Raw genomic sequence first — 55,311 nt, forward strand, 5'->3', positions numbered from 1 at the left:
GGTGGGGCAGCTTGCCGCTGTCGGTGAGGGCGAAGAACACGTCGTCGAGGTCGGGGGTGTGCACGGTCAGTTCGTCGGCCTCGACGCCGGCCGCGTCCAGGCGGTCGAGGACGGCGCGCAGTTCACGCTGGCTGCCGTCGCTGGGCAGGTGCAGGGCGAGGGCCTCGTCGTCATGGGACACGTCTCCCAGCGAGGCGGCGGCGGACCGGTAGGCGACCGGGTCGGTGAAGCGCAGGCGGACGTGGCCGCCGGGGACGAGCCGCTTGAGCTCCTCCGCGGTGCCCTCGGCGGCGATCTTTCCGTTGTTCAGCACGGCGATGCGGTCGGCGAGCTGGTCGGCCTCCTCCAGGTACTGGGTGGTGAGGAAGACCGTGGTGCCGTCGGCGACGAGTTCGCGGATGATGCCCCACATGGTGTGGCGGGAGCGGGGGTCCAGGCCGGTGGTCGGTTCGTCGAGGAAGATGATGCGGGGACTGCCGACCAGGGTCATGGCGATGTCCAGGCGCCGCTTCATGCCGCCGGAGTAGGTGGAGGCGGGCTTCTTCGCGGCCTCGACGAGGTCGAAGCGCTCCAGGAGTTCGGCACTGACGCGCCGGCCCTCGCTCTTGGGCAGGTGGTGCAGGTCCGCCATGAGGAGCATGTTCTCCTCGCCGGTGATCAGGCCGTCGACGGCGGAGAACTGCCCGGTGACCCCGATCACGGCACGTGCGGCCTGTGCCTCTTCGGCCAGGTCGTGACCGCCGACGCGCAGCTCGCCGGAGCCGGGGTCGGGGGAGATCAGTGTGGAGAGGATCTTGACGGCGGTGGTCTTGCCGGCACCGTTCGGGCCGAGCAGGGAGAAGACCGTCGCTTCGGGGACGGTCAGGTCGATGCCGTCGAGAACGGTCTTGTCGCCGTAGGACTTGCGCAGCCCCCGTGCGACGATGGCCGGGTCGGTCATGGAGTGCTCCTTGGTCGAGGCGGCGGTCAGAGGCTGCGGGCGGTGATGTCGCCGTGGGCGGTGGTCGCGTGGATGGTCAGGCCGGGAGTCGCGTCGGCGTTCTTGAGCGTGTTGCTGACCCGGCCGAAGGTGGTGCCGGCGTCCAGGGCCGCGGAGACGCCGGGAGCGGCGCCGACGGTGATGTTCCCCATCTGCGTGCTCAGCGTGAGCGTTCCGCGGGCGGCCTCGACGACGTTCAGGTCGCCCTTCTGGGTGCTGATCTCGGCGGGGCCGTTCAGGCGGCCGACGGTGATGTCGGCGTCGAGGCCGGTCAGGCGGGCGCTGTCGGCCTCGTCGAGCTTGACCGAGCGGTGGCCGCCCTCGAAGGTGACCTCGCCGAGGCGTCCGACGCCGCGGAACTCGGCGGCGGCCGCCTTCGCCTCGACGCGGGAGCCGGCCGGAAGCTGCACGGTCACCTCGACGGCCCCGGACGGGCCGAGCAGCCGGTTCTTCGCCTCCGGAGCCTCGACGCGCAGGACACCGTCGGCGTAGTCGATCCGGACCTGTCCGGCCGCCTTCACGTCGCGGCTCTTGGCACCGTTGGCGGGCAGGACCTCGACAGTGGTGTCGGCACGGTCGGCGGCGATGACCTGGATGCGTCCCGCGGGGATGTCGATGATCGCGGAGACGGGGGCGGGGGTGTCGAACTTCTGCATGATGCTCTCCTTCTCCGGCGTCGCGCGCCGTGGTCGGCCCGCTGTTTTCCGATGACAGAAACGCTACGTTGCATTCACGGATACGGCAACACGCTTGTTGCGCCGGTTATTCATATCTGCAGGTAGCTGCCCGAAATTTGTTGCAACAACCTCAGACTTAACGCAACACGCTCATACGGGAGACGTTGCAATGAACGAAGGTGAACGCTATGGCCGACGGGATGTCGGCACGGTCCGGGCCCATGGATCAGTTCTCGCACCCGGCCGCGTGGTGGCGCCACCGGCCGCGACCGGTGGGGCGTGCCGCTCGCCCCGGCCGCCGAGGCCGGGAAGACCATCGGGCGCCGGTCGCGCTTTCGGCGCCGGAGCAGCCCGCGGGTTGCTCCGTACGAGTGAAGCCCACGGGGCCGCTGGTGGTTACGGGTGGCCCGGCGCGGGCCGGGTCGGCATCGTTGCCCCCGCCCGTTCGACCGACGTCCCCGGAGGACTCCTCATGCTCGGCACAGACTTCAGCATCGGATCGCCCAACTGGCTGGACCTCGGCAGCCCCGACACCGAGGCGGCCGCCGCGTTCTACGGCGCCGTCCTCGGCTGGCAGTTCGTCTCCGCAGGACCGGAAGCGGGCGGGTACGGGTTCTTCCAGATCGGCGGGAAGACCGTCGCCGCGCTCGGACCCCTCACCCAGGAGGGCGCGAAGTCCGCCTGGATGATCCACTTCAAGGCCGATGACATCCAGGCCACCGTCTCTGCCGTCACGGCCGGCGGCGGGACCGTCCGGATGGAGCCCATGGACGTCATGGGCGAGGGCCATCTGGCACAGGCCACCGACCCGCAGGGCGCCGAGTTCGCCCTCTGGCAGCCCGGCAAGACCGCCGGACTGGAGATCGCCTCCGCCCCGAACACGCTGCTCTGGGCAGAGTTGCACGTCCCCGACCCGCTCGCCGCCATCGCCTTCTACGAGGGCCTGTTCGGCTGGCGCAGCCAGGAGATGCAGGCGCCCGGCATGACGTACCGGGTACTGAGCACCAAGGACGGCGACCAGCAGGACGCCTCCTTCGGCGGGGTCGCGCCGATGGGCGGCGGCGAAGGCGAACGGCCCCGCTGGGTTCCCTACTTCCACGCGGAGGACGCCGACGCCACGGCCGCGGCGGCCACGACGAACGGCGGGTCCGTCCTGATGCCGGCGGCGGACGTCCCGGACGTCGGCCGCATCGCCTGGCTCGCGGACCCGTTCGGCGCCGCGTTCGCCCTGCTGAAGCCCGACCCGCGGATGTGACACTCCGGCCGCGGCCCTCTCGGCGGAGCGGTCAGGCGGCGCGACAGAGCGCCGCCTGACCCGCCGGTGCCGTGACGCGGGCCGCGGTCGCGGGGACGGGGCGGGCGGTGCGGACGGCGGCCGGGTCCGGCGCGAGGCCGCGGCGAACGGAGGCCGTGTCCGACGCGGAGTCACACCGGACGGAGGCCGCGCCCTGCACGTGGCCGCGTGCGAAGACGACCAGGCGCAGCGCCACGAACCGTGCGACACCGGCGAGCGCGGAGGCGGACAGGTAGACGGCCTGCTCGAGCATCGCGCCGGGCGCCGCCACCAGTTGGTGCAGGACGAGCATCGCCGCGCAGGTCACCGCATAGGTGGCCGCGGCGGACCCGGCCGACTGCACATGCTGGCGCCAGGTCGCGCGCCCGCCCGCACCGAAGGTGAAGCGGGCGTGCAGTTCGGTGGCCAGGAGGGTGGAGGCCGCGGTGATCAGGGCGTTGGCCACACCCCAGGGAATCCAGGCTGCGAGGGCCGCCACGGCGAAGCTGGAGGCGAGCCCCACTCCCCCGCCGCAGAGAACGAAGCGGGCGAAGGCGGTGAAGGCGCCGGGAGCGGCGGCCTGCCGCCGGCTCGGTGCTGTTTCCATGATCCCCACCCCTTTGTCCGTCCGTCCGACCCGCGAGGCCTCGCCCCGCCGTCGTTCCCCATCACTGTTTCCTACATCGGAAACGCTACGTTGCGTTCATAGATGAGGCAACTCATTAATTGCGAATCACCCCCATACCTCCAGGTGAATGGCATGAAATCGTTGCAATGATTTGAACCATAACGCAACAGCCCTTCCCCTACTTGTTGCAATGAAGGAAGGTGAACGCTACAGCGGGTGGGCACGCGGCGAGCGGGACGGCATCCGCCCCGCCCGCCGCGCCTTCAGCCCCCGCCGCCGTCGAGGGCGGCGGCCTCGCGCACGGCCTCGGCGATGGCCGCGAAGTCCTTCTTCAGGATCGCGTCGTGGTTGCTGGCGACCTTCGCGCTGATCCGGATGTGCGGGTTGCGGACGGTCACCGCGTCGAGGGCGGCGCGGATCCGTTCCTGCTCGTCACCCTTGCTCCCCAGGGACGCGCCCGAGGCGACCACGTAGCGCACCGGAACGGTGATGCCGTCCAGCACGGGGGCCAGTTCGCGCTCGCGGGCGCGCCGACCGAGTTCGATGTTGGTGTCCGCCATCTGCCGGGCGTTCATCCGCGGGGCCAGGCCCGTCGGGCGCAGCAGCGGCAGGAACCAGCCCATCCGCCGGAACAGTTTCCGGATCCGCGCTTCCATCGCCTCGTCCAGCCAGTCGTAGGGCTGCGCCCCCTCGACCAGGACCGCGCCCACGGCGCGTGAGGGGTTGCGGTGGGCCCAGTGAGCTCCGACGAACGCCCCGTAGGACCAGCCCACCACCAGCGCGCGGTCCACGCCCCGGGCCGCGAGGACGGCGTCGACGTCCCGGACGGCCGCCTCGAAGGAGTAGTCCGCCGAGCGCTTCGACTTGCCGCGGGCCCGTTCGTCATAGGTGATGTGGCGCCATCCGGGCCCCAGTTCGGCGATGACCCTCCGCCAGTAGCCCTGGGTGGCGAACTGGCCGTTGAGGTAGACGACGGGGACGCCGGCGCCGCCGGTGTCGGTGACGGCGAGGGCCGTGTCGTCTACGGGGACCATGCCGGTCCATGTCGAGCCGGTCGAGGGGGTGTTGTTCTTCTTCACGGGTCTTCTCCTGGTCGCGTCGGGGCGTCTTCTCAGAGGCTGCGGGTGGCGATGTCACCGCGGGAGGCGATCGCGCGGATGTCGAGTACGGCGATGCCGTCGCGCATCGCGCTCCCCCTTGCCCGCCAATCGTTTCTGACATTGGAAACGCTACGTCGCCTTCCCGTACCAGGCAACACACTCGTTGCATAGAATCGACGTTCACACAGCTAGAAGGCTAGAAAGTGTTGCAACAACCCTGAAGGGAACGCAACGTCGCCCGTTTCGATCATTGCAATGAGTGAGTCGTGAACGCTATAGTGAGGGACACAGGGACCACCGCGAGGAATCACCGAGGAGACCGCGATGCCGGGAGGCAGACTCACCCAGCAGGAACGCCAGCAGATCGCGCTGGGACTGGCCGACAGCCTCCCCTACGCCGAGATCGCCCGGAGCCTGGGCCGCCCCACCTCGACGGTCACCCGTGAGGTGATGCGCAACGGCGGTCCCACCGCCTACCGCGCCAACCTGGCCCATCGCGCCACCGAACGCCGTGCCCACCGGCGCAGGACCGCCACCTCCCGCGGGCCGGAGTCGGTTCCCCAGCCGCACGGACGCGACGCCGAGGCCGTGGCCGAGTACGAGGAGACGTTCACCACCGTCCTCATGAGCTCCGGCCTGCCCAAGATCCCGGCCCGGGTGCTGACCTGTCTGTTCACCGCGGACACGGGCAGCCTCACCGCGTCCCAGCTCACCCAGCGCCTCCAGGTCAGCCCGGCGTCCATCTCCAAGGCCATCACGTTCCTGGAGAGCCAGAGCCTCGTCCGCCGGGAACGCGACGAGGGCCGTCGCGACCGCTACGTCGTCGACGGCGAGCTCTTCTACCAGGCGACGATCGCCAGCGCCCGGGCCAATGACGAACTCGTCAAGACCGCCCGCCAGGGCGTCGCCGTCCTCGGCCGCGACACCCTCGCCGCCGCCCGTCTGGAGAACGTCGCCCGCTTCCTCGACTTCATCAGCGAAAGCATCACCCGCGCCGCCGAACAGGCCCGCGAAGTCCTCCACACCAGCCCCAGGACAGCCCCGGACGACCCCGCGGACTCGTGACCGTCCACGCCACCGGCCCGGCGAAATCCGCGTGCGCCGTGACGGGCTCCCCCAGTACGGTCTGGCGATGGGCAATCAGGACGGCTACTTCGGAGAGCGTGTCGCGGCGACCTACGACGAGTCGTCGGGAGACATGTTCCAGCCGGGCGTCGTCAACGCGACGGCCGACTTCCTGGCAGGCCTGACCGACGGCGGCCGGGCCCTTGAACTGGGCATCGGGACGGGGCGCATCGCGTTGCCGCTGGCACAACGCGGAGTGGAGGTCCACGGCATCGACCTGTCGCGAGCGATGGTTGCACGCCTGCGTGCCAAGCCCGGCGGTGACGCGATCGGCGTCACGATCGGTGACTTCGCGACGACGCGGGTGGACGGAACGTTCTCCGTCGCCTACCTGCTCTACAACACGATCATGAATCTGACGACGCAGGCCGAGCAGGTGGCCTGTTTCCGCAACGCGGCGGCCCACCTGGAACCCGGAGGCCGCTTCGTCATCGAGGTCATGGTCCCCGAACTGAGAAAGCTCCCGGCCGGGCAGAACGTCGTCCCCTTCCACGTGAGCCCGACGCGATGGGCCTTCGACATCTACGACACCGCCACCCAGGCGACGAGTTCGAACTACATCGAGGTCGTCGACGGCCGCGGCGAGTACCGATCGATTCCCTTCCGGTACGTGTGGCCGTCGGAACTCGACCTGATGGCCCAGCTCGCCGGGCTGCGACTGCGCGAGCGGTGGGGCGGGTGGACGCGGGAAGCCTTCACGAGCGAGAGCCGTCAACATGTCTCGGTCTGGGAGAAACCTGCCGACTGACCCGCGAATCGGGCGCGTTCACGCGTCCAGGGCCGCCACTGACGGTCTTACGCGGGCGGCGGCCCTCCTCGACGGCTCGCTCACCGCCGTAGAACCACGACTGGAACGGGCTCGGTGGTGGACCTCGGGTCAGCTCGCCCCCAGCGGGCGCCGCGCCGCGGGATCGGTGCCCGGTCGGTGGGTGGCCCAGTAGGCGATGGCGAGCGTGCCGCCGATGCGGAGCGGGGGCGGGACGAGCAGCATCACGAACCTCACGACGCGGGCGAAGCGCCGCAGTGCGCGTTGCCGCCGCGGGCTCCAGCCGAGGTGGAGCCGGTCGCGCAGGCGGGGTGGCATGGTGCCGACGGTGACCAGCAGCGCGTAGTGGGCGGCGATCCGGGCGAACGGCCGCCAGAGCGGGGCCGGGAGCAGGCGGAACGGCTTGGCGGGGTGGGTGAGTTCGTCGACGACGTCCCGAACGGACTGGTTGTACTCCAGCCGGTTGTCGACCATGTCGTCGTAGTAGGCGCTGAACGCCGCCCAGTCCGGGGGCAGATGGTGGTCCTTGAGGCCCCAGACCCGTCCGACGTCCCGCATCTCGCGGTAGTACTCCTCCGTTTCCTGTGCGGTCATGCCCTTGCCGAACAGGTTCTGCGCGTCGACGGGCCCTTTGACGAGGGTCGCGTGCACCCAGTGATAGGCCTCCGGATCGAGCGCGCGGTAGCGGCGGCCCGCGGAGTCGGTCCCCTTCATTCCGGCGTGCACCCGGATCAGGCGCCGTGCCTCTTCGGTGGCCGCGCGCTGCCCTCCGTAGATCACGGTGCTCAGCGAGAACAGGGTGCGCATCAGCCGGGGCCAGGGTTCGGCGCGGAAGTCGCTGTGGTCCTCGACGCCGGCGCCGACGACGGGGTGTGCGACCTGGAGCAGGAGCAGCTGGGGCGCCATGAGGGTGGCACGGGCGTCCCCGAAGTACCGCCAGGCCGTTCCGCCCCGACGCGGTGCCCTCACCGCGGAGGACGTCTCGACTCCCTTGGGCTGTACGGGTTCGGGCTGGGTGGGCAGGTGCGGCAGAGGAGCCATGACGCTTCCGTTTCTCCGTTGTGTCCGGAGTATTGACGCGCCCCGTGAAACAAGTCAATAGTTTTTGTATCTTCGACTCATCCACGACTCCCGAAATCTCGCGGCCATCGCTCCCGGCCCTGCGAAAGGGACTCCTCATGGCGGGACCCCTCGCGAGTGACATATGCATCCATACCAGACGCATACCCAGGGAGCGGGCCGTCCGCACGGGAAACGCGGCGCCGTCCTGTTCGTCCCGTGCGCCCTGCCCCACACGCGCCTTCGCGTCCAGGCGGGACGGCGACGAGGGACGGATCCGGTCACGCTCAAGAGGTCATGCGACCCGCCGCGTTTCTTTGTGACCCATCCCGAACCCGGAGGACCCCATGAGCACTCGACTCACCCCGGAGCAGGCCGACTTCGTCGCCGCCGTCCGCGACTTCGCCAAACGCGAGTGCGGCACGCGTGACCAGCGCGACGCGCTGACCGGGAACGGCCGTGATCCGCACAACGCCCAGGTCTACGCCAGGCTCGCCGACTTCGGCTGGCTCGGGGTCTGCCTGCCGGAGGAGTACGGAGGGGCAGGCGGCGGACTGGCCGACGCCTGCCTCTTCCTGGAGGAGACGTCCTACGGAATGGTCCCCGCGGGCGGTTTCATCACCACCGTGATCACCGCCAAGGCGTACGAACGGTTCGGCACCGAGCGGCAGAGGGCCGAGGTGCTCGCCGGCGCCGTGCGGGGCGCGGTCCTCGCCATCGCGATGTCGGAACCCGGGGCGGGCTCCGACGTGGGCGCCCTGAGCTGCCGGGCGCGACGAGGACCGGACGGCGACTGGCTGATCGACGGGCAGAAGACCTGGATCTCCAACGCCCATCTGGCCGACAGCATCCTGCTCGTGGCCCGCACCGGCGCGGCCAAGCACGCCGGCCTGACCATGTTCCACGTTCCGGCCGGCACGCCCGGGGTGGAGATCCGGGGCATCGAGACCATGGGCGGCCGGGAGGTCAACGACGTCTTCTTCAGCGGCGTGCGACTGCCCGCGGACGCCGTCGTCGGCGAGGTCGACAACGGCTGGCGGCAGCTCATGGCCGGACTGAACCACGAGCGGCTCTTCCTCGCCGCCAACATGCTCGGCCTGGCGCGCCGCGCCTTCGACGACGCCCTCGCCCACGTCCGTGAGCGCGAACAGTTCGGCCGGCCCGTCGGCTCGTTCCAGGCCCTGCGGCACCGGATCGCCGACCTCGCCACGGAGATCGAGTGCACCCGGCTGCTGGTCCGGGAGGTGGCCGCGGACTGCGACGCCGAACCGGACCGGCTCTTCCCCCGCGAGGCGTCCATGGCCAAACTCAAGGCCACGGAGACCGCGAAGCGGGCCGCCCTCGAAGGCATGCAGATGATGGGCGGCTACGGCTACGCCACCGAGTACGACATGGAACGCCATCTGCGGGCTGCGGTCGTCTCCACCGTCTACGGCGGGACGAGCGAGATCCAGCGGGACGTGATCGGCAAGAGCTACGGGCTCTGACGGACGATCCGTCAGACGTCCGGAGTGTCAGTGGCGCGCTGTACGTTGCGGCCATGGGTCTCTATCTGATCAGTGTCTGCGCGGAGGACTGGTTTACCGAGGGCGAGGACGGGTGGGGGGAGACCGCCACGGCGCTGAACCACGAGCTGCGGCGACAGGGGCTGCCGCCCTATGAGTCCGTGCCCGAGGAGGCGGATTTCGTCCGCGGTTCGAGGCAGGCCTTCGAGGAGAAGATGGTTCCTTCGATGGACGGGTTCGTGGCACTGTGCCGGGCTCACCTGTCCCGAGAGGACGAAGAGACCTTCTACGGCTGGACCGTGCTGGTGCCGTTCTCGCTCGACGAGACGATCCGGCTGCCCCTCGGCTCCGGCTACGCGGAGGCGTCGACCGTGGTCGCCGGCGCTCCCCAGGTACTGGCGATAGCCGAAAGGCTGGCGGCGGCCATCGGCCTCCCGGCCGAGACGCCACGCATGTGCCACAACCTCGATCTGACCATGTGGTTCATGGACGGAGCGGCGAAGCGACTGGCCGCCGCCCGGCCGGGCCCCTGGAGCGATGACCTGGACGCAGCCTTCTACGTCGCACTGATGCTGCGCGCCGCCCAGCACTCGGTGCGGCGCGGCTGCCCCATGGCCTACTCCTGACCTCTGCGCGGAGTCCCTCATCGACGACGGCGATGGTCACGGCGTCCCGGAAGGCCCGGGCCACGGCTCGCGCACCGTACTCACAGCTTCTCGACGGCCGTGAGCAGGCGGTCCACGGCCTCGTCGACCGTGGAGCGGGGGCAGCCCAGGTTCACCCGCATGTAGCCGTGCCCCTCGGCCCCGAACTTCTGCCCCTTGTCCAGCCACAGCCGGGCCCTGGTGAGCATGAACCTGTCCAGCGATTCGGCGTCCATCCCCAGTCCCCGGCAGTCCATCCACGCCAGATACAGGGAGTCGGCCGGCAGGACCCGCACCTTGGAGGTCGCGGAGTTGACCGCCCGGGCGAAGTGCGCGTGATTGCCGCGCAGGTAGGTGAGCAACTCCTCCAGCCACGGCTCACCGTGCGCGTAGGCCGCCTCGGCCGCGACCATGCCCAGTACGTTGACCAGCGGGAACACATTGCGGTCGTACTGGCGCTCCAGCTCTGCCCGCAGCCTGGGATCCGGCACGAAGACGTTGGCGCTCTGGAGGCCGGGAAGGTTGAACGTCTTGCTGGGAGAGGTGCAGGTGATGCTGTTGCGTGCGAACTCCTGACCGAGCGAGGCGAACGGAACGTGTCTGCGGTCCGGGTCGAGGACGAGGTCCTGGTGGACCTCGTCGGAGATGACCAGGACGTCATGCCGGGCGCAGATCTCGCCCATGGTCCGCAATTCGTCCTCGGTCCACACGTTCCCGGTCGGGTTGTGCGGATGGCTGAGGATGAACAGCTTCGTGTCGGGACGGATGGCGGCCTCGAACACCCGGGCGTCGAACCGGTAGCCGTCGTCGGTCCGCTGCAGCGGCGCGAACGCTAGGTGACGGCCGTTCAGCAGGACGTCCTCATGGAAATGCACATAGACCGGGGGCTGGATGAGCACCGAATCGCCCGGTGCGGAGAACGCCTGCACGACCGTCTTGAGCGTGGTGATGATCCCCGCGGTCTGCGTCACCCACTCCCGGGGCACCTCCCAGCCGAACCGCTTGGCCTGCCAGCCGGTCACGGCGTCGAGGTAGCTGTCGGTCGCGCCACCCGGATAGCCGAAGACGCCGTGGTCCACGGCCTCGTGGAGCGCGTCGATCACCGCCTGGGGCGCCTTGAAGTCGGTGTCCGCGACCCACATCGGCAGCGGGTCGGCCGCGATCTCCTCGGGCGTCAGGAACTCGTGGGCACTGGCCCACTTCATGGAGTTGCTGTTCCTGCGGTCGACGACGACGTCGAAGATCGACCCCGTACCGGCCGCGGGGGCGCTCCGGGCTGTTCGCTCACGTCCGTACGGGCCGCTGTCAGGTGCCATGGCTGGAGGCTAACCAAGGCGAGAGGCTCGTCACACGACGTGTCAGAGGGTGAGGAGTTCCTCGTAGAACCCGCCGAACCGGTGCTCCCGGTCGACGAGATGGATCTCCAGGATCCAGTGGCAGGTGCGGCCGGCCTTGTCGGTGCGGCGCAGCGGGGTGTCGTTGGCGGCGGTGATGTACGACTCCGCGTCGGCGCCGTCGATCACCTCGTGCGGGAACTCCCCGACCAGGTGTCCGGCGTGCCATCCGCCCGGCTCCCACCCGGCCTCGGTGGCCAGCCGCTCCACTTCCGCGTACAGCTGCCTCCCGGTGATGTCGTCGTGCTCGGCGAAGTAGCGTCTGCCGGCGGCGAAGATCCTGGGCAGGTCCTCCCGCATCCGGTGCTTGAGCGGATCGTCGCCGAGTACGAAGGTACGGCCGAAGTCGGCCTCGTACTCCTCGAAGATCGGACCGAAGTCGGCGAAGACGATGTCGTCCGCGGCGATGACGCGGTCCGGAGGGTTGTCCCGGTACGGCGCCAGGGTGTTCGGGCCGGAGCGCACGATCCGCTTGTGCCAGTGGCGGGTGGTGCCGAAGAGTTCGTTCGCGAGATCGCGCACTCGGTCGCTGACCGCCCGCTCCCCCTCCCCGGCCGCGACCAGGCCACGCGCCTCGATCTCGGCGAAGAGCCGCTCGGCCTTGGCCTGGGCGTCCAGCAGACGTGCCGCACGTGTGGATTCGTCATGAGCCATACCGGCGAACGTACGTTCCACTGAACCGCGAAGTCAATCACATTGCACCGACGCGGGGCCGAACGCGTCGGCGGGCGAACGCCCGCCCCCGAAGCCTTCTCCGCGGCCGATCGGATGACAAGTCGGTGAGGCGTGAGGGGTTATGCCGGTCGCGGGCCTAGTCTGTCGCGCGTCCGGTCTTCCTCTTCTTGTCCGGATTTCTCGTAGTGGTCCGGAAGGAGTGTGAGCGTGGCGCTGTCGTCCGGCATCCGTGGCCTCCTGCGGGTTCTGCTCGCTCTGTGCCTGTCGGCGGTTCTGCTCGCCGGCTGCGGGAGCGGAGGCGGGGGGCCGGTGACCCTCAACTGGTACAACTTCCCGGATGATTCCGGTGCGCTGGCCAGTGCGGCGAGCGCCTGTTCCAAGCAGTCCGGAGGGCGCTACCGGATCAGTTACAACAAACTGCCCCGTACGGCGGACGGGCAGCGCCAGCAATTGGTGCGCCGGCTGGCCGCCAAGGACGACACGGTCGACATCATCGGGCTGGACGTCACCTGGCCCGCCGAGTTCGCGGAAGCCAAGTGGATCCTGCCGTGGACGGGAAGCAACCGCGCCGCGGCCACCCGGGACACCCTGGAGGTCCCGCTGCAGACGGCAACCTGGAAGGGCCGGCTGTACGCCGTCCCGTACAACACGAACACCCAACTGCTCTGGTACCGCAAGGACCTGGTCCCCACTCCGCCCGAGACCTGGGCCGAGATGATCCTGATGGCCGGCCGCCTGGCGAAGCAGGGCAAACCGCACTACGTGGAGATCCAGGGCGCGCAGTACGAAGGACTCACGGTCTGGTTCAACACGCTGGTGGAGAGCGCCGGCGGCTCCATCCTGAACGCGACCGCCACGGCTCCCAGGCTGGGCCCGCCCGCCGTACGCGCGGCCTCCGTCATGAAGACCCTGGCCACCTCGGCGGCAGCCGACCCCTCCCTGTCCAATCAGATGGAGGACCAGAACCGGCTGGCCATGGAGTCCGGCAGCGCGGCCTTCGAGATCAACTATCCCTTCGTGTATCCCTCGATGAAGGCCAACAACCCCAAGCTCTTCGAGCAGTTCCGGTGGGCGCCCTACCCGGGGGTCGAAAAGGGCCGGCCGGCCAAGCCCACCATCGGCGGCATCGACCTGGCCATCGGCGCCTACTCCCGCCACTCCGCGTTCGCCTTCGAGGCGGCGCTGTGCCTGCGGAACCGGCAGAACCAGTTGACCGCGGCGCTCGAGGGCGGGCTTCCGCCGACGCTCCGCCCGCTCTACTCGGACCCTGCCCTGGTCAAGAACTACCCCTTCGCCTCCACCGTTCTGGCGGCCCTGGAGAACGCCAGCATCCGGCCCAAGACACCCGCCTACCAGAACGTGTCCATCGCGATCTCCCACACCCTGTCGCCGCCGAACGGGATCGAGCCGAGACCGGACGTGCGGAAGATCAGCGGCCAGATCGAGGACGCCCTCAACTCGAAGGGGCTGATCCCGTGACCCCGTCGGCTCCGGCCGCCCCCAAGAAGGCGACAAAACCCAAGGACGGCCGTGCTCTGTCCGAAGGGGCCCGGCAGGAGCGCCGGTTGGGCTGGCTGCTGTGCGCACCGGCCGTGATCGTCATGCTCGCCGTCACCGCCTACCCCATCGTCTACGCGATCTACCTCTCACTCCAGCGCTATGACCTGCGCTTCCCGCAACAAGCGGAGTTCGTCGGCCTCAGCAACTACGGCGCCGTGCTGTCCTCGGAGTTCTGGTGGCAGGCCCTGTGGGTGACGGTGTTCATCACCGTGATCTCCGTGCTCGTGGAACTCGTCCTCGGATTCGCCCTGGCGCTGGTGATGCACCGCACCATCTTCGGCCGCGGGACGGTTCGCACCGCCATCCTGATCCCGTACGGCATCGTCACCGTGGTCGCCGCCTACTCCTGGCAGTACGCCTGGACCCCGGAAACCGGCTACCTGGCCGATCTCCTGCCCTCCGGTGACGCTCCCCTCACCGAACAGTGGCCCGCCATCGGCCTGATCATCCTGGCCGAGGTGTGGAAGACCACCCCGTTCATGGCCCTGCTGCTGCTCGCCGGCCTCGCCCTGGTGCCGGAGGAGACGCTGCGCGCGGCCCAGGTGGACGGCGCCGGAGCCTGGCAGCGCTTCTTCCTGGTGACCGTCCCCCTGATGAAGCCGGCCATCCTGGTCGCCCTGCTCTTCCGGACCCTGGACGCCTTCCGGATCTTCGACAACATCTACATCCTCACGTCCGGCGCGCACAACACCGGCTCGGTGTCCATCCTGGGCTACGACAACCTGTTCACCGCGCTCAACCTCGGCATCGGCTCGGCCATCTCCGTACTCATCTTCCTGTGCGTGGCGTTGATCGCCTTCGCCTTCATCAAACTGTTCGGGGCGGCCGCGCCCGGCTCTCAGGAAGGGGGACGCTGATGTCCGCCGCCGGACGACGACGGATGACGGGGTGGGCCCTGGTCAACATCATCGTGATCGTCTATGCCCTGTTCCCGGTCTGCTGGATCATCTCCCTGTCCTTCAAGGCCCCCAGCACCCTCACCGACGGCAGCTTCATCCCGACCGAGTGGACCTGGGAGAACTACCGCGGAATCTTCCAGACCTCCGAGTTCACCCGCGCGCTGATCAATTCCATCGGCATCGCCCTGATCTCCACGGTGATCGCGGTGGTGCTGGGCACCATGGCGGCCTATGCCGTCGCCCGGCTCCGCTTCCCCGGCAAGAGCCTGCTGATCGGCATGTCGCTGCTGATCGCCATGTTCCCGCCCATCTCGCTGGTCTCGCCGCTGTTCAACATCGAGCGGATCATCGGCATCTTCGACACCTGGACCGGTCTGATCATCCCGTACATGACCTTCTCCCTGCCGCTCGCCATCTACACCCTGTCGGCCTTCTTCCGGGAGATCCCCTGGGACCTGGAGAAGGCGGCCAAGGTGGACGGGGCCACCCCGGCGCAGGCGTTCCGGCTGGTGATCGCTCCGCTCGCGGCGCCGGGCGTGTTCACCACCGCGATCCTGGTGTTCATCTTCTGCTGGAACGACTTCCTCTTCGCCATCTCGCTGACCTCGACCTCGGCGGCCCGGACCGTGCCGGCGGCCATCGCCTTCTTCACCGGGAGCAGTCAGTTCGCCCAGCCCACCGGTTCGATCGCCGCCGCCGCCGTGGTGATCACCATCCCCATCATCATCTTCGTGCTGCTCTTCCAGCGGCGCATCGTGGCCGGGCTCACCTCCGGAGCCGTCAAGGGCTGACCGGCGGCAGCCGTTCGTCAGGACAAGAAGGACCGACCGTGGCAGAGATCGTTCTCGAAGGCATCACCAAGCGCTACCCCGATGGTGCGGTGGCGGTGAAGGACGTCAACCTCACTGTGGGCGACGGCGAGTTCGTCATCCTCGTCGGCCCGTCCGGCTGCGGTAAGTCCACCACCCTCAACATGATCGCCGGGCTGGAGGACATCACCGAGGGCAACCTCCTGATCGACGGGCAGGTCGTCAACGACAGGAGCCCGAAGGACCGCGACATCGCCATGGTCTTCCAGAGCTACGCCCTCTACCCGCACATGAGCGTGCGCGACAACATGGGTTTCGCGCTCCGGCTGGCCAAGGTGGACAAGGCGGCCATCCGCGAGAAGGTCGAAGAGGCCGCCCGCATCCTCGACCTGACGGATCATCTGGACCGCAAGCCCGCCAACCTCTCCGGCGGTCAGCGCCAACGGGTGGCGATGGGGCGGGCCATCGTGCGCGACCCGAAGGCGTTCCTGATGGACGAGCCGCTCTCCAACCTGGACGCCAAGCTCCGCGTCCAGATGCGCACCCAGATCTCCCGCCTCCAGCAACGCCTGGGCAGCACCACGGTCTACGTCACCCACGACCAGACCGAGGCCATGACACTGGGCGACCGGGTGGTGGTGATGCGCGGCGGAGTGGTGCAGCAGATCGGGACCCCGCAACACCTCTACGAGCAGCCGAAGAACCTCTTCGTCGCGGGGTTCATCGGTTCGCCCTCGATGAACTTCCTGCACGCCACCGCGGAGGGAGGCCGCCTGCGCACTTCGGTGGGCGACCTCGAACTCGGCGACCGGCTGCGCCGCGCCCTCGAGCGGCACGACGCCCCCAGGGACCTGATCGTGGGGCTGCGTCCGGAGGTCTTCGAGGACGCCACCCTGGTGGACCAGGGCAGGGCCGGATCGGGTACGACCTTCAGCGTGGACATCGACGTGGTCGAATCCCTGGGATCCGATGTCTACGCCTACTTCACCGAGGACGAATGGCAGCCCACCGCCACCTCCGAACTCGCCGAGCTCGCGGCCGACTCGGGGATCACCGACACCGGCGCGGGCGGACACCAGATCGTCGCCCGTCTCGACGCCGCCACCCAGGTGCGCGAGGGCAGCCGGGCCCAACTCTGGGTCGACACCGCCCACATGCACGTCTTCGACCCGGCCTCCGGGGCCAACCTGTCACGGTCCGACGAACCTGCCGACTGATCCGGCGGGGAACACGTGACGGCGCGGTGGGCTTCGGACGGGACTCCCGAAGCCCACCGCGCCGCGAGGGTCAACGCAGCCAGCCGTGGTCGCGGACGACCGGCAGCCTCGCCCAGAGCCTGCCCAGGCCCAGTACGTCACCGGCGGCGACGGCGGCCAGCACGATCAGGGCGACGGCGTAGACGACGTGGTAGTCGACGAACGGGTTGGTGGACATGCTCGGCGAGCCGTCCGCGAGGTGCCTGGCGGGGGGCCATTCGGCGATCCACATCAGCCCCATCATCGCGGTGCCCGCGACGGCGGCGATCCGCAGCGCGACGCCCGCGACCAGGGCGAGGCCGATGGCGAGCAGGCCCAGCATGAACAGCCGGTCGGCCCAGGTGTCCCCCGCCCAGGAGTGGAAGGTGGACTTCATCGGTCCCGCCGCGACGGAGCCGAGGAAGCCCTGGGTCGGTGATCCGCCGTCGGTCCACCCCTTGCCGGACGGGGTGGCGTAGCCGAGGCCGAAGGTCTTGTCGAGGAAGGCCCACAGGAAGACGAACCCGGTGAGCAGGCGCAGGGACGCGAGGGCGTAGGCCCGCGCGGTGCTCGTGCCGGTACCCGCCGACGCGGCCGGCCCGGACGCGGCGGTGGTCCGGTTCCCGCGAGACGACGGCAGGTGGAAGCCGGAGCTCCGGCGAGGCTGCTCGTGCACGGCCATGGTGGTGGTTCCCTTCGGGGCGGTGGGTTCGTTGTCCGACGTCGCTCATTCTCGTCCCGGACACCGGCCGGTGCCGGATGCCGAAGGTCTGCGGCCGTGGGGCTGAACGGCCCTGTTTTCAGGACCTGTTGGGCACTGCCTGACACAGCGGACGTGCGGACCACAGTCGTTGGGCTCGACCGTCGCCCATCGGTGGGCCGGAAGGCCGGACCGATGGAAAGCGGCGCAGGGGCAGGTGCCCTCGGAGGGCCCCGGAACTCCAGCGCGGCACAACTCGGGACCCCAGGCGGGGAACCGATCGAGGACAAGGCACACTCTGCGAGGTGTAATCCCTTTTCACCGGAGGATGGCCCACCCATGATCACGCTCACCAAGGAAGACGGACCCGCCGACCTGGACGGAGTGACTCGCCTGTCCATCGGGGTGTCGTGGGACGCCACGGCAGGCAGCAGCGGAGGAGTCGTGGGAATGCTCCGCCGCAAGAGCGGCACCGACCTGGATCTGATCGCCGTCGCCATGCACGGCGCGGACCCGGTACGCCTGGCCGGCCTCGATTCACTCGACCCCATGGGCAACGGCTCCCTGGTACACAGCGGCGACAACCAGACCGGACACGGCGACGGCGACGACGAAACCGTCTCGGTGGAGTTCGCACGCATTCCCGCGCACATCACGTCCATCGTGTTCGTCGCCGCCGCCTTCAAGAAGGGAAGCTCCTTCCAGAAGGCACGCAACATCAGTTTCAAGGTCTACGACGCGACCGGTGGCAGCACCCAGCAGGTCGCGGACGTCTGGCCCAGCCTGCTCACCCAGGACAACGCCTGCGCCGTGGCCAAGGCCGTGCGGGTCGACGGTGCCTGGAAGCTCGAAGTGATCAACGTGACGGGAAAGATCAAGCAGGGTGACGAAAGCGCCCTGATGCGCTTCGCGTTGAGCAAGTAGGCCTCTCACCGAGGCCGGTACCGGACGAACGCTCGCGTCCACACCCGAGGGTCCATACCGAAGGGTCCGCGCTGTCGGCTGAAGCCGGCCGGAGAACTCGTCTTCGGCCATGACGTGCGAGTGAACCCCGGTCCGTGACGGCACGGACCGGGGGTGCGGAAACCTGTTCCGGACGCGAGCCGGCGCTCACCGCGTCCGGAACGGAAGCGGCCCGCGTCCCGGCCGAGTCGTGGGGACGGAACCCGGCCTCACCCGGCGGTCCGCGGCTTCGCCGGTGCGGTGGGCGGGACGGGGACCGGTCCGCGGGGCGCGAGGCCGGTGGGTCTCCCGAGGCGTACCGGGACACCGGGCGAGTACAGGACGCTGACCGGTGGATCGTCGGGTTCCGGGATTCCGGCGGCCGCGAGGAGGTTCTCCTCGCAGGAGACCAGTTCCGCGTGGTGGAGCGGCCAGCGCGGGTGCTCGTTGGCGACGTAGCCCGTTCCGCCGGAGAAGGCGTTGTGCATGCCCCATCGGGCCGTGAGGAAGTGCTCCAGTTCGGTGGGCTCCGCGATGGGCCGGCCGACTCTCACGGCGATCCGGCTGTACGCCCGGGAAGTGCCGGGCCGGCGCCGGGAACTCTCGTACGTGACCATGTCGCCGTCGGCCCGTACCCGCATACGGGACCAGAGGTACGGGAGCCGGAAACCGAGGCGTCCGATGATCACCGGCACGAGCCGCGAGGCGTCCATGGACCTGAAGACGACTCCTCGGCGTCCGTGCTCGTCGACCGAGTAGAGGCGCACGTTGGTCTCCGGGAAGGAGCCGAGATACGGCACCCCGGGAAGGCCGAGCCATCCCACTTCGTCCATCCGGAACGCGACGAGGCCGACGTAGGTGACGCCCTCGTGCGTGTCGGGAACGAGCCCGCGCGGCAGCAGCGGCGCGACGGCCTCGGGATCGACGGCCCAGTGGAGGAACGCGAGGTCGAGCCATCGCTGGGTGAGGAGCGGGTTGCGCACGGCGACCGGCGCCTCGGGCGTGACGGGAATGGGCTGCACCCCACCAGCGTGCCAGACCGCGATTCGGGGCGGCCCGTCCCGGGACGACGGCGGCGCGTAACGCTTCTCCGGAGCCGTGTACACAGGTTCGAATCCTGCCGGGGCGCTCGCCGCACAGCCAGCAAGAATCAGGCGCTGAGCTGGGCGGATGCCTGGATGAGAGAGCGGGAGCCGGTCTCACCGACTCCCGCTCTTTCTCGTTGTCCCTCACTGTTCCCAGGGGAAGCCGGGGGCTGTAGCGAATAGCGAATGCGGTCGCTTCAGTAGCTACACGACCGGACGACATCGTCCAGGGCGAGGGCATCCTTGCCGCCTGCGGCGATGTCCTCGCCGGCGGACAGGTTGGGGACAGCGGTCGGGGCGGTCTGGTTGGTGTCGCCGAGCTGCCCGGCGGAGTTGTGCCGAGGGGCATGGAACCCGCGGGTATCCCACGCGTCGGCTCCCGTCAGGCAGGCCTTGGCGCCACCGGCGGCCCGCGTCCCGGATCCGCATGAAGCACCATGAGCATGATCAAATACTCAAGGAGTCCCTGATGCCGACAACACGGCCGGTGGCACTCGTGACAGGCGCGTCCTCCGGCATCGGAGAGGCAGCCGCCCTCGCGCTCGTCGAAGCGGGCTTCGAGGTGGTCGGAACCAGCCGGAACACCTCGAAGGTCACCCCGCGCGATGGCGTCACCTTCCTCGACCTCGACGTGGCCAGTGACGCGTCGGTCACCGCCCTGGTCCAGCAGGTCATCGACCGGTTCGGCCGGATCGACATCCTGGTCAACAACGCCGGTATCGGCTCGACAGGCGCCGCCGAGGAAAGCTCCCTGACGCAGGACCAGCATGTGTTCGACATCAACGTGTTCGGCGTCCTCCGCATGACGAAGGCCGTCCTGCCACACATGCGCGCCCAGAGCCACGGACGCATCATCAACACGTCGTCGATCTACGGCTTCATCCCCCAGCCCTACATGGCCGCGTATGTCGCGTCCAAGCACGCCGTCGAGGGCTACTCCGAATCCCTGGACCACGAGGTCCGCGAGCATGGCGTCCGGATCCTCCTCGTCGAGCCCGGCGCGACCAACACCGCGTTCGAAGGAAACATCGTGCAACCCGATACACCGCTGCCGATCTACGCGGAGCAGCAGCGCATTGCTGACCGACTGGTCGCGGAGGCGGTCAAAGGCGGCGACGCCCCCGCCAAGATTCCTGTGAAACTGGGATGCGCCACCATGCGCCACCATGCGCCGATGACGCTCCGTCACAGTCAGCGGCGGTGTCAGCGAGTGTGACGACCTCATACGGATCGTCTTTCCGCACCTCGATGCGGCGCGGATGCCAGAGTGAATCTTTTCCAACCCGCTGTGCGGGTCCGGAAGCTGGTGTGGCAGACGAGTGAAGCCCCTGGTGCATGGCCCCGGCCCACCCGTACCGGTACCCAAGCCGTCCACATCGAACGACCCCAACCCCAGACCTGTACGGCAACGGCATTGAACCTGGTGCCGCATCAAGCAACGTTCGCCCTGTTGTCGGCCGACGGTGCCGGCTCGTGCTGAGTGGCGGGGTCTACTCGGCGTCGAGCTGGTGGTCGGCCCAGACGTAGCTTTCGGGCAGCAAGTCGGTGACAAGGACGGTTCGGACACGGTCGTCTTCGCCGACGATGACCTTGAGGGCGGGAAAGTAGTCGAGAAGGACCTGACGGCACCGGCCGCACGGGGGAACAATCCCCCGGTCGCGGTCGCCCACGGCGACAATCGTGTCCAGCTCGTAGGCGCCCTGGGCGGCTGCCGCGCCGATGACGACCAGCTCGGCGCAGGGTCCTCCCGTGAAGTGGTAGGCGTTCACCGCCGTGACGATCCGGCCGTCCCGGGCGCGGGCCGCGGCCGCCATGGTGTGGTTGTCGCCGCGGCAACGAGTGCGCGCGACGTGCGCCGCGGCCTGGATGAGTTCGTGGTCGACGGGGTGGGTCTGCGTGGTCATCGTCTCTGCCTTCGTCAGGTGTCAGGTATCAGGCGACGTTGATCCGAGTGACGATGGCGTGCAAGCGAATATCGGCAGTGTGCTTGTTCCGCCGGATGCTGTAGCGGCGGATCATGCTGCCCTGTTCCTTGTGGCTGCCGTGGTCGGTGCCGTCCAGCGTGAAATAGCGCAGGGCGGTGAACTGGACTTCGATCCGGTTCAGCCACGAGCTGTTGGTCGGCGTGCAGGCGTATTCGACGTTGTCGGCCTTGGCCCGGTCGCCGCCCCGGGTGTCCTTCTTGGTGGTCAGGTGCGGGAAGAAGTTGTCGAGCACGATCGCGATACGGGTCTTGGGCGGGTAGAGGCTGCGCAGGCAACGGCAGAACTCCATGAACCTCGTACGGTTCTTCCTCGGCTTGATGTAGCCGTAGAGCTTGTCCCTGCCCAGGTCGTAGGCGGCGGACAGGTACCGGACCCCGTGCGGGCGGGTGCAGGTCGCCCGTCGGCGGGGCCGGGGTTCCCGGTCGGGGTCCTTGCGCCGGCCGACGCACTCGGTCCACTGCCGCCCGGAGTGGGGCTGGATGTTGAGCGGGCCGAACTCGTCCACGCAGATCACGACTTCGGGTTCGTCTTCCTCGGGTATGACCTCGCCGTCGGCGAGGGCGTAGAGATGCTCGACCCGGGCCTTCTGGGCCGCGTAGTCGGGATCTCGGCAGGTCTTCCAGGTCTTTGTGCGTTGAAGGGAGAAGCCTTCAACGCGGAGCAGGATGCGCAGGCCCTCGTGGCTGATGTCGTCGACCACCCTCTCGACGACCAGGAAGTCGGCCAGTTCGGTCAGGCTCCAGGTCGAGAACGGCAGGCCGTGCTCGACCGGCCTGGACTTGGCGATCTTCTTGATCTCCCGGCGCTCCGGAAGCGTGAAAGTCTTCGGGCGCCCGCCCTTGTATTTGAGGTAGAGGGACTCGAAGCCATCGGTGTTGAAGTTGTGGATCACGTCCCGGACCCGTCCGCGCTGGTGAACGTCACCTCGGCGATCCTCGTCACGGACATGGCCTGGGCGGACAGCAGGACCATCTGAGCCCGCCGCCAGGTCACCACCGAACCCGTGCCTCTGCGGATGATCCGCAACGGCGCTGCCCCTCGTCGCCATCGATCTCGCGGACGCGTACCCGTTCTGCCACCCGGACAGGCTGGTGACATCGCTCCGCCCAGACCAGCATCCGAACGGCGCGTCACGCCACTACGGGGCAAAGGTTCTCTGATGCGGCACTAGGTCCTGTCTGACAGAGGTCCTGTCTGACAGATGATCGTTTCTCGCGTCTGCGGCTTGGGCCGATGGCCTTGCCGTGGTGGGCTGGGGCAGTGATGCTGACCCGGTGCCAGGACAGAGGAAGAGGAAACGCAAGGAACGGGACTCACGGGTACGGGCTGCCGCTCGCACCGCTCCGGACAAGGGTTACTGGGAAGTGGTCTTCGAGACTCGTGACGTGTCGGAATTTAATGCCCACCTCCGTGGCCTGCGTGCCGGGAAGGAGAGTTTCGACGGGGAGCTGGCCCGGATCGACACGTTCTGCGGGCGCCTGTCGCATCCGACCGTCTACCGGCTGAGCCTGTTCGTTCCGTACCCCGTGGGTGATCCTGACCGCGAGCGCCTTGATGATGGATCTTGCGGTGGGCCGGGGTGAGTCGACGGATGCGGCGCGGGGGCGAATAGTCCCGCTGCTGCCTGGGATTGACGGTCGTGGGCGGCCGTGGCGGGATCACCGGCAGGTGGTGAACGGGGTGCTGTGGCGGTTGCGGACCGGGGAGTCCTCGCGGGCCATCCGGGTCGGCTTACGGCGGCGCGGCATCCGCGCGGTCATCCCCGAACGCGCCGACCAAGTGGCCGACCGGAAGCGCCGGGGGCCGGCCGGTGGACGCCCGTCGGCCTTCGACGCCGATCAGTACAAGGCCCGCAACGTGGTCGAACGCTGCTTCAGCGGACTCAAGCAGTTCCGGGCCATCGCCACCCGCTTCGACGAACTCGCCGACCGCTACCGCGCAGGCCTCCACCTCGCGGCACTCATCCTCTGTCTCCGCGAACCCGCCAGATGATCTTTGTCAGACACGGCCTAGACCGCGTCGCCCCCTTCCTCCAGCACCTTTGCGGTCTTCGCGTTGGCTGCTTCCTCGTGCCCGTCGATGCAGCCGTGGTACCGGCGATGGATCACCTCCGGGAAGTTGTGGGGGGCTCCCCTCCCGTCCGCCGTCGACCCAGGCAGAGCCGAGCAGACGCGGCCCCTGGCGTCCCGGTCGTTCGTCCGGCAGGGCGCTCCACCTTGACGCCCTGAACCACGCCCGCTTCACGGTGTGTGGGTCGACGGCAGACGGGATGGGAGCTGGGGCGAGTGGTGGGGTTGGGGAAGAGAACAGCTGCGGCCTTGGCTGGCATGATCCCGGCCATGCCAATGCCGAGCCTGAAAGCGTCTGATGCGCGTTCCAGTCGGTCGGCAGGAGGCCATAGACGACCTCATCGCGTTGGCCGGGTCATTGATCGCAGGAAATCTCAGCCAACCATTCCGGGGTGTAGCACTCAGCGAACGACCACTTCTGGTCCGAGTAATGGTCACCCGTGCTGTCGGTGTACACCTCAAGCGTGGCTTGCGGCGTCAGGCGGTAGTACTCGCGAATCGGGTCACCCTCCACAGTGGGAAAAGCCACCTTCAGTTCTGCGCCCTCACCGCTCTTGAGGGCTCGCCGGAGGCAGGCGATTTCTCGAACGGCCTGCTTCTGCATCTCCTCACCCTGAGCCAATCTCACCTCGCCACAGCTTGAAAACTCAGTTCTGGACTCCCAGCGGTCCTTGACCGGATCGTCCAGCACGCCGCAACCTCCAGCCGCCAAGAACACGGCCGCCATCGCGACAAACCGCGCGCGGGCCGAGACAGCCGCCACGCAGCGACGACGAGTGCTGCTCTCACCTGTCGTCCGCACCAGGTACGCCGACCTCACCCGTCGCAATGGGTCCGGCCCGTCCTCGTCGGAGTACACGGGCAGACCCGTCTTCGCTCCCAAAGCCCCTCCCCGAACCCAATGCTTGATCGCGGCTGCACCATACCCGCCGGCTCCGAGATGATGTGCACGGCGAGTGGCTTGAGCAACGACGGCGCCCGGTACAGCAGCGAAGTACAGCAGCACCGTGACCGTGGTCAACTGGTATCGGCCCCAAAGCCCGAGCGACCAGCCCAACTGACCTCAACGACCATCCGGCCCATAGTTCGCATCGAGGTGGCACACCATTGCACCCCGTCTCCAAGATGCCCGCCGCCGATACAGGATCGACCGCTGGGGCGCTGAAGTCCACCTTGCAGTAGGGCTGGATCTGCCTCCGGATCCGGGAGAAGCGTGCGCGCCCGTGGGCGACGGGACCGTCCGCCTCGGCCGCTGATCCGTCACTCGCCGAAGTCGAAGGAAGCGATGACACGGGCCGGGGCGCGGAGGGTGGTTCCGGCGGGGGTGCGTTCGATCAGGATGCTGACACCTGTGCCGGGACCCCTGCCGTGATAGCTCCAGACAGGTCCCTTGAGAGCCGGCCCGCACAGTCCATCGGGCATCTCGTGACCGCCCTCACCCCACGCGTATGCGCTGCCGTAGTTCTCGTCGAACAGAGGCTCCCCCTCCGGGACGAGTCCTGCGCGGTGCAGATAGTCCGGCATCCGGTCGCTCAGGAAGGAGACCTCGGCGAAGCCGTCCTGCGTGATGTAGTGGACGTCGGTGGCATCGGCGGGGATCGGCACGCCTCCGAGCGAGATCTTCCCCGTCAGCGTGGAGTCGCTGCCCTCGCAGGCCCGGGCGTCCCCGAACGGGTGGGACAACTCGTCCTGGAACAGCCAGAACAGGCCTCCTGCCACCACGCCGAGGAAGGCGAGGCCGACGACCACGACCGCCGCGCTCGGCAGTCTCCGTCGTCCTATGGATTCCTCCCGATCCGCGTGACCCATACCCTCCGGATCCGAAGTTTCGTTCATCTCGCCCGAAACGACGCTCCCGCCGCCCGTTTCCGCATCACCCATGAAAGCCTCCTGGCCGTACCCGCGCATGATCATCGGCAGCATAGGGGACTCCACAGCGCGAACACCTGGCATTCCCAGGTGACTTCAGCTTCTGGCGGCACCCGACCGCGCAGCTCCCCGACGAAGCGGTCGTGCCAGACTCGTGCCAGATCGTGCGGGAAACCACGGGGAACACCAGGAAGCCGGCCGACCTCGCACCAGGCGTCGGCAAGATCCTGTTACGGGCTCCAAGCGCTCGCTCCACGCGTAGTACGACACCTAAGGGTTGTCCCGTAAATGATCTTTGGGTTGGTGTGGCTGTGGACATCCCGACTATCCGTCGAGGGTGAGGTTGTGCGGGCGGGCGATGCCGAGCATGGCGTGGTGGACGCCGTGCCCTTTGAGGCGGCAGTCGCGGAGGATCTTCCAGCTCTTCATCCGGGCGAAGACGTGTTCCACGCGGGCACGGACCTGTTTGTGGGACTTGTTGTGCGCCACTTTCCAGTCGGACAGGTCTTCGTCCTTGCGGCGCCGGTGGGGCATGACGAGTCCGGTGCCCGGATAACCGCCGTCGGCAATCGTGATGGTGCGGCCAACTGCGGCCCTGGCGCCGGATTCCTCCCATGCCTTGCAGTCGTTGCGGTTGCCCGGCAGCGGTCGGCCGACCACGACCACCCGGCGGGTGTCGGCATCGATGACGACCTGGTGGTTGGTGGAGTACCGGTAGTTCTTCGGCTGCTCGGCCACCTTGTGGTCGCGGGTGGGCACCAGGGTGCCGTCCACGATCAGCACGGCGTCCTTGGCGAACTGGCGCCGTGGCTGCAAGGACAGCAGCGGGCCGGGCTGGACGATGATCCGTTCCGCGGCCGACTTCGAGATGCCGAACAGCGGGGCCAGATGGCGCATCGTCAAGTTCGTACGCCAGTAGGCCACGACCAGCAGTACCCGGTCCTCCAGGGCCAGACTCCAAGGCCGTCCCCGGCGAACCGCGTCGGCGCCCTCACGCCGCAGTGCGGCCACCAACGTGCCGAACCTGCGCGGGCCCAGCCCGGAGAACGGGGTTGTCCAAGACGGCTCCGACGCCGTAATCACACCAGCCACAACGTGATCATCTCGCCCGCGGCCGACGCCCCTAGCGTCGGCTACGTAGCAGCGATCCGAGAGCCAGGCCGGCGCCCAGACCGATCAGGGCACCGACCGATGTCCGCCATGCGGGCGACGCCCCCGAAATCGGCGCGGCAGGCGGAGGGGACGCAATGGGCGAGTGAGTCGGTGGTCCGGAAGCGACAGCGCGAGCGTGCTCCTCACCCACGATGGCCAGGAAGCGACGACCGACACGGCTTCCGGACGAACCGGCGATCCACGAGGTGTGAGCCCTGTTCCAGTAGTGCCGCCCAGCCTCTCCGGTGAACATCCCGGCAAGCATGTCCCGCAGCAGACTCTCGCGAATGGTCCCGATTTCGAAGCCCATCCACGCGTAGTTCATCATGAGGTCGGCGTAGACATGGCGCTTCCGCTGATAAGGATCGACAATGTCCGTATCACCCCAAACGGGCTGGAAAAGTGCCATGTCGTCAAGTTCCAGGCGGACCAGTTCGAGGTAGTAACTGCGGATCCCCTGGACCTGGTCCGCCCTGGCCTGCCGGTTCTGAACGCCCAGGGAAACCGCGACGCCGACCAACGCCAGCGCCGAGACGATCGCCGACGTGAAGCCGTACGCCGCACCGACCTGACTCAGTCTGTTCCAGTCCACGCCTTTGGAGCCCGAGATTTCCTCCAGCACGAAAGGCGACAACAGCACCACCGTCAGTGCGAGCGCTGCAACAGCGACCAGCGCCAGAGCTCTGCCGACTCGGCGAGCCACCGCTGCCGCCGTGGACCCATGACGAATTATCAGGTCGATCACCCCCAGGCGAGCCTGCCCCAGTGACTAGGCCGAGCCTGGGGAAGCCTACTTCCAGCCGACGTGCTCGGCATCGCCCGCTTGTACAACCCACTGATGAGACGCTGTTCGCGGCCATCATCTACGTCCTGGTCAGCGGCTGCGCCTGGCGGGCACTACCGCCCTGCTTCGGCATATCGAAGTCGACCGCGCATCGAAGATTCCTGATCTGGTCGAGAGCCGATGTCTGGGGACGTCTGCACGAGGCCGTGCTGCACCGGCTCGACGACGCCGGCCTCGTCGATGTCACCCGCGTCGTCCTCGACACCGCCCATGTCAGGGCTAAAAAAAGGGGGCGAACACACAGGTCCGAGCCCCGTGGACCGGGGTGAGCCGGGTTCCAAGATGCACATCCTGTCGGACGCGAACGGACTGCCCCTGGCGGTTGGTGTCCCCGCCGCAAACGTCCACGACAGCGAAGGGCTGAAGCCCATGGTCACGGGCCACCAAACGAAACACGACCCGTTCCGCGGACGGTACTTCAAGCCTCAGCGACTCCACGCGGACAAGGCCTATGACATACCCCACCTGCGAAAATGGCTTTGGGGAAAGCGCATTGGCATTCGCATCGCCCGCAAGGGGATCGAGTCCAGCGACGACTCGACCGCCGCAGGTGGGTCATCGAGCGCACCATCTCCCGGCTCTCCGGCTACCGACGACTGAGCCCCCGCTACGAACCCAACCCCCGCAACTACCTGGCATTCCTCGGCCTCGCCGCCGCCCTCTACTGCTACAAGAGGTTCGTCCGCCTCACCACATAGGACATGGTCTAAGTAAATAAGTCCAACTCACCCAAAGTTAAAGGCTCTACACATGCTTTAAGCTACTCTGTCATGGTCTTGTTCGCCTGCTCCGGGCAAACCGCGAGAGAGGAAGTGCGACGCTTAGCGTTAGTTGGCCCCGCGCAGCGATGGTTGGCCACTTGAGTCCTGTGCCATTTGGGCTGTGACTGAGCAGCTGATCTGACCGCTGAGTGCTTGAGTTGGCCGCTTGAGCGCCGCAGTTGACCCGGATGAACACAAGGCCACGGTTTCTGTAGGGCGACTGACTTGAGCGGAGTTCGGTCCGCCGCTCAGCAGCCGGGCGGAGTCCGGTCCTGCGGCCCGCCAGCCGCCTTTGCCTCGCAGTCGTCCATCCGTGCCCGCTCAGCCACAGCCGGGTCGGCCGAGTCCGAGACCAGCTCCGCGATACGCAAGGTGCACTCCCACTCCGTCAGCTTGCCTTTGATCACCACCAGGTATGTCTCCTGATCGGCGAAGCGGTACACATGGCGCCGCTTCTCGACGATATGTTTGGTCGGTACATACGTGTGGAGGGCTGCACGGAGTGTCTTCAGTGCCTGGTCCTTCGTCTCCAGCCCACGGCAGATGAACTCGGTCCTCGACACGTCGCTGTAATACTCCGCGATCACAACCCAGTTGCCCATGCTCGTTCCCCCCTCGGCGCCGTTGCCAGCTAGCCACAACCCAGCCTCCGGAGCAAGAGCAATGCAGACCGAGTCGGCGCGGCCGCCCGGCAGACGACCGCGCGGCCTCGGCCCGCCCTGGGTCCGTTGATCCGCTTCGAACCTGGCGGGAGCCTTCCGGGTTTGCCTTCCGTGACTAACCGCGGCGTGGCAGCTGTCGCGTACGGCGCCACCAGCGACGACAAATCCTGCCCGTCTGGCGGATCTGCCGAGCGAAGATCTTTCCCGACTCAATCAGGCACTGCCTGCCGTCGGACACACTGACCTCGATCTCCAAGATCCGGCGCTGCAAGCGTGGCGGCAGATGTTCATGGTGACCAGATCGCCTCTGTCGCCATCCGGTGATCGAAGACAGGGGCAACGCGTAAACCTCGCCACACGGGTCCCGGTAGTACAGCGTCCGATCGGTGAGAACGAAGTCCCCGTCCGGCGCCGGAAAGTACGCCTTGATCTGATCGACCACCCAGAACTCGGAGGCATGGGCTCCTGCAGAACGAGATCACCAGCACTGCTCGCCACTGGTGTCTCTCCACGTTAAATGGAATCGGACCATCCAGGCATCGACCGTTGGCAAGTCCCCTAAACGACGTCGGGCTCTGCCTCCAGCCCCGGTTACCAGGGCGGCACCAGCCTTTCGACGTCGCCGTAATCGGCATACCTGTGAAGCAGACCAGACTCTGTCGACCCGTGTTCTGCGCAGTATGCGTGTCCCGTGCGAGTCCTCCGGGCTCGCGGTACCGCACGTTCCCCGGAGCAATGCTCAAGACCTGTGGATCGGTGTAGGGGACGCGCGAAGGGCGTACCTTCCCGAGTGATCCTGTGATGGTCATCGAGTAGGCCGACGTTGGCGCGTCGGTCGGGAAGGCACGCCCGTGCTCGCCGTAGTGAATGACGACGGCTCCACGCGAGACGGCTCCTTGATTGACGAGATCGTCCGCGAGGGCGCTCGGCGGATGTTGGCCGCCGCGTTGGAAGCGGAAGTAAACCATTACATAGCCGAGTTGGCTGATCAACGAGATGGCGACGGCCGCCGTCTGGTGGTTCGCAACGGCTGTCACCAGCCGCGGAAGGTCACGACCGTCGCTGGGGCGGTCGAGGTCAGGGCGCTCCGGGTGAACGACAAGCGTGTCGACGGGGCCACCGGCGAGCGCAGGCGGTTCTCCTCGGCGATTCTCCCGCCTTGGTGCCAGAAGTCTCCGAAGATCAGCGAGGTGCTGCCGCTGCTCTATCTGCACGGCCTGCCGTCGGGGGATTTCGTGCCCGCGCTCGAGCAGTTCCTCGGCTCGGCGGCCGGCCTGTCGCCGGCGACGGTGACGCGGCTGACCGCGCAGTGGCAGGCCGACCACACCGCGTTCCAGGACCGTGACCTGTCCGCCACCGACTACGTGTATGTCTGGGCGGACGGCGTCCACCTGCGGATACGCCTGGAGGAGGCGAAGGCCGCAGTGTTGGTACTGATGGGCGTGCGTGCGGACGGAACGAAGGAACTGATCGCTATGACCGATGGCTACCGCGAGTCGTCCGAGGCATGGGCCGGGCTGCTGCGGGGCTGCGCCCGCCGGGGCATGCGGGCCCCGGTCCTGGCCGTCGGCGACGGCGCGCTCGGCTTCTGGAAAGCGCTGGGCGAGGTATTCCCCGACACCTGTCATCAGAGGTGCTGGGTTCACAAAACCGCCAACGTGCTCGATCCACTCCCGAAGTCGGCCCAGCCGACGGCCCAGCGCGCCGTCCAGGAGATCTACAACGCCGAGGACAAGGACCACGCGACCAGGGCCGTCCGCGACTTCGAGCGGGCCTACGGGACGAAGTACCCCAAGGTCGTCAAGCGGATCACGGACGACGAGGACGACCTGCTGGCGTTCTTCGATTTCCCCGCCGAGCACCGGATCCATCTGCGGACCACCAACCCGATCGAGTCGACCTTCGCCACCGTGCGACTACGGACCAAGGTCACCAAGGGCTCCGGCTCCCGCGCCGCCGCTCTGGCCATGGTCTTCAAGCTCATCGAGTCCGCCCAGGCCCGCTGGCGCGCGGTCAATGCACCCCACTTGGTCGCCCTGGTCCGAGCCGGCGCCCGCTTTGAACGTGGCCAACTCGTGGAGCGACCGGAAAGGCTCGCCGCGTGACCGACCAGCCCTTCGACGAGGAGCCCCCCGAGCACCTCCGCTACCGCAGCTACCTGCAGGATCTGGAAGATGTCTCAGAGGCGGACGAGGCCACCCTGGTGGCCACCGTCCTGCACGATCCGCACGTATCGATGGCGGAGGCCGCAGTCAACCGCCACCTTGAGCGTCGGGCCGCCCACCTGCTGACCGACCCGGCGTTCACCGCTTGGGCCCACACCTTCGCGACCGTAATCGGGGACCGACCCTTCCTCGCCCGTCGGCTGTGCGAGTGGACCCTGCTCAGAGCAGTCGCGCTGGATGAGCCATGGACCGCCGAGGAGCTCACCACCGCATCCGACTGGTTCCAACGCACGGCCACGGTCGTACTCGCCGTCACCTCGCATGAGGCCCTCAGCCTGCTCGCCGAACGGGGACGAACCCGCCGCGTTCGGAACGCAGCGAGCCGCCGACTGCAAGATTTGGATCAACGCCAATCCGACACGATCCACAAGTCTTGACGATTCCTCTGCGGACGCCTGCGGACCATCCACACAGGTGAGCAGCACTCCATCCCAAGGCACAGCCTCCGGCCAAGTTGCGTCGGGACGAAGCAGTCGTCGACTAACCGCACGAATCGCAAATGCCTGTCGAAGGCAGTTGAACGAAGCAACGCTCACAAACCCGGGCAGGCTTTTCAGTGCGCTCACGTCGGCGTTCGACGGCGGCCTGCAGTCTGGGGGCGAGGGCCGGCACACCACCACCAGTTGGCATGGTCGCCCCAAAGTGGCGATAGCAAGCAAGGCGGGCGTCGGCAGCGTGATGCTCGCGCTCCAGCTCGTCATCTACCGGTGGCTCTCCAGCGACTGCCAGAACTTCCTTGTAGCCGCTGCCTACCTTGCCGTCATCTGTATGGACCACCAGAGCCGTCAGCGGTGGGTCGCCGCGACGGTAGGCTTCACGCACCACCCGACCCAAAACCGGACCGATCCAGTTGTGCAGCAGAGTCTTGGTCCGGATGCCGGTCCGGCTCTGGATCTCCTCCGCCAACTCCTTGTAAGTGATCACGGCGTGGTAGGTCTGCGCAACGCCTACGAGGATCAAGTACGCCTCTGAGCCCCAGGCTTCGCGTGCCTCCTGGCCCGTCGGCTTGTCGACGCCGACCGCAGACTCAGAATCCCCCTGCTTCATCCTCACCCCGTCGTGCTGTCGATCGTTGGCACTCCCTTGCATCCTCCCCTACGGGAGACCGACCGCGCCATGGCTCTGTGCGTGCTCACCGCCGTACGCCAGCTGATACAAAGCAGTCGGCGACTATCGAGCAATCCGACGCCTCAAATCAGCCGCGCCCAGCTCCGAGGCAGCCGACTACGTCGAGGGCGAGCAACTGCCCTAATCCCTGCGGTACAGCAGCGAAGTACATCAACCACGACGACCGTAGCTGCCCGCTAGCACCCTTCAATGGCCAGCTGAGCAGCTGACACGACCTCAACGACTCATCAGCCGATAGTTCGTATCGAGGCGATCAGTCCGCGTCAGAGTCCGCGCGCCCTACGGAGCGGAACACGGTCTCGTACTCCCCTGCGCGCACCAGATGATCCACAACTCTCGCCATGGCCGAGATGCCGGCGTCACGGACGATGAGCCCGTCCCGGCAGGTGAAGAAGCTTCCCCTCAACTCCTCACCTGTCGTCGCCCACCGGTTCATGAGCCTTTGGACCTCAGCGAGCGTGAAGATGGTCCCTGACCACCGGAGCCCGTCCGCGAAGATCACCCACATGTCGATGTTGCAGACCTCCTCAAGCGCTTCGCCCGCATCGGGCACGAAACAGATCTCGTACCCGTCCCGCCGCACCCGGTAAAAAGGGCCGTCCCACATGGCGCTCCTGACTCCCCCACTCGATTCCGAACGCGGAACTTAAAGGCTGTCTCGTAAATGATCTCCGAGTCGTTTCGGGCAGGGTCAGCCGCCGCGCGGGGCCGCTCGCCTATCCGCCGAGGGCGAGGTCGTGCATCCGTGCGCTGCCCAGCATGGCGTGGTGGACGCCGTCGCCTTTGAGGCGGCAGTCGCGGAGGATCTTCCAGGTCTTCATGTGGGCGATGACGTGCTCGACGCGGGCGCGGACCTGCTTGTGGGACCGGTTGTGTGCTTCTTTCCAGTCCAGGGGGCCGGCCTGGCCGCGCTCGCGGCGGTGCGGGATCACCAGGCCGATGTCCTGATGTCCGCCGTCGGTGATCGTGGTGGTGTTTCCGACGGGGGCTTTGGCGCCGGTTTCCTCCCAGCCGCGGCCGGCCTCTGCCGGTTGCCCGGCAGAGGCCGGCCGATCACCACGACAAGTCACCATGACAAGGCGGGTGTCCGCATCGATGACGACTTGATGGGCTGTGGAGTAGCGGTGGTTCTTGGACTGCCCGGCCACGCTGTGGGCGCGGGTGGGCACGAGCGTGCCGTCCACGATGAGCACGCTGTCCTTGGCGAACCGCTTGCGCGGCTGAAGCGCGAGCATTGGCCCGAGGTGGTCGATGATGCGGTCCGCCGCCGACTTCGAGACCCCCGAATGGCAGCGCGAGCCGGCGCATCGTCAAGTTCGTTCGCCAGTAAGCCGCCACCAGCGGTGCCCGGTCCTCCAGCGGAAGGCACCACGGGTCACACTCCGTTCCTGGGCGTCCACCCAACTCGGAGATCGTCGCCAACGCAGATCGGAACTCATCTCACAGCATCGCCACCCGTGGCGCTGCTGTGTGGACCGCGGGGCGTGAGTCACGCGGCCCTGTCACCCCATAGGGGGTGTCTGGACGGAGGAGTCAGCCCAGCAACCGGTTGGGCACTGCGTCCAAGTCCGGTCCTTCAGGGCCGGGTCAAGTCGACCCGTGCCGTGGGCTCCTGCGACGCCCGGCCGGTGACGGAGGCCAGCTCAGGTGTGTGCCTGTCACCCGGGCGATGAACCGCAGGTGAGCGCCCGTGTTGCCGACGTACCAGAGCGGTCGCTCCGCCGCGGTCCAGACGTAGGCCGGCACACCCGCGTCCAGGAAGGCCATCAGCCGGGGTTCTTCGAGCGCGGCGGCCGAGAACGCGTACAGCGCCGGCAGCCGGGGGGCGATGACGCCGTAGTCGAGCATCCGGGCGACGGCGTGCTCGTCGAGGATCGTGTCCACGGTGGGCAGGGTGACGGGGTACACCGCCGGGAAGGACCGGCCGAGGTCGAGAAACCACTTCACGGTCCGGTAGCGAGGGTCCACCAGCAGTGGCCCGAGCGGCCCCAGCCACCCGAGCGCGAGGCGCGGCCGTACCAGCATCGCGTGGGTGAACAGCACCCGCAACAGGGCCACGTTCATCATGAACCGCTCCACCTGCGACTCCGGCACGGCCAGGTCCTCATGGCGCAGGTAACCGGCGACGATGCTGGCGTTGTGGGCGCGGTACCAGGCGGCGGGCGACGGGTCCCGCACGCAGTCCACCCAGTACTCGACGCTCTTGGCGCTCGCCTGCCCCGGGGCACCGGCACACAGGAGGCCCGCCTCCACCTTGTCCCTGAGGAGCCCCTCGTTCACGGAACGCCACCACGCGCTGCCCGGACGGTCACCGGATCGCGGCGCGAGCACCCCGCGCGCCGCGGACCAGCGCAGAAAGCTCAGCTCGGCGTGACCGTACCGGCGCAAGGGCTCGGAGGAGTGCGTGTAGAACTCCTGCGCCAGCGCCAGGCGTCCGGACACATCGTCCCGGACCAGCGCGACCCGCCGCTCCGCGCGCGAGGCTGCATCAGACATGACGATCCCATCGGGCCGGAGTCTCCCCCACAGGATCGGTGACAACGGCGGATCCCGCTCCCCGTACGACGACCGGGCCGTCCCGCTCACGCCCCGGACGGAGTCGGGCTTCACTCGGCCGGTGGCCCCACGGGCCGAGTTCGACGACGGCGGCGAACAGGTGCCCCCAGACGTCCTGGGCGGGCGCTTCCTCGTTCACCGAGAGCGGTTCGAGAGCGGCGGCCTCGTCCAGGAAGTCCCGCTCGCCGCACTCGCCCGGGTAGGGGTCCCAGCGGGCGCCCATGTAGCGGCACACCGCTTCCAGCAGTCGTACGAAGGTCTCGGTGTCCGGGCGAGGGGGAACGGGCCCTGGCCGTTGCGCACCATGGACACCACGCCCGTCCCGGGGTGGACGAGCACCCGGCCGGTGTCGGCGTACGCCGGCTCGAAGGTGCCCAGGTGCAGCAGGCCGCTCTCGTCGGGCTCCAGCCCGTAGGCCTTCCCAGGTCCCGAAGGGCCTCGGGGTCGGCGGCGGGCAGGGCCGCGGGGTCGGCGAACAGTGGGTCGAGATCCTCGCGAGTCATGGGGACATGCTGTCGGCCGCCACTGACGGCACCGCCCACAAGGACCGGGCGGGCCGGGCGCGGGCCCCGGCGCGGCGCGTTCGCGATCAGCGGTCCGAGCCGCCGGAGCGCCCCACGCAGGTCCGGCGGTTCCCGTCCCCTCGCCCGGTCAGGTCCCGGACCACGGCCGCGAGCGCGAGCGCGATCCGACCAATTCCCCCCGAGAGGCCCACGCCGCCTCAGGCGTCGCGGGTTAATCCCTTGCTCTCCACCCGTCCCGCTATTTATAGTCATGGCGACCATTAAGGAGTCGTCCCGTGAACTGGAACCTCAGCTGGACCGAAGCGCTCGGCTTCGCCACCGGCGCCGTCTGTGTCTGGCTGGTGGCCCGCCAGCACATCGCCAACTGGCCCGTGGGCATGGCCAACAACGTCTTCTTCATCGTGCTCTTCCTCCAGGCGGGCCTGTACGCCGACGCCGGTCTCCAGGTCGTCTTCATCGCGCTGGCCGCCTACGGCTGGTGGACCTGGGCCCGCGGCGGCGGACCGGCCACCGCCGACGCCCTGCCGGTGCGCCGTACGACGGGTGCCGAATGGACCTGGCTCGCGGCCGCCGGAGTGCTGGGCACCACCGTCCTCACGCTGCTTCTGGACCGCGCAACCGACTCCACCGTCCCCTTCTGGGACGCACTCACCACCGCCCTCTCCCTTGCGGCCACCTACGGCCAGTGCCGCAAGCTGCTGGAGTCCTGGTGGCTGTGGATCGCCGCCGACCTGGTCTACATCCCGCTGTACGCCTACAAGGGCCTCTACCTGACCTCCTTGCTGTACGTCGGCTTCCTCGCCCTGTGCGCGGCCGGCCTCCTCGGCTGGCGGCGCACCCTCGTGGCCGCGGCCCCCCGGCCCACGACGGCGGTGACCGCGTGAGCACCGCAGCCCGCCCGTACCGGCACGGCCTGGTGCTCGGCAAGTTCTACCCGCCGCACGCGGGCCACCACCATCTCGTCCGCACCGCCCAGGCGCAGTGCGACCGGCTGACCGTTCTGGTCTGCGCGGCCTCCGTGGAATCGGTGCCGCTCGCCGACCGGGTGGCGTGGATGCGCGAGGCCCACCCGGGGGCCGTGGTCGTCGGCGCCGTCGACGACCACGCGGTCGACCTGCACGACCCCGCTGTGTGGGACGCCCACATGGCGGTCTTCCGTGCGGCCGTCCCGGAGGCGGTGGACGCCGTGTTCACCTCCGAGTCCTACGGGACCGAGCTGGCCCGCCGGTTCGGTGCGGCCGAGGTCAGCGTGGACCTGGACCGCACCGCGTACCCCGTCTCCGGCACGGCCGTACGCAAGGATCCGGTGGGCAACTGGGCGTTCCTCGGCCCGGGCGTGCGCGCCGCCCTCGCCCGGCGCGTGGTCGTCCTCGGCGCCGAGTCCACCGGCACCACCACCCTCTCCCTGGCGCTGGCAGCCCACTACCGGGCGCGCGGCGGCGTCTGGACGGACACCGGCTGGGTGCCCGAGTACGGGCGCGCCTACAGCGAGGAGAGGCTCGCCGCCCTGCGGGCCACCGACCCCGGAGCCGACTGGGCCCAAGTGGAGTTCACCTCCGAGGAGTTCCCCGTCATCGCCCGCCGCCAGGACGACGACGAACAGCGGGCGGCCCGCCGCGGCTCCCCCGTGCTCCTCTGTGACACCGACTCCTTCGCCACCACGATCTGGCACGAGCGCTACCTCGGCTCGCCCAGCCCCGAGGTGGCGGCGGTCGCCGCCCGCACCCGGCGCCATCTGTACCTGCTCACCGACCACGAGGGTGTGCCCTTCGAGGACGACGGCCTGCGCGACGAGCCCCGCCTGCGCCCGTGGATGACCGGCCGGTTCCGGGAGGAACTGGAGCGCACCGGCCGCCGGTTCCTGCTGGTCACCGGTAGCCCCGAGGAGCGGTTGCGCACCGCCGTGGCGGCGGTGGACGGCCTGCTCGCCGAGGGCTGGCACTTCGCCGACCCGCTCCCGGAGAACCGGTGACGGCCGCCGCTCCGTACGATCCGTCGGCGTACGAACCGTCCGCGGTGGCCGTCGACCTCGCCGACGCCCGTGCCACCGGCACCTGTTCGGCATCTCCCGTCGGCCACGTGCCGGGCTGACCCACCGGGCAGCCCGGCCGTCGGTCAGGCCCGGAACTGGTTCGCCGGGACCGGGAGGCCGTAGTGCTCGCGCAGGGTCGTGCCCTCGTACTCCTCGCGGAACAGGCCCTTGCCGCGCAGAATCGGCAGGACGTGCTCGGTGAAGGCCGCGAGGCCCGATGGCAGGGCGGGCGCCATGATGTTGAACCCGTCCGCGGCCCCACCCTCGAACCAGGCGATGATCGTGTCCGCGACCTGCTCGGGCGTGCCGATGAACTCGAAGTGGCCGCGCCCACCGCCGAGCCGGGAGATGACCTGACGGACCGTGAGCTTTTCACGGACCGCGAGGTCGATGATCAGGTCGGCACGGCTCTGCGCGCCCTCCAGCTTCGGCCTGGCGAGGATGAAGTCCGGCAGGGGCGCGTCGAGTTCGAAGGCCGAGGGCTCGGTCTCGAACACGGCCGCGAGCTGGCGCAGCCCGTACTCCGGAACGCGCAGCTCGTCGAACTGCCGGGCGAGCGCCCGGGCTTCTGCCTCGGTCGACCCGATGTACGGGACGATACCGGGCAGGACGATCACGCCGTCCGGGTCGCGCCCCGCGGCCCCGGTCCGTGCCTTGATGTCGGCGTAGAAGGCGGCCGCGCGCTCATAGGTCGTGTGAGCGGTGAAGATGGCCTCGGCGTGGCGGGCCGCGAAGTCCTTTCCGTCCTCGGAGGAGCCGGCCTGGACGAGCAGTGGGTAACCCTGGGGAGGGCGCTCGACGTTGAGCGGTCCGGCCACATTGAAGTACGTGCCCCGGTGGCCGAGCCGGTGCAGCCGGTCGGGGTCGGCGTAGCGTCCGCCGGCCTTGTCCGCGACGACGGCGTCGGACTCCCAGCTGTCCCACAGGGCTTTGGCCACCTTCAGGAACTCGTCGGCGCGGGCGTAGCGCTCGGCGTGGCCGGGACGGTTGTCGAGGCCGAAGTTGGCGGCCTCGTCCGCCCCTGCCGAGGTGACGATGTTCCATCCGGCGCGGCCACCGCTGACGTGGTCGACGGAGGCGAGCCGGCGGGCGAGGTTGTAGGGCTCGTTGTACGTCGAGGAGACGGTCGCGATGAGGCCGATGCGGCTGGTCGCCTGGGACAGGGCGGTCAGCAGTGTGAGCGGCTCGAGCTGGCCCGGCGGCCGGAATTCGCCGGTTCCGACGATGGCCGGGCCGTCCGCGAGGAACAGCGAGTCGAACTTGGCGCTCTCGGCGAGCTGCGCCAGCTCGATCCAGTGCCGCAGGTCGAAGTCCGCCCGGGGGTTGCTGTGCGGGAGCCGCCAGGCCGCCTCGTGGTGGCCCGCTTCCATGAGGAAGGCGTTGAGGTGGAGCCGGCGCTGTGTCTGGGTCACGGGTTGTCTCCTTCGCTTGTCGAGGTGGACGGCGGGTCAGTTGAAGGTCGACTTGGAGCTGTCGTAGCCGGCGGGAAGGAGGTTGTCGGTGATGGACTCGAGGTCGACCTTCTTGCTGATCTGGCCCGCTTCCAGGAAGGCGTCCGCGAGCTTCTGCTCCAGCTCGATGTCCGACTTCTCGACCGGGGTCACGCGGTTCGAGTAGGCGGCCAGGGACGCCTTGGCGTCGGCCAGGGGGATGCCCTGTTCCTGCGAGAGTGCCCGCGCGTACTGATCGGGGTGTTTGACGGCCCAGGCATACTCCCGGGAAAGCCGCTTCAGGACATCCGTGAGGGCCGCACGCCTGGTCCTGTCCTTCAGCGACGTGTCGCTCGCGACGTAGTAGCTGCTCGTCTGGTCGATCGGCGGGAGGCCCTTGACCAGGATCCGCGCGCCGTTCTTGACCGCGATCGCCGACTGCGGGTTCCAGATCGACCAGGCGTCGACCTTGCCGGTGTTGAACGCCGTCGCGGCGGCGGCCGGGTCGAGGAACACCAGTTTCGCGTCCTTGGGGCCGAGGCCGACGCTCTTCAGCGCGTTCAGGGCCAGTCCGTGGGCGGAACTGCCCTGCGGGACGGCGATCCGCTTGCCCTTGAGGTCGGCGGCCGTCCGCAGCTTCGAGCCCTTCGGCACGATGATGTTCTCCAGCGCCTGGTCGGGCGTGAGCGAGCGGTTCACGGCGACGATCTTGAAGCCGTACTCCTTCGCGGCACCGGTGATCGGCGGCACGTCACCGACGCTGCCCAGGTCTATGTCTCCCGACGCGGCGGCTTGCACGAGTGGTGGGCCGTAGGTGAAGCGGGCGAACTTCACCTTGTAGGGCGCGTTGTCGAAGACGCCGGTCAGTTTCGCCAGGGCCTGGCTGCCGTCACCGCCGTTGTCCCCGATGGTGAAGGTGTACTTGCTCCACTCGGGGTGCTTCTCGCTGCTCGCGTTGCCGGCGTTGCTCAGCGGCGCGGTGGTGTCGGAGGACGATCCGCAGGCGACGAGGGTGCTTGTGAGGGCGAGGGGAGCGGCCGCGGCGATGAGTCGGGAGGTTGTCCTGCGCATGGGATGTCCTGTGCTTTCTGTGCTGGGTACGGGTGTTGGGGGATCTGGGAGGGTCAGTGCTGCCCGGCGAGGCCGAGGTCTTCCAGGAGCCGGGCGCGGAGTTCCTCTCGCGCCACACTCGCTTCGCGGTCCGCGGCGGAGAGGTGAACGGTGTGTGCGGCGCCGATGCCGCCGTTGCTCATGACGAGGATGCGGTCCGCGAGGGCGATCGCCTCGTCGATGTCGTGGGTGACGAGCAGCATGGCGGCATGGTGTTTGGTGCGTAGTGCGCGCACGAGGTCGTGCATGCGCAGCCGCGTGATGGCGTCGAGGGCGGCGAACGGCTCGTCGAGCAGGACGAGTTCGGGCTCCGAGACCAGCGCCCTTGCCAGCGAGACCCGTTGGGCCTCGCCGCCGGAGAGCTCCTTGGGCCATGCCTTCTCGCGGCCCGAGAGTCCGACCTCGGCGAGCACGTCGCGGGCCCGCTGGTCCGCGTCGGGTCCGTGCAGGCCGAGTGTGATGTTCCGCAGGACGCGCTGCCACGGCAGCAGCCGGTCGGCCTGGAAGACGATCGCTCGCTTCGCCGGGACCTCCACGCGTCCTCCGTCGGGCCGGTCCAGTCCGGCGAGCAGCCGCAGGAGCGTGCTCTTGCCGCAGCCCGAGGGACCGAGCAGGACCACCAACTCCTCGTCGGCGATGGTGAGATCGAGACCGTCGAGCACCACCCGGTCACCGAACCGCCGGACGACCCGCTCTACGACGGCCCCGGTCCGACGCCGGGAACCGGTCTCGGCCGTGCTGCTCATGACGCCTCATAACTGGGGCGCCACCGCAGCAGCACCCGCTCGAGAGCCCGGACGAACTGGTCGGCGATCAGACCGAGGAGCGAGTAGATCACCAGCCCCACGAAGACCTGGTTGGTCTGGAGATAGGTCTGTCCCTGGGTGATGAGGAAGCCGAGTCCCTTGTCGGCGTTGACCGTTTCCGCGGCCACGAGGCCCAGCACGCTGTACGCGAGGGAGAAGCGGAGGCCGACCAGGAAGCCCGGCAGGGATCCGGGCACGAGCACACGCGTCACCAGGCGCCACGTGCCCGCTCCGGTCGTGCGTGTCATCTCGATCAGCCGCTGGTCGACACCGCGGATCGCGGCGAACAGGTTGAGGTACATCGGCACGCCGGCGCCGAAGGAGATCAGCAGCACCTTGGTGAGCTCGTCGATGCCGAACCACACGATCATCAGGGGCAGTACCGCGAGCAGAGGGATCGTGTTGAGGACCTGTACGACGCCGTTGAACAGATACTCGCCGCTGCGCAGCAGTCCGCCGAGGACTCCGGTGACGATGCCGACCGACAGGCCGATCGCGAGGCCGATACCGGCCCGCTGCAGCGAGATGGCGAGGTCCGGCCCGAGCACTCCCTGCTGCCACAGGTCGGCGGCGGACTTCACGATCGAGGTCGGGGCCGGAGCGTAGGTCTTCGTCACCACGCCGGCCCGGGCGAGAACCTCCCAGACCACGAGGATCACGACCGGGGTCGTGTAGATGCCCAGCGGCCAGCGCAGCCGGTCGCGGAGTGTCGCGAGCGATGTCCGGCGGCGCGCGCCGCGCGGAAGGAACACCTCGCGTTCCCGCGCGGTCTTCGTCGCGGCGTCCGGGCCCTTGAGGACGCCCGGCGCCGGAATGTGGATCTCGGTCATGCCGCCACCGCCAGGAACCCGGTGTAATACGAGGCGTCGCCGGCGAGTTGCCCGCTGCGGCGTCCGGAGTGGCCGAGGCGGGCGTTGTCGGAAACGGCGGTGTCGGAAACGGCGTTGTCGAGGGCGAGGGCCTTGTGCTCGCCGAGGGCGTCGCGAGGTGCCGTGAGCGTGCGGTCGTCCGGTGGCGCCGTGAGGTCGACGCCCTCGGCCACCGCGCCGATGCGGCCGGTGGGCTTACGGAGGGACACGGGCATGAGGGGGTCCTTGTCGGAGGAGGTGGGCGAACCACCGTGTGCCGGCGGATGGGTGGCGGCGACGGCGGACCGGCCCGCGGGCCGTCCGACCGGAGCCGGGGCGGGCATCGGCGGTCAGGACGCGGGGACAGGCAGCCGACGGCCACGATGGAAGCGCGGTCGGGCAGGTCGGACCATCGGCACGCTGACGCCGGATCGCCGAACCCGACGGCGGACCGCCTTGTCGCCCGGAGACCTGCTGACGGCTCGCCCGTACTTCAGCGACCGCGTCCGCCCGCTCGTACGGCCTTCGCGCTCTCTGTCCGCCCAGCGCCGCGAACGCTTCCGCCCGCGGCCGGGAAAGAGAGGTGTGAGGTCAGGCGGTGCGAGCGGTCGCTCAGAAGCCGGATGCGGCGATCCCGCGGAACAGCCGTGCGGCACGGGCGGTTCGACACCGCGTCCGGCCGACGTGCGCAGTCGGTGCGCACCGATCGCTGCCGGGGACGACCTGCCGGGTCAGCGACAACAAAACGTGCTGGCGACGAGCGCCAGGTCGATGTGGCGCCGCCGGGTCAGGTCCACGTGCGGGTTCATGGGACGGGAGTTCAGCAGACGTCCACAGCGGTGGTCAAGGAATTCCGGGCAGGTCTTGCATGGCGGACACGGAGGGTTTCTCCGTTTGTTCGGGACGTCTTGGACCGGCGGATCGATTCCGCGTCGGCCGATGGCGCGCCCCCGGCCCGTACATCCGTCCTCGGGGCGGGCGGACCGAGACGCGCGCCGTTCGTTCCCGCCGAGCCCTGTACCCGCGGACGGCGGTCCCGTCGCCGGACCGGCACTCGCCCGGAACAGCGCGTCAACCGTGTCCTTTGACGGAGGCGACACCCCCGAGACACTCCGTACGGCTGGTTCGTGACGCCGCCATGTGGTTACCTGGGCTCATGACCGTGCTCGTGACCCGCCGCCACGTCGATTACGCGCGTGTCACCACCACCGGTTGTCGCGCCGCGAGCTGACATCGCGCTCCGGCTTCTGACCAGCATCTTCTTCACCACCCAGCGCTGACCGCTGCCGCCGTACCGGCAGTGGTCCGAAGCGCAGCGGGTCCTCCACACGTCCACGGCACCGTGGGTCCCTCGCGCGTCCACGGCGCCGTGGTTCCCCCACGCCTTCCCGTTCCCACCCTCCGTACAGGGAGCAGCACCATGAGCCAGCCCATCGACTCCGTCACCGCCGGCCACACCCCCGAGGACGCGCCCGCCGGACCTGACACCTCGGCATGGTCCTTCGAGACCAAGCAGATCCACGCCGGAGCCACGCCCGACCCGACGACCGGCGCCCGGGCGACGCCGATCTACCAGACGACGTCGTTCGTGTTCCGGGACACCCGGCACGCGGCCGACCTGTTCTCGCTGGCCGAACCGGGCAACATCTACACCCGCATCCACAACCCCACCCAGGATGTCTTCGAGCAGCGGATCGCCGCGCTGGAGGGCGGCGTGGCGGCCGTCGCGCTCTCCTCCGGGCAGGCGGCGGAGACGCTGGCCGTCCTGACGCTCGCGAGCGCGGGCGACCACATCGTCTCCAGTACGTCGCTGTACGGCGGTACGTACAACCTCTTCCGGCACACGCTCCCCAAGTTCGGTATCGACGTGTCGTTCGTCGACGACCCCGACGACATCGAGGCATGGCGGGCGGCGATCCGGCCGAACACCAAGGCGCTGTTCGCGGAGACACTGGGCAACCCGCGCGGCAACGTGCTGGACGTGCGGGCGGTCGCGGACGTCGCACACGCCGAGGGCGTGCCGCTGATCGTGGACAACACCGTCCCGACTCCGTATCTGCTGCGGCCCCTTGAGCACGGTGCGGACATCGTCGTCCACTCGGCCACCAAGTTCCTGGGCGGGCACGGCACGACCATCGCGGGTGTGGTCGTCGACGGCGGCACCTTCGACTTCGGCGCGCACGCCGAGCGGTTCCCGGACTTCACCGAGCCGGACCCGAGTTATCACGGACTGCGGTACTGGCCGGCCCTCGGCCCGGGTGCCTTCGCGGTCAAGCTTCGGGTGCAACTGTTGCGCGACCTCGGCCCCGCGCTCTCCCCGCACTCCTCGTTCCTGCTGCTGCAGGGCGTGGAGACACTGAGCCTGCGCATCGAGCGGCACTCGGCGAACGCCCAGGCACTCGCCGAATGGCTGGAGCAGCGCGACGAGGTGGCCGCGGTCCACTACCCGGGGCTCGAGTCCAGCACGTGGTACGAGGCGGGCCGGAGGTATCTGCCGCGCGGCGCCGGTGCCGTGGTCTCCTTCGAACTGCGGGACGGGGTGGAGGCGGGCAAGCGGTTCGTGGACGCTGTCGAACTGTTCAGCCATCTCGCCAACATCGGCGACGTACGCAGCCTGATCATCCACCCGGCGTCCACCACCCACAGTCAGCTGAACGACGAGCAGCTCGTCGCGACGGGCACCTCACCGGGTCTGGTGCGTCTGTCGGTCGGCATCGAGAACCTCGCCGACCTCAAGGCGGACCTGGAGGCAGGCTTCCGCGCGGCCAAGGGCGCGTCCTGAACTCCGTACTGACACCGCATCAGGAACCTCTCCCGCCGGCCACCGGTGCCTGGCGGGAGGGGGACCCGCCGGGGCGTCGCCGGTGGTACAGGCGGGAGAAGCCCCTTCCGCTGGAGGCGGGCGGTGAACTGCCGGGTGTGCGGCTGGCGTTCGAGACGTGGGGACGACTCGCGCCGGACGCCTCCAATGCCGTCCTTGTCCTGCACGCTCTCACCGGGGACAGTCATGTCGCCGGACCGGCCGGACCCGGGCACCCCACCCCCGGCTGGTGGGACGGGCTCGTCGGACCGGGACGGGCCCTGGACCCGGACCGCTGGTTCGTCGTGGCCCCGAACGTCCTCGGAGGCTGCCAAGGCAGTACCGGGCCCTCGTCGCTCACACCGGGGGGACACCGCTGGGGCGGTGGCTTTCCCTTCCTGACGCAGCGTGACCAGGTGGCGGCCGAGGCCGGCCTGGCCGACATGCTCGGCATCGACCGCTGGGCGCTGGTGGTCGGCGGTTCGATGGGCGGGATGCGCGCTCTGGAATGGGCCGTGTCGTATCCCGAACGAACCGGTGCCCTCCTGCTGCTCGCCACGAGCGCCTCGGCGAGCGCCGAGCAGATCGCCTGGGCCGACATCCAGCTGCGCGCCATCCGCTCCGACCGGAACTGGCTCGGAGGCAACTACCACGACACCGGCCGTGGCCCCCACACAGGTCTTGGCCTGGCCCGACGCATCGCCCATGTCACCTACCGCAGCGAGCCGGAACTCCATGTCCGCTTCGGACGTTCGCCCCAGGACACGGAGGACCCCTGGAACGGCGGCCGGTACCAGGTCGAGTCCTACCTCGGCCATCACGCGGCCAAGCTGGTGAGACGCTTCGACGCGGGCAGCTACGTCGTGCTGTCCGAGGCCATGAACAGCCACGACATCGGCCGGGGCCGTGGTGGCGTGCGCGCCGCGCTGCGGCGGGTGACCGCCCGCACCCTCGTGGCCGGAGTCGGTTCCGACCGCCTCTACCCACCGGCCCAGCAGGCGGAACTGGCGGAAGGCATCTCCACGGCCGACGGTCTCCGGCTGATCGAATCCCCCTACGGCCACGACGGCTTCCTCATCGAGGTGGAACAGGTGGCGGCACTCGTGGGTGAACTCCTTCCCTCGAAACACGCCGATCGGAAACGGACCTGACGGTTCGTCGACCGACTCGGCGAGGGTGAGCGAGGTGTGCGAGAAGCGGCCCGGTCCGCGGAGAACGGCCCGCTCCGATCACGTCCGCGCGCGAGTGAGTGAGCGAGTGGCAGAATCAGCGGGTGCGCTCGGAGCGGAGCGAAAGAGACCCTGCCGGGGTGGTCGCGGTCACCGGGAGTTCGGGCCGGGTCGGATCGGCTCTGGCAGCGGCGTTCGACGCGGCCGGCTGGGTGGTCCGTGGCCTGGACCGGGTGCCCGGACCTTGGACAAGTGCCGTCGCGGACCTACGGGATCGCCGCGTGCGGCGGGCCGCGTTACGGCCGGCTGACGTCCTGGTCCATGCCGCCGCGCTCCACGCCCCGCACGTCGGGCGCGTGGCCGATGAAGAGTTCCGCGCCGTGAATGTGGACGTGACCGCGGAACTGCTCGAAGACGCCGCCCGGTTCGACGTGCGGCGTGTCCTCTATGTCAGCAGCACGAGCGTCTACGGACACGCCCTGGTACCCACCGAGCGCGCGGTCTGGGTGGACGAGCGGCTCATGCCGCTTCCCCGGGACATCTACGACGAGACCAAACTGGCCGCCGAGGACCTGGTCGCCGCCTGCGGCGTTTCCTCGATCACGCTGCGCATAGCGCGATGCTTTCCGGAGCCGCTGCCTGTACGGGCCCGCCACCTGCTGCACCGGGCGGTCGACGTGGCCGACGTCGCGGCGGCGGGGGTGCTGGCCGTGACGCACTCCTCGGTGACCGGCAGGTTCAACATCTCCGGGCCGCACCCGTTTCGTCGAGAGGACTGCCTTGCCCCCCACCATCACGCGGGCGTGGTCCTCGCCGGCCGGGCTCCGGACGTCTTCGGGGCATTCCGTGACCGGGGATGGCTCGTGCCGGATCGTCTGGACCGGGTCTACGACTCGACCGCCGCGGTGAACGCCTTCGGATACCGCCCTGTTCGCGGAGTACGGCAACTGCTGCGCGATGCCGCCGGCGGGCAGAGCCCATGAGCGGTCCGCGGCTGCCGCGCGGCAAGACGGCTCCCGCGGCGGACGGCATAGGATTCGGGTGGTCAAGTCCCTGGCACGAGCGAACTGGTGGACATTGCCGTGACAGCGTCGGTGACGTGCAGGAAGATCCTTTCTTTCGAAGCGGGATCCGTCTACGCGTGGGAAACCATCGAGGGCGCCACCGGGAACGTCCTGATCGATCCGGAGGCGTCGGTCGCCCGCGCCTGCACACCGGAGGGAATGTCCCTCGGCGGGATGGTCCTCGACAAGAACGTCGGGAACGTGGAGAACCCCGACCCGGACCCGGCACTCCGCCGGGCGTTCCTGACCGTCGCATCGGCGATCCTCCGGGAGGCGGAGCGGCAGGGGCGACTGCCCGACAAGGTCACGCGTACCTACTGGTAGGCGTCACGTCACCATCCGGGAGGCCACGCGCTCCAGGATCGGCCGCGGGCACGGGACGGACCCGTCCACGCCCCGCCGGAACCGCCCGCCCGCTGTGGTCGTCTTGTGCGCTGACTGTGTACGTGGCGGGGACATGGGGGAAGCTGTGACGCGGAACGTGACGAAGGCCGGTCTCCTGGTGGTGGCCATGGCAACGGTGTTCGGGGCCTCCGCCTGCGGCGGGGACGCCGGCGCGGCGGCAGGCGGGACGCCCTCCTCGCACAAGGAGGGGGCGGCCGTGACGCCCTTCGGGGACAAGCCGTCCTCCGGCTGGGCGCCGACGTCGCAGGGCGCCGTGGGGACGTCGTCCGGGACCGGGTCGGCCGTGGCGAGGGCCACGACTCGGCGTGTGCCGTGGAATCTCGACATTCTCGACCAGCGGTCGCGGCCGCTCAACGGGAAGTTCACCACCACGGCCACCGGCAAGGGCGTTCACGTCTATGTGATCGACACCGGAATGGACATCGCCCACAAGGAGTTCGGCGGACGTGCCCGCCTCGGCGCCGACTTCGTGGGCCCGAAGGACTCCGGTGACTGCTTCAGCGAGGCCGGCACCGGCCACGGCACGTTCGTCGCGGGCGTCATCGGCGGGGCGAAGTACGGGGTGGCCCCGAAGGCGGAGCTGGTACGGGTCCAGGGCATCGTGTGCGAGAGCGAGGGCGGCGGCTCCCCCGCGGCGGCGGAGGCGGCCCTGGTGAAGTCGGTCAAGTGGGTCACCGCGCACGCGCAGAAGCCCGCGGTGGTGAACATGTCGCTCAACCTCGACCACCGGTCGGCGGCTCTGGAGTCCGCCGTGAAGAAGATGGTCGACGCGGGGATCCCGACGGTGGTGTCGGCCGGCAACTTCCATGACGACGCCTGCAAGCACTCCCCGGCCGGTGTCCCCGGCACGATCGTCGTGGCGGCCTCCACCTCGAACGACCGCGCGTGGACCGACAGCGGTTCCTACGGATCGGGTTACGGACGGTGCGTGGACCTTTACGCCCCCGGCCAGAAGGTGACCGCCGCCCTCGCCGGCGGCGGTACGACCACGGAGAACGACGGCGCGACGTCCTGGGCCGCACCGCATGCGACCGGCGTGATCGCGCTGTACCTGTCGGCACACCCCCACGCCACGGCTCGCGAGGCTCACGTCTGGCTCGACCGCACGGCCACCCGCGGTGTCGTACGTGGCGTGCGCTCCGACACTCCCAACAGGCTGCTCAACACCGGCGGCCTCTGACCAGCATTTCCTTCGCCCGTCTCACGCTGCGGCCCGGCAGCGCTGTCCCGGGAGCGTGGCATTTCCCTCAGGAGTACGAGGACCGCGGCTACGTTCCGGTGGTTCTCGGAGCGGGAGCAGGTCGTTCCGCAGGCCGGGGTGCGGTCATGTCGAGGAGGAGCACGGCGTCGTGGTCGGGGCTGCCGGGTTCGGCGGTGTAGACGCCGATGCGCTGGCCGGGGGTCCCTTCCACGTGCAAGGACTGCGACGTGAGGGTGAGCGTGCCGACCTGGGGGTGCTGGAACGTCTTGTGGGCGGGTTTGCGTCCGGTGACCTCGTAGCGTTCCCACAGGCCGGCGAAGTCGGGGCTCTTGAGGAGGAGTTCGCCGACGAGGTTGGTGAGGTCGGGGGCGTCGGGCGCGGTGCCGGCGACGGCGCGCAGGCGGGCGACGCATGCGGTGATCTGCCGGTCCCAGTCGGGGAACAGGTCGCGGGCCACGGGGTGCAGGAACAGGTAGCGGGCGAGGTTGCGGTGCTTGACGGGCCAGTCGTCCAGGCCCGCGTACAGGGCGAGGCCGCCGGGGTTCCAGGCGAGCAGTTCCATGCTGCGGCTGATGACGTACGCCGGGTTCGGGCGCAGTGACTCGAGCAGCAGTTTCAGATGCGGGCGCACGGTGCGGCTGGGTGCGGGCGGTGGTTCGGCGACGTAGCGGGCCGCCCGGGCGGCGAGCTCGCGCAGGTGCTGGTGCTCCTGGTCGTCCATGCGCAACGCGCGGGCGAGGGAGTCGAGGACGGCGGGGCTGGGGCGGGTCTCCCTGCCACGTTCCAGGCGTACGTAGTAGTCGATGCTGATGCCGGCGAGGGTGGCCAGTTCCTCGCGGCGCAGGCCGGGAGTGCGGCGGATGCCGGCGCCGACGGTCAGGCCGACGTGCTCGGGGCTGGTCTGGGTCCGGCGGGCACGCAGGTAGCGGCCCAGCTCGGCGCCTTCGCTGTGCGCGCTCCGGGGTTCCATGACTCCAGTCTCACGCGCCGCGCATCCGCCGCGCAGCCGGGAGGGGGGCCCTGTCGTTACCCCCGAAGAGCTCGCCCTGCCACACCGGCGCGATCCGGGCCAAGGTGAAGGGGCAAGACGCCGACACCCCCAGTGACACGAGTGGTCAGCGCGGGCACGATCCGCCGGCCTGGACGACGATGAGGGTGCCGTGCGACGCCACGACGCGAAGAGGGCGAGATGCGGTACATCAAGCTGCGTGACCTGGAGGTTTCCCGGATCGGTCTGGGCGCCATGGGCATGTCCCACGGCTACACCGGCTCCGGCACCGACGACGCGGAGTCGATCCGGACCGTGCACCGGGCGCTGGAGCTGGGCGTCACGCTCATCGACACCGCCGAGATCTACGGCCCCTACACGAACGAGGAACTGCTCGGACGGGCGCTGAAGGGCCGACGGAACCAGGCGGTGCTGGCCACGAAGTTCGGACTGGTCTCGCACCGCGGAGAGGGCGCCTGGAATCTGGACTCCGGCCCGGCCAACATCCGCACCGCGGTCGAGGGCTCCCTGAAGCGGCTCGGCACCGACCACATCGACCTGTACTACCAGCACCGGGTCGACCCGAACACGCCGATCGAGGAGACCGCCGGCGCTGTCGGAGAGCTGATCGCCGAGGGCAAGGTGCGCGCCTTCGGGCTCTCGGAGGCCGGTCCGGACACGATCCGCCGCGCCCACGCGGTCCAGCCGGTGACCGCGGTCCAGTCCGAATACTCCCTGTTCACCCGCGGTATCGAGGAGCGCGTCCTGCCCGTGCTGCGGGAGCTGAACATCGGCCTGGTGCCGTTCTCCCCGCTCGGCCGCGGTTTCCTGACCGGCACCGTCCGCTCCACCGACCAGTTCGACGAGAACGATTTCCGCCGCGACAACCCCCGCTTCACCGGAGAGAACTTCCAGCGCAACCTCGTACTCGCCGACCAGGTCAAGGCCCTGGCCGATGAGGCCGGTGCCACGCCCGGGCAGGTGGCGCTGTCCTGGCTGCTCGCCCAGGGCGACGACATCGCCCCGATCCCCGGTACCAAGCGTGTCAGCCGGGTCGAGGAGAACACCGCCGCCGACGCCGTCGTCCTGACCGCGGAGCAGCTCGACAGGCTCTCCGGCCTGCCGCCCGCCGCCGGCGACACCCACACCGAGGCCCAGGCCCGGATGCTCGAACGCTGACGCCGCCTCGACGCGACCACAGTCCACCCCCTGTCTGGAGCAACACCCCTCATGCGTGCAGCAGTGATGTACGGAGCCGGCGACGTCCGCGTCGAGCACCGGCCCGATCCGAAGATCGTCCAGCCGGCCGACGCGGTGGTCCGTGTGGTCGCCTCATGTGTGTGCGGCAGCGACCTGTGGCCCTACGCGTCCATGCCCGCCACCGGCACCGGCCGCCCCATGGGCCATGAGTTCCTCGGCGTCGTCGAGGAGACCGGCACGGACGTGACCCGCCTCAAGACGGGTGACCTGGTCGTCGCTCCGTTCACGTACAGCGACGGCACCTGCGACTACTGCGCCAAGGGCCTGCACATCTCGTGCCGCAACGGCGGCCGGTACGGATTCGACGGTGTCGACGGCGGGCAGGGCGAAGCCGTCCGCGTCCCCTGCGCCGAGGGCACCGTGGTCCAGCTGCCGGTGGCCGCCGACTCCGCGCTGCTGCCCTCCTTGCTGGCGCTGTCCGATGTGATGACCACCGGCCACCACGGCGCGGTCACCGCCGGTGTCGGCCGCGGCGATGTGGTGCTGGTCGTCGGCGACGGCGCGGTCGGCCTGTGCGCCGTCATCGCCGCCAGGCGGCTCGGCGCCGAGCGGATCGTGCTCGCCGGCCGCCACGAGGCGCGTACCGGCCTGGGCCGCGAGTTCGGCGCCACCGATGTGGTCGCCGAGCGCGGCCAGGAGGGCGTCGCACGTATCCGCGAGCTGACCGGCGGCGTGGACAAGGTCATCGAGGCCGTCGGCACCCGCCCGGCCCTCGACACCGCGCTCGGTGCGGTCCTGGACGGCGGCACCATCAGCCGCCTGGGAGTCCCCCAGTACGAGCAGGGTCCGGTCGGCCCGGCCGAGTTCATGCGCAACATCACCCTGACCGGAGGCGCCAGCCCCTCCCGCGCCTACATCCCGGACCTGCTGCCCGACGTCCTGGACGGCACCATCGCCCCCGGCCGCGTCTTCGACGAGACCTTCCCCCTCGACCGGACTCCGGATGCCTACCGGGCCATGGCCGACCGCCGGGTCCTCAAGGCCCTCATACGCCCCTGACCACCCGCCCTCACCCGCACAGCGAAGGACATTCCGCTCATGCAGACCGTCACCCTCGACAACGGCGTCGAGATGCCGCTCCTCGGTTTCGGCGTCTACCAGATCCCCGCCGAGGACACCGAGCGCGCCGTCTCCGAAGCGCTCGCCGCCGGCTACCGGCTGCTGGACACCGCCGCGGCCTACGGCAACGAGGAAGCCGTCGGCCGTGCCGTCAAGTCCAGCGGCATTCCGCGCGAGGACCTCTTCGTCACCACCAAGCTGTGGGTCCAGGACGCCCCCGCCCAGGACAACACCAAGCGCGCCTTCGAGATCTCGCTGACCAAGTTGGGCCTCAACTACCTCGACCTGTATCTGATGCACCAGCCCTTCGGCGACGTCTACGGCCAGTGGCGCGCCATGGAGGCCCTCAACCGCGAGGGGTCGGCCAAGGCGATCGGCGTCGCCAACTTCTACCCCGACCGGCTGATCGACCTGATCGTCAACCACGAGATCGCCCCGGCCGTCAACCAGATCGAGACCCACCCCTTCTTCCAGCGCGCCGGCTACCAGGACCTCATGCGCGGGCACGGGGTGCAGATCCAGTCCTGGGGCGGCTTCGCCGAGGGCAGGAACGACCTGTTCACCAACCCCCTGCTCGCCGAGATCGGCGAGGAGTACGGCAAGTCGGTCGCCCAGGTGGTGCTGCGGTGGCTGACCCAGCGCGGCGTCGTCGCCATTCCGAAGTCCGTGCGCGCCGAGCGGATGGCCGAGAACATCGACGTCTTCGACTTCCGGCTCACCGGTCGGCAGATGGCCCGGATCGCCACGCTCGACACCGGCAGCTCGCTGTTCTTCGACCACCACGACCCCGAGATCGTCACCTGGCTCGCCGAGCGCCGCCTGGACGTCTGACCGCGCGTCCGTTCAAGGGGCGGGCGACGGACCGGGCGGGATGTGAACGGTCATGATCAGGTGGCAGGTCCGATCTCCTGAGCCGCGGTAGGTATGGGGGGTGTCGCCCTCGAAGGTGGCGGTCTGCCCGGTCTCCAGGGCGTACTCGGTGCCGTCGACGACGAGCACCATCTGTCCGGCGGTGACGCTGACCGTCTCCACGACGCCGGCTTGATGCGGATGGCTGGGGTATTCCTCGCCCGGTTCCAGTTTCCAGCGCCAGACCTCGACCGGGGCCGGTCCCGAGGTGGTCAGCATCAGCCGCGCCTCGCTTCCCTTCTCCCCGGCCCACAGGGGCATGACCGTATCGGCGGCCACCACCCGGACGCGGCCTTCGGCAGGTCCCTCCATCAGTGCGGACACCGAGAGGCCCAGGGTGTCGGCGAGGCGGACCAGGGTGGCGAAGTTCGGGTTGCCCTGGGCCTTCTCCAGCCCGACCAGGGCGCCCTTGCTGACCTTGGCGCGGCGGCCGAGTTCGTCCAGGGACAGTCCGGCGCGGGTGCGGGCGGCTCTGACGTTGTGCGCGAGCGTCCGCAGTGCCGCTTCGGTCTCGGCCATCGGTCTCCCCTCCTGTCAGCGTTCACCGCACTGCACCACACAGTCGTTCGGTTGACCAGCTCCGGTCGGTGCGTTGTACGGTGCAGTCGTTCTATTGACAGTAAGGGACGTACCCGTGATCGCTCTGCTGCTGGCCCTGGGCAGCTCCCTGGCCTACGGATGCGCCGACTTCCTCGGCGGCCTCGGCACCCGCAAGGCCCATGTCCTGCGCACGGTGATGATCGCCGCGCCGGCCTCGCTCACCGTCGGGCTGCTGCTGTGGCCCTTCCTCGGCGCCTCCTTCTCGCCGGCGACCCTCGCCTGGGGCGCGGCGTCCGGTGTCGCCTCGGCCGCCGCGTTCGCCCTGCTCTACCGCACGCTCGCGATCGGTCCGATGAACGTCCTCTCGCCCCTCACCGCTCTGGTCTCGGCCATGCTGCCGGTGGGTGTCGGTCTGGCGCAGGGTGAGCGGCTGGGCCCGGCCGGGCTGATCGGCCTGCCGCTGGCACTGGCGGCCGTGGTACTGGTCAGTGCCGGAGGCGGAGCCGGGACCGCGCGCCCGTCGCGTACCGTGCTGCTGCTCGCCTTCGGCGCCGGGGCCGCCATCGCGCTGCAGCTGGTCTTCCTGCACCAGGCGCCCGCGGACAGCGGCGTCGGACCCCTGATCGTCGGCCGTGCGGTCTCCTCCGCCGTCACCCTCGCCGCGGCAGGGCTGATGTACCGCCGCCTCGGCCCGGAGAAGCCCGCGTACGGGATGTCGGCGGCGGCCGGCGCGCTGGACTCGGTGGCCAATCTGCTGTTCCTGCTCGCCGCCCGCGGCGGCGACCTGGCCGTCGTCGCCGTGATCACCGCCCTGTACCCGGCCGGGACCGTCCTGCGCGGGCAGCTGATCGGCCTGGGCACCGCCGCCGTCGCCGTCAGCCTCCTCGCCCTCACCTGACCCGCACACGCCCCGGAAGGGACCCCGCATGTTCATCCAGCCCTGGGACGCCGCCCTCGACGACGCCGAATGGCGGACCTGGATCGCCGACGGCCACGACTTCGGCATCCTCAGCGTCAACGGCCTGCCCGGACACGCACCCGTCGTCGTACCCACCCATTTCATCGTCGATGACGGTGACCTGCTCATCCACCTGGCCCGCCCCAACCCCGTGTGGAAGACGATCGAGGCCGACCCCGACGTCACGTTCACCGTCACCGGCGACTACGCCTTCGTCCCCGGGCCCTGGCGCACCGGGCCCGACGTCCCGCCCACCGACGGCGTCCCCACCAGCTACTACGCGGCCGTCCAGTTCACCTGCCGGGCCTCGGTCGTCGACGAACCCGAGGCCAAGGCCGATCTGCTGCGCCGTCAGATGGCCCACTTCCAGCCCGAGGGCGACCACGCCGCCATCGAGCCCGGCCTGCCCCCGTACGGACGGATGCTGACCGGCATCCGCGGCCTGCGCCTGGACGTCACCGCGGTGCGCGCGAAGTTCAAGTACGACGACCACAAGCCCGTCGAGCAGCGCACCGACACCGCCCGTCGGCTCACCGAACGCGACACCGGCCTGGACACACCCACCGCGGCCCAGCAGCTGCGCCGTCTGGACCGCACAGGCCCCTGGAAACCCTGACCGCGCTCCTCGTCCACCCCCACCCGGAACGGACCCCCGGATGACCACCTTCCGTATCAACGCCTCCGTCGCCGACGCCTTCCCCGGCACTCTCATCGCCGTCGTCACCGCCACCGGCCTGCGCGGCGACGAACCCTGGCCCGCCACCGCCATCGCCCTTCAGGACCTGGAGCGGCGGCTCGCCGACGCCACCTGGCAGCCCGCCGACGAGAACGATCCGCGTATCGAGGCATGGCACACCGCCTACCGGTCCTTCGGCACCAACCCCCGCCGCACCCGGCCCAGTGTCGACGCCCTCGGCCGTCGTCTCGCCAAGAAGGGCGCCCTCCCGCGCATCAACGCGGCCGTCGACTCCTACAACGCCGTCTCCGTGCGCCACGGCCTGCCCGCCGGCGCCTTCGACCTCGACCACGTCACCGGGGACGTCGAGATCCGCTACGCCGACGGCAGCGAGACCTTCACCCCGCTCGGCGAACCCGACACCGTCGAGAACCCCCGCCCCGGCGAAGTCGTCTACGCCGACAGCACCGACGTGCTCACCCGGCACTGGAACCACCGCGACGCCCACCGCACCCGCGTCACCCCCGGCTCCACCCACGTGGCCTTCATCCTCGAAACCGTCCACGCCACCCGCGACGGACACCTTCTCGAGACGGCGGCCGAGGAGCTCCAGGATCTGCTCGCCCCGCACGCCGCGCGGACGACGGTGCACTACCTCAGCCCCGGCACCGCCGCCTGAACGGGCGGGAGACGTGCCCGGTCCCGCGGTGCCCGCGCCTCTCGCGGTCAGGGCGGCGGAGTCCGGGGGCTCAGAGCGCCGGTTCGGGAAGCTCTCCGGGCTCGACCACGACGACCTCGACACGGGTGCAGCCGACCGCCTCCAGCGCACGCCGACGCCGCGTGGCGGAACGCTTGTCGTAACGGCCCGCGGACGCCTGCGACGCACCGTCCGGGTCGGTCCACGTCAGGCTGTACCGGCGCTTCGCAGTCGACATGCAGCCATTCCTCTCTGGCATCACCGGCTCGTACGGGCGCACCCGGACCGGTTCACAGTTCATACGATCAAGCAGCTTCACATGCCGGGGACCGCACCGGAAGAACCATCGGGTGTGGCGGAAGTCATCGCTCGGCGGGAGAGCCCACCCCACCGGCGCGTCCCGGGCCGACCGGTCCCGCTCCGGTGGCAGGGGCAGGGATCGGGGTGCCTCGCCGTGGACCCGGGGGCACCGTCGCGGTCCACCGACGGGCGATCGGCTCCCCGGTTCGCCCGGCCGGCGTGTCGAGCA

At 69.2% G+C, this 55,311-nt stretch carries 56 protein-coding genes and 3 pseudogenes; 30 read left to right on the top strand and 29 right to left on the bottom strand.

The features are described 5' to 3' along the window. Positions 1 to 940: ATP-binding cassette domain-containing protein (locus ACFYW9_RS22505; protein ID WP_389153114.1), on the bottom strand; the 940-nt coding region annotated here is incomplete at its 3' end. A gap of 26 nt (positions 941 to 966) precedes the next feature. Then, positions 967 to 1,635 (bottom strand): hypothetical protein, encoded by a 669-nt coding sequence (locus tag ACFYW9_RS22510; protein ID WP_389153117.1) that lies wholly within the window; start codon positions 1,633 to 1,635, stop codon positions 967 to 969. Between the two features lie 493 nt (positions 1,636 to 2,128). Between ACFYW9_RS22510 and ACFYW9_RS22515 the strand changes: the two genes are divergently transcribed. After that, a complete protein-coding gene (locus tag ACFYW9_RS22515) occupies positions 2,129 to 2,911 on the top strand; it encodes a VOC family protein (RefSeq protein WP_389153119.1) in 783 nt (260 codons plus the stop codon). 31 nt (positions 2,912 to 2,942) lie between these two features. Here the strand turns inward: ACFYW9_RS22515 and ACFYW9_RS22520 are convergent, their stop codons facing one another. Both ACFYW9_RS22520 and ACFYW9_RS22525 read right to left on the bottom strand, forming a co-directional pair. Next, positions 2,943 to 3,536 carry a hypothetical protein gene (locus tag ACFYW9_RS22520; RefSeq protein WP_389153121.1) on the bottom strand — a complete coding sequence of 198 codons (594 nt, stop codon included), beginning with the start codon at positions 3,534 to 3,536 and terminating at the stop codon, positions 2,943 to 2,945. A gap of 284 nt (positions 3,537 to 3,820) precedes the next feature. Further along, on the bottom strand, positions 3,821 to 4,636 hold the full coding sequence (locus ACFYW9_RS22525) for an alpha/beta fold hydrolase (protein ID WP_389153124.1): 816 nt from the start codon (positions 4,634 to 4,636) through the stop codon (positions 3,821 to 3,823). Between the two features lie 345 nt (positions 4,637 to 4,981). Here ACFYW9_RS22525 and ACFYW9_RS22530 point away from each other — a divergent pair, with 345 nt between their 5' ends. Then, the gene (locus tag ACFYW9_RS22530; protein ID WP_389153128.1) at positions 4,982 to 5,722 is read left to right on the top strand and encodes a helix-turn-helix domain-containing protein; all 741 of its coding nucleotides are present in this window, start codon (positions 4,982 to 4,984) and stop codon (positions 5,720 to 5,722) included. A 67-nt stretch (positions 5,723 to 5,789) separates the two neighbouring features. Further along, positions 5,790 to 6,530, top strand: a complete 741-nt coding sequence (locus ACFYW9_RS22535) for a class I SAM-dependent DNA methyltransferase (protein WP_389153131.1) — start codon at positions 5,790 to 5,792, stop codon at positions 6,528 to 6,530. Between the two features lie 129 nt (positions 6,531 to 6,659). On the opposite strand, the gene ACFYW9_RS22540 is transcribed toward ACFYW9_RS22535, so the two are convergent. Next, positions 6,660 to 7,589: an oxygenase MpaB family protein gene (locus ACFYW9_RS22540; RefSeq protein WP_389153135.1), complete on the bottom strand. Its 930-nt coding sequence runs from the start codon at positions 7,587 to 7,589 to the stop codon at positions 6,660 to 6,662. A gap of 365 nt (positions 7,590 to 7,954) precedes the next feature. Between ACFYW9_RS22540 and ACFYW9_RS22545 the strand changes: the two genes are divergently transcribed. Both ACFYW9_RS22545 and ACFYW9_RS22550 read left to right on the top strand, forming a co-directional pair. Beyond that, complete coding sequence (locus ACFYW9_RS22545) at positions 7,955 to 9,094, top strand: acyl-CoA dehydrogenase family protein (protein ID WP_389153138.1); 1,140 nt, start codon at positions 7,955 to 7,957, stop codon at positions 9,092 to 9,094. A 53-nt stretch (positions 9,095 to 9,147) separates the two neighbouring features. After that, on the top strand, positions 9,148 to 9,738 hold the full coding sequence (locus tag ACFYW9_RS22550) for a hypothetical protein (RefSeq protein ID WP_389153141.1): 591 nt from the start codon (positions 9,148 to 9,150) through the stop codon (positions 9,736 to 9,738). Between the two features lie 80 nt (positions 9,739 to 9,818). On the opposite strand, the gene ACFYW9_RS22555 is transcribed toward ACFYW9_RS22550, so the two are convergent. Together ACFYW9_RS22555 and ACFYW9_RS22560 are read right to left on the bottom strand one after the other, a co-directional pair. Beyond that, positions 9,819 to 11,072, bottom strand: coding sequence for a MalY/PatB family protein (locus ACFYW9_RS22555; RefSeq protein WP_389153145.1), 1,254 nt, complete (start codon positions 11,070 to 11,072; stop codon positions 9,819 to 9,821). 42 nt (positions 11,073 to 11,114) lie between these two features. Continuing rightward, a complete protein-coding gene (locus ACFYW9_RS22560; RefSeq protein ID WP_389153148.1) occupies positions 11,115 to 11,804 on the bottom strand; it encodes a M24 family metallopeptidase in 690 nt (229 codons plus the stop codon). Between the two features lie 228 nt (positions 11,805 to 12,032). Between ACFYW9_RS22560 and ACFYW9_RS22565 the strand changes: the two genes are divergently transcribed. Genes ACFYW9_RS22565 through ACFYW9_RS22580 form a run of 4 tightly spaced genes read left to right on the top strand, consistent with a single transcriptional unit; the run spans position 12,033 to position 16,310 of the window. Continuing rightward, on the top strand, positions 12,033 to 13,304 hold the full coding sequence (locus tag ACFYW9_RS22565) for an ABC transporter substrate-binding protein (RefSeq protein WP_389153151.1): 1,272 nt from the start codon (positions 12,033 to 12,035) through the stop codon (positions 13,302 to 13,304). Next, on the top strand, positions 13,301 to 14,242 hold the full coding sequence (locus ACFYW9_RS22570) for a carbohydrate ABC transporter permease (protein WP_389153154.1): 942 nt from the start codon (positions 13,301 to 13,303) through the stop codon (positions 14,240 to 14,242). The genes ACFYW9_RS22565 and ACFYW9_RS22570 overlap by 4 nt, the downstream gene beginning before the upstream one ends. Further along, entirely contained in the window at positions 14,242 to 15,075 is an 834-nt protein-coding gene (locus tag ACFYW9_RS22575; RefSeq protein WP_387295718.1) for a carbohydrate ABC transporter permease, read from the top strand. Before ACFYW9_RS22570 ends, ACFYW9_RS22575 begins: the two co-directional genes overlap by 1 nt. A gap of 38 nt (positions 15,076 to 15,113) precedes the next feature. Continuing rightward, positions 15,114 to 16,310, top strand: coding sequence for an ABC transporter ATP-binding protein (locus ACFYW9_RS22580; protein ID WP_389153158.1), 1,197 nt, complete (start codon positions 15,114 to 15,116; stop codon positions 16,308 to 16,310). Between the two features lie 70 nt (positions 16,311 to 16,380). Here the strand turns inward: ACFYW9_RS22580 and ACFYW9_RS22585 are convergent, their stop codons facing one another. Beyond that, entirely contained in the window at positions 16,381 to 17,010 is a 630-nt protein-coding gene (locus tag ACFYW9_RS22585) for a hypothetical protein (protein WP_389153161.1), read from the bottom strand. 357 nt (positions 17,011 to 17,367) lie between these two features. Between ACFYW9_RS22585 and ACFYW9_RS22590 the strand changes: the two genes are divergently transcribed. Further along, positions 17,368 to 17,952, top strand: a complete 585-nt coding sequence (locus ACFYW9_RS22590) for a TerD family protein (protein WP_351872885.1) — start codon at positions 17,368 to 17,370, stop codon at positions 17,950 to 17,952. 248 nt (positions 17,953 to 18,200) lie between these two features. Here the strand turns inward: ACFYW9_RS22590 and ACFYW9_RS22595 are convergent, their stop codons facing one another. Then, complete coding sequence (locus ACFYW9_RS22595) at positions 18,201 to 18,992, bottom strand: YqjF family protein (protein WP_389153165.1); 792 nt, start codon at positions 18,990 to 18,992, stop codon at positions 18,201 to 18,203. 532 nt (positions 18,993 to 19,524) lie between these two features. Here ACFYW9_RS22595 and ACFYW9_RS22600 point away from each other — a divergent pair. Beyond that, positions 19,525 to 20,271: an oxidoreductase gene (locus tag ACFYW9_RS22600; protein WP_389153581.1), complete on the top strand. Its 747-nt coding sequence runs from the start codon at positions 19,525 to 19,527 to the stop codon at positions 20,269 to 20,271. 274 nt (positions 20,272 to 20,545) lie between these two features. Here the strand turns inward: ACFYW9_RS22600 and ACFYW9_RS22605 are convergent, their stop codons facing one another. Both ACFYW9_RS22605 and ACFYW9_RS22610 read right to left on the bottom strand, forming a co-directional pair. After that, positions 20,546 to 20,959, bottom strand: a complete 414-nt coding sequence (locus ACFYW9_RS22605) for a cytidine deaminase (RefSeq protein WP_351872889.1) — start codon at positions 20,957 to 20,959, stop codon at positions 20,546 to 20,548. Between the two features lie 28 nt (positions 20,960 to 20,987). Then, positions 20,988 to 22,119, bottom strand: a pseudogene (locus tag ACFYW9_RS22610) (IS630 family transposase). A gap of 285 nt (positions 22,120 to 22,404) precedes the next feature. Between ACFYW9_RS22610 and ACFYW9_RS22615 the strand changes: the two are divergent. Both ACFYW9_RS22615 and ACFYW9_RS22620 read left to right on the top strand, forming a co-directional pair. Next, on the top strand, positions 22,405 to 22,623 hold the full coding sequence (locus tag ACFYW9_RS22615; protein ID WP_389153596.1) for a hypothetical protein: 219 nt from the start codon (positions 22,405 to 22,407) through the stop codon (positions 22,621 to 22,623). Then, on the top strand, positions 22,598 to 23,032 hold the full coding sequence (locus ACFYW9_RS22620; RefSeq protein ID WP_389153584.1) for a hypothetical protein: 435 nt from the start codon (positions 22,598 to 22,600) through the stop codon (positions 23,030 to 23,032). Before ACFYW9_RS22615 ends, ACFYW9_RS22620 begins: the two co-directional genes overlap by 26 nt. A 432-nt stretch (positions 23,033 to 23,464) precedes the next feature. Here ACFYW9_RS22620 and ACFYW9_RS22625 read toward each other — a convergent pair whose 3' ends face one another. The 4 genes from ACFYW9_RS22625 to ACFYW9_RS22640 form a co-directional block, all read right to left on the bottom strand. Continuing rightward, positions 23,465 to 23,800, bottom strand: a complete 336-nt coding sequence (locus tag ACFYW9_RS22625; protein ID WP_389153169.1) for a hypothetical protein — start codon at positions 23,798 to 23,800, stop codon at positions 23,465 to 23,467. Positions 23,801 to 24,369: 569 nt separating this feature from the next. Beyond that, positions 24,370 to 24,918, bottom strand: coding sequence for a hypothetical protein (locus tag ACFYW9_RS22630; RefSeq protein WP_389153172.1), 549 nt, complete (start codon positions 24,916 to 24,918; stop codon positions 24,370 to 24,372). A gap of 384 nt (positions 24,919 to 25,302) precedes the next feature. Continuing rightward, positions 25,303 to 26,070, bottom strand: coding sequence for a transposase (locus ACFYW9_RS22635; protein ID WP_389153175.1), 768 nt, complete (start codon positions 26,068 to 26,070; stop codon positions 25,303 to 25,305). A 31-nt stretch (positions 26,071 to 26,101) separates the two neighbouring features. Further along, complete coding sequence (locus ACFYW9_RS22640; RefSeq protein WP_389153178.1) at positions 26,102 to 26,875, bottom strand: DUF6082 family protein; 774 nt, start codon at positions 26,873 to 26,875, stop codon at positions 26,102 to 26,104. A gap of 89 nt (positions 26,876 to 26,964) precedes the next feature. Between ACFYW9_RS22640 and ACFYW9_RS22645 the strand changes: the two are divergent. Next, positions 26,965 to 27,672 (top strand): annotated as a pseudogene (locus tag ACFYW9_RS22645) (IS5 family transposase); the annotation flags it as partial. A 311-nt stretch (positions 27,673 to 27,983) separates the two neighbouring features. Here the strand turns inward: ACFYW9_RS22645 and ACFYW9_RS22650 are convergent. Continuing rightward, positions 27,984 to 28,337, bottom strand: coding sequence for a hypothetical protein (locus tag ACFYW9_RS22650; RefSeq protein ID WP_389153181.1), 354 nt, complete (start codon positions 28,335 to 28,337; stop codon positions 27,984 to 27,986). Between the two features lie 911 nt (positions 28,338 to 29,248). Between ACFYW9_RS22650 and ACFYW9_RS22655 the strand changes: the two genes are divergently transcribed. Next, on the top strand, positions 29,249 to 30,502 hold the full coding sequence (locus ACFYW9_RS22655; RefSeq protein ID WP_389153184.1) for an IS256 family transposase: 1,254 nt from the start codon (positions 29,249 to 29,251) through the stop codon (positions 30,500 to 30,502). After that, positions 30,499 to 30,999, top strand: a complete 501-nt coding sequence (locus ACFYW9_RS22660; protein ID WP_389153189.1) for a hypothetical protein — start codon at positions 30,499 to 30,501, stop codon at positions 30,997 to 30,999. Before ACFYW9_RS22655 ends, ACFYW9_RS22660 begins: the two co-directional genes overlap by 4 nt. 103 nt (positions 31,000 to 31,102) lie before the next feature. Here the strand turns inward: ACFYW9_RS22660 and ACFYW9_RS22665 are convergent, their stop codons facing one another. The 5 genes and pseudogenes from ACFYW9_RS22665 to ACFYW9_RS22685 all read right to left on the bottom strand — a co-directional run bounded on the left by ACFYW9_RS22665 (position 31,103) and on the right by ACFYW9_RS22685 (position 34,529). Next, a complete protein-coding gene (locus ACFYW9_RS22665; RefSeq protein ID WP_351876388.1) occupies positions 31,103 to 31,669 on the bottom strand; it encodes a hypothetical protein in 567 nt (188 codons plus the stop codon). Between the two features lie 334 nt (positions 31,670 to 32,003). Then, positions 32,004 to 32,357, bottom strand: coding sequence for a hypothetical protein (locus ACFYW9_RS22670; RefSeq protein WP_389153192.1), 354 nt, complete (start codon positions 32,355 to 32,357; stop codon positions 32,004 to 32,006). Positions 32,358 to 32,466: 109 nt separating this feature from the next. Continuing rightward, positions 32,467 to 33,124, bottom strand: a pseudogene (locus ACFYW9_RS22675) (transposase family protein); the annotation flags it as partial. A 213-nt stretch (positions 33,125 to 33,337) separates the two neighbouring features. Beyond that, positions 33,338 to 34,246, bottom strand: a complete 909-nt coding sequence (locus ACFYW9_RS22680; RefSeq protein WP_389153195.1) for a hypothetical protein — start codon at positions 34,244 to 34,246, stop codon at positions 33,338 to 33,340. Beyond that, positions 34,239 to 34,529, bottom strand: a complete 291-nt coding sequence (locus ACFYW9_RS22685; protein ID WP_389153198.1) for a hypothetical protein — start codon at positions 34,527 to 34,529, stop codon at positions 34,239 to 34,241. Before ACFYW9_RS22685 ends, ACFYW9_RS22680 begins: the two co-directional genes overlap by 8 nt. Positions 34,530 to 35,105: 576 nt before the next feature. Between ACFYW9_RS22685 and pnuC the strand changes: the two genes are divergently transcribed. The 3 genes from pnuC to ACFYW9_RS22700 are packed head-to-tail and all read left to right on the top strand — an operon-like array spanning position 35,106 to position 36,921. Continuing rightward, positions 35,106 to 35,714, top strand: a complete 609-nt coding sequence (gene pnuC, locus ACFYW9_RS22690) for a nicotinamide riboside transporter PnuC (protein WP_389153201.1) — start codon at positions 35,106 to 35,108, stop codon at positions 35,712 to 35,714. Next, the gene (locus ACFYW9_RS22695; RefSeq protein ID WP_389153204.1) at positions 35,711 to 36,802 is read left to right on the top strand and encodes an AAA family ATPase; all 1,092 of its coding nucleotides are present in this window, start codon (positions 35,711 to 35,713) and stop codon (positions 36,800 to 36,802) included. The genes pnuC and ACFYW9_RS22695 overlap by 4 nt, the downstream gene beginning before the upstream one ends. Next, entirely contained in the window at positions 36,799 to 36,921 is a 123-nt protein-coding gene (locus tag ACFYW9_RS22700; protein WP_389153207.1) for a hypothetical protein, read from the top strand. The genes ACFYW9_RS22695 and ACFYW9_RS22700 overlap by 4 nt, the downstream gene beginning before the upstream one ends. Before the next feature lie 24 nt (positions 36,922 to 36,945). Here ACFYW9_RS22700 and ACFYW9_RS22705 read toward each other — a convergent pair whose 3' ends face one another. The 5 genes from ACFYW9_RS22705 to ACFYW9_RS22725 are packed head-to-tail and all read right to left on the bottom strand — an operon-like array spanning position 36,946 to position 41,292. Beyond that, entirely contained in the window at positions 36,946 to 38,274 is a 1,329-nt protein-coding gene (locus tag ACFYW9_RS22705; protein ID WP_389153210.1) for an LLM class flavin-dependent oxidoreductase, read from the bottom strand. A 36-nt stretch (positions 38,275 to 38,310) separates the two neighbouring features. Continuing rightward, positions 38,311 to 39,363 carry an ABC transporter substrate-binding protein gene (locus tag ACFYW9_RS22710; RefSeq protein ID WP_389153214.1) on the bottom strand — a complete coding sequence of 351 codons (1,053 nt, stop codon included), beginning with the start codon at positions 39,361 to 39,363 and terminating at the stop codon, positions 38,311 to 38,313. Between the two features lie 53 nt (positions 39,364 to 39,416). Then, positions 39,417 to 40,148, bottom strand: a complete 732-nt coding sequence (locus ACFYW9_RS22715) for an ABC transporter ATP-binding protein (protein WP_389153217.1) — start codon at positions 40,146 to 40,148, stop codon at positions 39,417 to 39,419. Continuing rightward, positions 40,145 to 41,038: an ABC transporter permease gene (locus ACFYW9_RS22720; RefSeq protein WP_389153220.1), complete on the bottom strand. Its 894-nt coding sequence runs from the start codon at positions 41,036 to 41,038 to the stop codon at positions 40,145 to 40,147. Before ACFYW9_RS22720 ends, ACFYW9_RS22715 begins: the two co-directional genes overlap by 4 nt. Continuing rightward, complete coding sequence (locus tag ACFYW9_RS22725) at positions 41,035 to 41,292, bottom strand: hypothetical protein (RefSeq protein ID WP_389153223.1); 258 nt, start codon at positions 41,290 to 41,292, stop codon at positions 41,035 to 41,037. The genes ACFYW9_RS22720 and ACFYW9_RS22725 overlap by 4 nt, the downstream gene beginning before the upstream one ends. 1,184 nt (positions 41,293 to 42,476) lie before the next feature. Here ACFYW9_RS22725 and ACFYW9_RS22730 point away from each other — a divergent pair. The 5 genes from ACFYW9_RS22730 (at position 42,477) to ACFYW9_RS22750 (ending at position 47,674) form a co-directional block, all read left to right on the top strand. After that, complete coding sequence (locus tag ACFYW9_RS22730) at positions 42,477 to 43,838, top strand: bifunctional o-acetylhomoserine/o-acetylserine sulfhydrylase (RefSeq protein ID WP_389153226.1); 1,362 nt, start codon at positions 42,477 to 42,479, stop codon at positions 43,836 to 43,838. Further along, positions 43,835 to 45,007 (top strand): homoserine O-acetyltransferase, encoded by a 1,173-nt coding sequence (locus ACFYW9_RS22735; RefSeq protein ID WP_389153587.1) that lies wholly within the window; start codon positions 43,835 to 43,837, stop codon positions 45,005 to 45,007. Before ACFYW9_RS22730 ends, ACFYW9_RS22735 begins: the two co-directional genes overlap by 4 nt. A 158-nt stretch (positions 45,008 to 45,165) precedes the next feature. Continuing rightward, entirely contained in the window at positions 45,166 to 46,008 is an 843-nt protein-coding gene (locus tag ACFYW9_RS22740) for an NAD-dependent epimerase/dehydratase family protein (protein WP_389153229.1), read from the top strand. Positions 46,009 to 46,107: 99 nt separating this feature from the next. After that, positions 46,108 to 46,413: a hypothetical protein gene (locus ACFYW9_RS22745; protein WP_389153233.1), complete on the top strand. Its 306-nt coding sequence runs from the start codon at positions 46,108 to 46,110 to the stop codon at positions 46,411 to 46,413. 145 nt (positions 46,414 to 46,558) lie between these two features. Further along, complete coding sequence (locus ACFYW9_RS22750) at positions 46,559 to 47,674, top strand: S8 family peptidase (protein WP_389153236.1); 1,116 nt, start codon at positions 46,559 to 46,561, stop codon at positions 47,672 to 47,674. Positions 47,675 to 47,762: 88 nt separating this feature from the next. On the opposite strand, the gene ACFYW9_RS22755 is transcribed toward ACFYW9_RS22750, so the two are convergent. After that, the gene (locus tag ACFYW9_RS22755) at positions 47,763 to 48,665 is read right to left on the bottom strand and encodes a helix-turn-helix transcriptional regulator (RefSeq protein ID WP_389153239.1); all 903 of its coding nucleotides are present in this window, start codon (positions 48,663 to 48,665) and stop codon (positions 47,763 to 47,765) included. Between the two features lie 219 nt (positions 48,666 to 48,884). On the opposite strand from ACFYW9_RS22755, the gene ACFYW9_RS22760 reads away from it, so the two are divergent. The 3 genes from ACFYW9_RS22760 to ACFYW9_RS22770 are packed head-to-tail and all read left to right on the top strand — an operon-like array spanning position 48,885 to position 51,833. Next, positions 48,885 to 49,862 (top strand): aldo/keto reductase, encoded by a 978-nt coding sequence (locus ACFYW9_RS22760; RefSeq protein WP_389153242.1) that lies wholly within the window; start codon positions 48,885 to 48,887, stop codon positions 49,860 to 49,862. A 51-nt stretch (positions 49,863 to 49,913) separates the two neighbouring features. Continuing rightward, positions 49,914 to 50,942, top strand: coding sequence for a zinc-binding dehydrogenase (locus ACFYW9_RS22765; protein WP_389153245.1), 1,029 nt, complete (start codon positions 49,914 to 49,916; stop codon positions 50,940 to 50,942). A gap of 39 nt (positions 50,943 to 50,981) precedes the next feature. Beyond that, on the top strand, positions 50,982 to 51,833 hold the full coding sequence (locus ACFYW9_RS22770; protein ID WP_389153248.1) for an aldo/keto reductase: 852 nt from the start codon (positions 50,982 to 50,984) through the stop codon (positions 51,831 to 51,833). Between the two features lie 12 nt (positions 51,834 to 51,845). Here the strand turns inward: ACFYW9_RS22770 and ACFYW9_RS22775 are convergent, their stop codons facing one another. Continuing rightward, positions 51,846 to 52,430, bottom strand: coding sequence for a helix-turn-helix domain-containing protein (locus ACFYW9_RS22775; protein WP_389153251.1), 585 nt, complete (start codon positions 52,428 to 52,430; stop codon positions 51,846 to 51,848). A 115-nt stretch (positions 52,431 to 52,545) separates the two neighbouring features. Here ACFYW9_RS22775 and ACFYW9_RS22780 point away from each other — a divergent pair, with 115 nt between their 5' ends. The 3 genes from ACFYW9_RS22780 to ACFYW9_RS22790 are packed head-to-tail and all read left to right on the top strand — an operon-like array spanning position 52,546 to position 54,764. Beyond that, complete coding sequence (locus tag ACFYW9_RS22780) at positions 52,546 to 53,349, top strand: EamA family transporter (protein WP_389153254.1); 804 nt, start codon at positions 52,546 to 52,548, stop codon at positions 53,347 to 53,349. A 28-nt stretch (positions 53,350 to 53,377) separates the two neighbouring features. After that, positions 53,378 to 54,025: an FMN-binding negative transcriptional regulator gene (locus ACFYW9_RS22785; protein WP_389153257.1), complete on the top strand. Its 648-nt coding sequence runs from the start codon at positions 53,378 to 53,380 to the stop codon at positions 54,023 to 54,025. Between the two features lie 40 nt (positions 54,026 to 54,065). Next, a complete protein-coding gene (locus ACFYW9_RS22790) occupies positions 54,066 to 54,764 on the top strand; it encodes a B3/4 domain-containing protein (protein WP_389153260.1) in 699 nt (232 codons plus the stop codon). Between the two features lie 70 nt (positions 54,765 to 54,834). Here the strand turns inward: ACFYW9_RS22790 and ACFYW9_RS22795 are convergent, their stop codons facing one another. Continuing rightward, positions 54,835 to 55,020: a hypothetical protein gene (locus tag ACFYW9_RS22795; protein ID WP_326783281.1), complete on the bottom strand. Its 186-nt coding sequence runs from the start codon at positions 55,018 to 55,020 to the stop codon at positions 54,835 to 54,837. Positions 55,021 to 55,311 lie beyond the last annotated feature (291 nt).

The organism is Streptomyces sp. NPDC002698 (assembly GCF_042888945.1).
In the GTDB taxonomy this organism is placed as follows: domain Bacteria; phylum Actinomycetota; class Actinomycetes; order Streptomycetales; family Streptomycetaceae; genus Streptomyces.

Bases quoted from the DNA above. Each gene is read 5' to 3' on its own strand.
- ACFYW9_RS22535 (WP_389153131.1), top strand. From the start codon at position 5,790: ATGGGCAATCAGGACGGCTACTTCGGAGAGCGTGTCGCGGCGACCTAC.
- ACFYW9_RS22555 (WP_389153145.1), bottom strand. From the start codon at position 11,072: ATGGCACCTGACAGCGGCCCGTACGGACGTGAGCGAACAGCCCGGAGC.
- ACFYW9_RS22720 (WP_389153220.1), bottom strand. From the start codon at position 41,038: ATGACCGAGATCCACATTCCGGCGCCGGGCGTCCTCAAGGGCCCGGAC.
- ACFYW9_RS22585 (WP_389153161.1), bottom strand. From the start codon at position 17,010: ATGGCCGTGCACGAGCAGCCTCGCCGGAGCTCCGGCTTCCACCTGCCG.
- ACFYW9_RS22790 (WP_389153260.1), top strand. From the start codon at position 54,066: ATGACCACCTTCCGTATCAACGCCTCCGTCGCCGACGCCTTCCCCGGC.
- ACFYW9_RS22620 (WP_389153584.1), top strand. From the start codon at position 22,598: ATGGATCTTGCGGTGGGCCGGGGTGAGTCGACGGATGCGGCGCGGGGG.
- ACFYW9_RS22665 (WP_351876388.1), bottom strand. From the start codon at position 31,669: ATGAAGCAGGGGGATTCTGAGTCTGCGGTCGGCGTCGACAAGCCGACG.
- ACFYW9_RS22575 (WP_387295718.1), top strand. From the start codon at position 14,242: ATGTCCGCCGCCGGACGACGACGGATGACGGGGTGGGCCCTGGTCAAC.
- ACFYW9_RS22715 (WP_389153217.1), bottom strand. From the start codon at position 40,148: ATGAGCAGCACGGCCGAGACCGGTTCCCGGCGTCGGACCGGGGCCGTC.
- ACFYW9_RS22795 (WP_326783281.1), bottom strand. From the start codon at position 55,020: ATGTCGACTGCGAAGCGCCGGTACAGCCTGACGTGGACCGACCCGGAC.
- ACFYW9_RS22605 (WP_351872889.1), bottom strand. From the start codon at position 20,959: ATGACCACGCAGACCCACCCCGTCGACCACGAACTCATCCAGGCCGCG.
- ACFYW9_RS22760 (WP_389153242.1), top strand. From the start codon at position 48,885: ATGCGGTACATCAAGCTGCGTGACCTGGAGGTTTCCCGGATCGGTCTG.
- ACFYW9_RS22685 (WP_389153198.1), bottom strand. From the start codon at position 34,529: ATGGGCGCCCGCTGGGACCCCTACCCGGGCGAGTGCGGCGAGCGGGAC.
- ACFYW9_RS22590 (WP_351872885.1), top strand. From the start codon at position 17,368: ATGATCACGCTCACCAAGGAAGACGGACCCGCCGACCTGGACGGAGTG.
- ACFYW9_RS22730 (WP_389153226.1), top strand. From the start codon at position 42,477: ATGAGCCAGCCCATCGACTCCGTCACCGCCGGCCACACCCCCGAGGAC.
- ACFYW9_RS22515 (WP_389153119.1), top strand. From the start codon at position 2,129: ATGCTCGGCACAGACTTCAGCATCGGATCGCCCAACTGGCTGGACCTC.
- ACFYW9_RS22540 (WP_389153135.1), bottom strand. From the start codon at position 7,589: ATGGCTCCTCTGCCGCACCTGCCCACCCAGCCCGAACCCGTACAGCCC.
- ACFYW9_RS22560 (WP_389153148.1), bottom strand. From the start codon at position 11,804: ATGGCTCATGACGAATCCACACGTGCGGCACGTCTGCTGGACGCCCAG.
- ACFYW9_RS22765 (WP_389153245.1), top strand. From the start codon at position 49,914: ATGCGTGCAGCAGTGATGTACGGAGCCGGCGACGTCCGCGTCGAGCAC.
- ACFYW9_RS22770 (WP_389153248.1), top strand. From the start codon at position 50,982: ATGCAGACCGTCACCCTCGACAACGGCGTCGAGATGCCGCTCCTCGGT.
- ACFYW9_RS22630 (WP_389153172.1), bottom strand. From the start codon at position 24,918: ATGGGTCACGCGGATCGGGAGGAATCCATAGGACGACGGAGACTGCCG.
- ACFYW9_RS22680 (WP_389153195.1), bottom strand. From the start codon at position 34,246: ATGTCTGATGCAGCCTCGCGCGCGGAGCGGCGGGTCGCGCTGGTCCGG.
- ACFYW9_RS22600 (WP_389153581.1), top strand. From the start codon at position 19,525: ATGCCGACAACACGGCCGGTGGCACTCGTGACAGGCGCGTCCTCCGGC.
- ACFYW9_RS22550 (WP_389153141.1), top strand. From the start codon at position 9,148: ATGGGTCTCTATCTGATCAGTGTCTGCGCGGAGGACTGGTTTACCGAG.
- ACFYW9_RS22510 (WP_389153117.1), bottom strand. From the start codon at position 1,635: ATGCAGAAGTTCGACACCCCCGCCCCCGTCTCCGCGATCATCGACATC.
- ACFYW9_RS22520 (WP_389153121.1), bottom strand. From the start codon at position 3,536: ATGGAAACAGCACCGAGCCGGCGGCAGGCCGCCGCTCCCGGCGCCTTC.
- ACFYW9_RS22725 (WP_389153223.1), bottom strand. From the start codon at position 41,292: ATGCCCGTGTCCCTCCGTAAGCCCACCGGCCGCATCGGCGCGGTGGCC.
- ACFYW9_RS22670 (WP_389153192.1), bottom strand. From the start codon at position 32,357: ATGTGGGACGGCCCTTTTTACCGGGTGCGGCGGGACGGGTACGAGATC.
- ACFYW9_RS22710 (WP_389153214.1), bottom strand. From the start codon at position 39,363: ATGCGCAGGACAACCTCCCGACTCATCGCCGCGGCCGCTCCCCTCGCC.
- ACFYW9_RS22755 (WP_389153239.1), bottom strand. From the start codon at position 48,665: ATGGAACCCCGGAGCGCGCACAGCGAAGGCGCCGAGCTGGGCCGCTAC.
- ACFYW9_RS22785 (WP_389153257.1), top strand. From the start codon at position 53,378: ATGTTCATCCAGCCCTGGGACGCCGCCCTCGACGACGCCGAATGGCGG.
- ACFYW9_RS22545 (WP_389153138.1), top strand. From the start codon at position 7,955: ATGAGCACTCGACTCACCCCGGAGCAGGCCGACTTCGTCGCCGCCGTC.
- ACFYW9_RS22530 (WP_389153128.1), top strand. From the start codon at position 4,982: ATGCCGGGAGGCAGACTCACCCAGCAGGAACGCCAGCAGATCGCGCTG.
- ACFYW9_RS22650 (WP_389153181.1), bottom strand. From the start codon at position 28,337: ATGGGCAACTGGGTTGTGATCGCGGAGTATTACAGCGACGTGTCGAGG.
- ACFYW9_RS22775 (WP_389153251.1), bottom strand. From the start codon at position 52,430: ATGGCCGAGACCGAAGCGGCACTGCGGACGCTCGCGCACAACGTCAGA.